The sequence below is a fragment of the Elioraea sp. genome (genome assembly GCF_022842375.1).
Classification (GTDB): domain Bacteria; phylum Pseudomonadota; class Alphaproteobacteria; order Acetobacterales; family Acetobacteraceae; genus Elioraea_A.
Genome location: NZ_JALHPR010000030.1, coordinates 1 through 46,498 on the forward strand (window position 1 = coordinate 1; position 46,498 = coordinate 46,498).

At 69.9% G+C, this 46,498-nt stretch carries 44 protein-coding genes; 17 read left to right on the top strand and 27 right to left on the bottom strand.

Going from position 1 to position 46,498, the window contains the following annotated elements:
- Positions 1-108: 108 nt before the first annotated feature.
- The 4 genes from Q0C38_RS19480 to mscL all read right to left on the bottom strand — a co-directional run bounded on the left by Q0C38_RS19480 (position 109) and on the right by mscL (position 9,058).
- Positions 109-1,350, bottom strand: a complete 1,242-nt coding sequence (locus Q0C38_RS19480) for a patatin-like phospholipase family protein (protein ID WP_291298794.1) — start codon at positions 1,348-1,350, stop codon at positions 109-111.
- A gap of 47 nt (positions 1,351-1,397) precedes the next feature.
- Positions 1,398-3,362, bottom strand: a complete 1,965-nt coding sequence (pbpC, locus tag Q0C38_RS19485) for a penicillin-binding protein 1C (RefSeq protein ID WP_291298795.1) — start codon at positions 3,360-3,362, stop codon at positions 1,398-1,400.
- Complete coding sequence (locus Q0C38_RS19490) at positions 3,362-8,506, bottom strand: alpha-2-macroglobulin (RefSeq protein ID WP_291298796.1); 5,145 nt, start codon at positions 8,504-8,506, stop codon at positions 3,362-3,364. Before Q0C38_RS19490 ends, pbpC begins: the two co-directional genes overlap by 1 nt.
- A 99-nt stretch (positions 8,507-8,605) precedes the next feature.
- Positions 8,606-9,058 (bottom strand): large conductance mechanosensitive channel protein MscL, encoded by a 453-nt coding sequence (gene mscL, locus Q0C38_RS19495; protein ID WP_291298797.1) that lies wholly within the window; start codon positions 9,056-9,058, stop codon positions 8,606-8,608.
- A 151-nt stretch (positions 9,059-9,209) separates the two neighbouring features.
- Between mscL and Q0C38_RS19500 the strand changes: the two genes are divergently transcribed.
- Positions 9,210-10,844, top strand: coding sequence for a thiamine pyrophosphate-binding protein (locus Q0C38_RS19500; protein ID WP_291298798.1), 1,635 nt, complete (start codon positions 9,210-9,212; stop codon positions 10,842-10,844).
- A 3-nt stretch (positions 10,845-10,847) separates the two neighbouring features.
- Here Q0C38_RS19500 and Q0C38_RS19505 read toward each other — a convergent pair whose 3' ends face one another.
- Positions 10,848-11,321 carry a DUF4440 domain-containing protein gene (locus Q0C38_RS19505; protein WP_291298799.1) on the bottom strand — a complete coding sequence of 158 codons (474 nt, stop codon included), beginning with the start codon at positions 11,319-11,321 and terminating at the stop codon, positions 10,848-10,850.
- A gap of 141 nt (positions 11,322-11,462) precedes the next feature.
- Between Q0C38_RS19505 and Q0C38_RS19510 the strand changes: the two genes are divergently transcribed.
- The 4 genes from Q0C38_RS19510 to Q0C38_RS19525 all read left to right on the top strand — a co-directional run bounded on the left by Q0C38_RS19510 (position 11,463) and on the right by Q0C38_RS19525 (position 15,350).
- On the top strand, positions 11,463-12,533 hold the full coding sequence (locus Q0C38_RS19510) for a TRAP transporter substrate-binding protein (protein WP_291298800.1): 1,071 nt from the start codon (positions 11,463-11,465) through the stop codon (positions 12,531-12,533).
- Positions 12,534-12,566: 33 nt separating this feature from the next.
- A complete protein-coding gene (locus tag Q0C38_RS19515) occupies positions 12,567-13,169 on the top strand; it encodes a TRAP transporter small permease subunit (protein ID WP_291298801.1) in 603 nt (200 codons plus the stop codon).
- Between the two features lie 35 nt (positions 13,170-13,204).
- Entirely contained in the window at positions 13,205-14,578 is a 1,374-nt protein-coding gene (locus Q0C38_RS19520; RefSeq protein ID WP_291298802.1) for a TRAP transporter large permease subunit, read from the top strand.
- Positions 14,579-14,663: 85 nt separating this feature from the next.
- A complete protein-coding gene (locus tag Q0C38_RS19525) occupies positions 14,664-15,350 on the top strand; it encodes a Crp/Fnr family transcriptional regulator (RefSeq protein WP_291298803.1) in 687 nt (228 codons plus the stop codon).
- 7 nt (positions 15,351-15,357) lie between these two features.
- On the opposite strand, the gene Q0C38_RS19530 is transcribed toward Q0C38_RS19525, so the two are convergent.
- Entirely contained in the window at positions 15,358-16,956 is a 1,599-nt protein-coding gene (locus Q0C38_RS19530) for a TIGR03013 family XrtA/PEP-CTERM system glycosyltransferase (RefSeq protein ID WP_291298804.1), read from the bottom strand.
- Positions 16,957-17,445: 489 nt separating this feature from the next.
- Here Q0C38_RS19530 and radC point away from each other — a divergent pair, with 489 nt between their 5' ends.
- Together radC and Q0C38_RS19540 are read left to right on the top strand one after the other, a co-directional pair.
- A complete protein-coding gene (radC, locus tag Q0C38_RS19535) occupies positions 17,446-18,171 on the top strand; it encodes a DNA repair protein RadC (RefSeq protein ID WP_408870050.1) in 726 nt (241 codons plus the stop codon).
- Positions 18,172-18,300: 129 nt separating this feature from the next.
- Positions 18,301-18,990 carry a hypothetical protein gene (locus Q0C38_RS19540; protein WP_291298805.1) on the top strand — a complete coding sequence of 230 codons (690 nt, stop codon included), beginning with the start codon at positions 18,301-18,303 and terminating at the stop codon, positions 18,988-18,990.
- Between the two features lie 5 nt (positions 18,991-18,995).
- On the opposite strand, the gene Q0C38_RS19545 is transcribed toward Q0C38_RS19540, so the two are convergent.
- The gene (locus Q0C38_RS19545; RefSeq protein WP_291298806.1) at positions 18,996-19,892 is read right to left on the bottom strand and encodes an NAD(P)-dependent oxidoreductase; all 897 of its coding nucleotides are present in this window, start codon (positions 19,890-19,892) and stop codon (positions 18,996-18,998) included.
- Positions 19,893-19,997: 105 nt separating this feature from the next.
- Here Q0C38_RS19545 and Q0C38_RS19550 point away from each other — a divergent pair, with 105 nt between their 5' ends.
- From Q0C38_RS19550 to Q0C38_RS19560, 3 genes are read left to right on the top strand one after another with little or no spacing between them, the layout of a single operon-like run.
- The gene (locus Q0C38_RS19550) at positions 19,998-20,984 is read left to right on the top strand and encodes a TRAP transporter substrate-binding protein (protein WP_291298807.1); all 987 of its coding nucleotides are present in this window, start codon (positions 19,998-20,000) and stop codon (positions 20,982-20,984) included.
- A gap of 27 nt (positions 20,985-21,011) precedes the next feature.
- Positions 21,012-21,467, top strand: coding sequence for a TRAP transporter small permease (locus Q0C38_RS19555; protein WP_291298808.1), 456 nt, complete (start codon positions 21,012-21,014; stop codon positions 21,465-21,467).
- Positions 21,464-22,744: a TRAP transporter large permease gene (locus Q0C38_RS19560; protein WP_291298809.1), complete on the top strand. Its 1,281-nt coding sequence runs from the start codon at positions 21,464-21,466 to the stop codon at positions 22,742-22,744. The genes Q0C38_RS19555 and Q0C38_RS19560 overlap by 4 nt, the downstream gene beginning before the upstream one ends.
- On the opposite strand, the gene Q0C38_RS19565 is transcribed toward Q0C38_RS19560, so the two are convergent.
- The gene (locus tag Q0C38_RS19565) at positions 22,735-24,030 is read right to left on the bottom strand and encodes a TAXI family TRAP transporter solute-binding subunit (RefSeq protein ID WP_291298810.1); all 1,296 of its coding nucleotides are present in this window, start codon (positions 24,028-24,030) and stop codon (positions 22,735-22,737) included. The two genes, Q0C38_RS19560 and Q0C38_RS19565, sit on opposite strands and share 10 nt — an antisense overlap.
- A 156-nt stretch (positions 24,031-24,186) precedes the next feature.
- Between Q0C38_RS19565 and Q0C38_RS19570 the strand changes: the two genes are divergently transcribed.
- On the top strand, positions 24,187-24,609 hold the full coding sequence (locus Q0C38_RS19570; RefSeq protein WP_291298811.1) for a VOC family protein: 423 nt from the start codon (positions 24,187-24,189) through the stop codon (positions 24,607-24,609).
- Between the two features lie 3 nt (positions 24,610-24,612).
- On the opposite strand, the gene Q0C38_RS19575 is transcribed toward Q0C38_RS19570, so the two are convergent.
- The 12 genes from Q0C38_RS19575 to ccoN all read right to left on the bottom strand — a co-directional run bounded on the left by Q0C38_RS19575 (position 24,613) and on the right by ccoN (position 35,795).
- On the bottom strand, positions 24,613-25,944 hold the full coding sequence (locus Q0C38_RS19575) for a TRAP transporter large permease (protein WP_291298812.1): 1,332 nt from the start codon (positions 25,942-25,944) through the stop codon (positions 24,613-24,615).
- 5 nt (positions 25,945-25,949) lie between these two features.
- Entirely contained in the window at positions 25,950-26,480 is a 531-nt protein-coding gene (locus tag Q0C38_RS19580) for a TRAP transporter small permease subunit (RefSeq protein ID WP_291298813.1), read from the bottom strand.
- A gap of 50 nt (positions 26,481-26,530) precedes the next feature.
- Positions 26,531-27,550, bottom strand: coding sequence for a TRAP transporter substrate-binding protein (locus Q0C38_RS19585; RefSeq protein WP_291298814.1), 1,020 nt, complete (start codon positions 27,548-27,550; stop codon positions 26,531-26,533).
- Between the two features lie 123 nt (positions 27,551-27,673).
- Positions 27,674-27,877, bottom strand: coding sequence for a hypothetical protein (locus Q0C38_RS19590; protein ID WP_291298815.1), 204 nt, complete (start codon positions 27,875-27,877; stop codon positions 27,674-27,676).
- Positions 27,874-28,095: a cbb3-type cytochrome oxidase assembly protein CcoS gene (ccoS, locus tag Q0C38_RS19595; RefSeq protein WP_291298816.1), complete on the bottom strand. Its 222-nt coding sequence runs from the start codon at positions 28,093-28,095 to the stop codon at positions 27,874-27,876. The genes Q0C38_RS19590 and ccoS overlap by 4 nt, the downstream gene beginning before the upstream one ends.
- Positions 28,083-30,452, bottom strand: a complete 2,370-nt coding sequence (locus tag Q0C38_RS19600) for a copper-translocating P-type ATPase (protein ID WP_291298817.1) — start codon at positions 30,450-30,452, stop codon at positions 28,083-28,085. The genes ccoS and Q0C38_RS19600 overlap by 13 nt, the downstream gene beginning before the upstream one ends.
- On the bottom strand, positions 30,449-30,973 hold the full coding sequence (locus tag Q0C38_RS19605) for a FixH family protein (protein WP_291298818.1): 525 nt from the start codon (positions 30,971-30,973) through the stop codon (positions 30,449-30,451). Before Q0C38_RS19605 ends, Q0C38_RS19600 begins: the two co-directional genes overlap by 4 nt.
- On the bottom strand, positions 30,970-32,472 hold the full coding sequence (ccoG, locus tag Q0C38_RS19610) for a cytochrome c oxidase accessory protein CcoG (protein ID WP_291298819.1): 1,503 nt from the start codon (positions 32,470-32,472) through the stop codon (positions 30,970-30,972). The genes Q0C38_RS19605 and ccoG overlap by 4 nt, the downstream gene beginning before the upstream one ends.
- A gap of 23 nt (positions 32,473-32,495) precedes the next feature.
- On the bottom strand, positions 32,496-33,368 hold the full coding sequence (ccoP, locus tag Q0C38_RS19615) for a cytochrome-c oxidase, cbb3-type subunit III (protein ID WP_291298820.1): 873 nt from the start codon (positions 33,366-33,368) through the stop codon (positions 32,496-32,498).
- On the bottom strand, positions 33,368-33,565 hold the full coding sequence (locus tag Q0C38_RS19620) for a cbb3-type cytochrome c oxidase subunit 3 (protein WP_291298821.1): 198 nt from the start codon (positions 33,563-33,565) through the stop codon (positions 33,368-33,370). The genes ccoP and Q0C38_RS19620 overlap by 1 nt, the downstream gene beginning before the upstream one ends.
- Positions 33,566-33,578: 13 nt before the next feature.
- Positions 33,579-34,298, bottom strand: a complete 720-nt coding sequence (gene ccoO, locus Q0C38_RS19625) for a cytochrome-c oxidase, cbb3-type subunit II (RefSeq protein WP_291298822.1) — start codon at positions 34,296-34,298, stop codon at positions 33,579-33,581.
- 12 nt (positions 34,299-34,310) lie between these two features.
- On the bottom strand, positions 34,311-35,795 hold the full coding sequence (gene ccoN / locus Q0C38_RS19630; protein WP_291298823.1) for a cytochrome-c oxidase, cbb3-type subunit I: 1,485 nt from the start codon (positions 35,793-35,795) through the stop codon (positions 34,311-34,313).
- Positions 35,796-35,972: 177 nt separating this feature from the next.
- On the opposite strand from ccoN, the gene Q0C38_RS19635 reads away from it, so the two are divergent.
- Positions 35,973-36,749, top strand: coding sequence for a DUF2189 domain-containing protein (locus Q0C38_RS19635; protein ID WP_291298824.1), 777 nt, complete (start codon positions 35,973-35,975; stop codon positions 36,747-36,749).
- A gap of 27 nt (positions 36,750-36,776) precedes the next feature.
- On the opposite strand, the gene Q0C38_RS19640 is transcribed toward Q0C38_RS19635, so the two are convergent.
- On the bottom strand, positions 36,777-37,514 hold the full coding sequence (locus Q0C38_RS19640; RefSeq protein ID WP_291298825.1) for a sulfite exporter TauE/SafE family protein: 738 nt from the start codon (positions 37,512-37,514) through the stop codon (positions 36,777-36,779).
- Between the two features lie 58 nt (positions 37,515-37,572).
- Positions 37,573-38,007 (bottom strand): CBS domain-containing protein, encoded by a 435-nt coding sequence (locus tag Q0C38_RS19645; protein ID WP_291298826.1) that lies wholly within the window; start codon positions 38,005-38,007, stop codon positions 37,573-37,575.
- A 314-nt stretch (positions 38,008-38,321) separates the two neighbouring features.
- On the opposite strand from Q0C38_RS19645, the gene Q0C38_RS19650 reads away from it, so the two are divergent.
- The 3 genes from Q0C38_RS19650 to Q0C38_RS19660 are packed head-to-tail and all read left to right on the top strand — an operon-like array spanning position 38,322 to position 41,263.
- Complete coding sequence (locus Q0C38_RS19650) at positions 38,322-39,410, top strand: TRAP transporter substrate-binding protein (RefSeq protein WP_291298827.1); 1,089 nt, start codon at positions 38,322-38,324, stop codon at positions 39,408-39,410.
- An 8-nt stretch (positions 39,411-39,418) separates the two neighbouring features.
- On the top strand, positions 39,419-39,913 hold the full coding sequence (locus Q0C38_RS19655) for a TRAP transporter small permease subunit (RefSeq protein WP_291298828.1): 495 nt from the start codon (positions 39,419-39,421) through the stop codon (positions 39,911-39,913).
- 24 nt (positions 39,914-39,937) lie between these two features.
- Positions 39,938-41,263: a TRAP transporter large permease subunit gene (locus Q0C38_RS19660; protein WP_291298829.1), complete on the top strand. Its 1,326-nt coding sequence runs from the start codon at positions 39,938-39,940 to the stop codon at positions 41,261-41,263.
- On the opposite strand, the gene Q0C38_RS19665 is transcribed toward Q0C38_RS19660, so the two are convergent.
- The 4 genes from Q0C38_RS19665 to Q0C38_RS19680 all read right to left on the bottom strand — a co-directional run bounded on the left by Q0C38_RS19665 (position 41,212) and on the right by Q0C38_RS19680 (position 44,329).
- On the bottom strand, positions 41,212-42,090 hold the full coding sequence (locus tag Q0C38_RS19665) for a carbon-nitrogen hydrolase family protein (protein WP_291298830.1): 879 nt from the start codon (positions 42,088-42,090) through the stop codon (positions 41,212-41,214). The two genes, Q0C38_RS19660 and Q0C38_RS19665, sit on opposite strands and share 52 nt — an antisense overlap.
- Positions 42,091-42,094: 4 nt before the next feature.
- Positions 42,095-43,606 (bottom strand): ABC transporter substrate-binding protein, encoded by a 1,512-nt coding sequence (locus Q0C38_RS19670; RefSeq protein WP_291298831.1) that lies wholly within the window; start codon positions 43,604-43,606, stop codon positions 42,095-42,097.
- A gap of 180 nt (positions 43,607-43,786) precedes the next feature.
- A complete protein-coding gene (locus Q0C38_RS19675) occupies positions 43,787-44,119 on the bottom strand; it encodes a DUF1491 family protein (protein ID WP_291298832.1) in 333 nt (110 codons plus the stop codon).
- Between the two features lie 6 nt (positions 44,120-44,125).
- Positions 44,126-44,329 (bottom strand): heavy-metal-associated domain-containing protein, encoded by a 204-nt coding sequence (locus Q0C38_RS19680; RefSeq protein ID WP_291298833.1) that lies wholly within the window; start codon positions 44,327-44,329, stop codon positions 44,126-44,128.
- A gap of 34 nt (positions 44,330-44,363) precedes the next feature.
- Here Q0C38_RS19680 and Q0C38_RS19685 point away from each other — a divergent pair, with 34 nt between their 5' ends.
- Both Q0C38_RS19685 and Q0C38_RS19690 read left to right on the top strand, forming a co-directional pair.
- Positions 44,364-45,434: an NAD(P)-dependent oxidoreductase gene (locus Q0C38_RS19685; RefSeq protein ID WP_291298834.1), complete on the top strand. Its 1,071-nt coding sequence runs from the start codon at positions 44,364-44,366 to the stop codon at positions 45,432-45,434.
- 77 nt (positions 45,435-45,511) lie between these two features.
- The gene (locus Q0C38_RS19690) at positions 45,512-45,721 is read left to right on the top strand and encodes a hypothetical protein (RefSeq protein WP_291298835.1); all 210 of its coding nucleotides are present in this window, start codon (positions 45,512-45,514) and stop codon (positions 45,719-45,721) included.
- Here the strand turns inward: Q0C38_RS19690 and Q0C38_RS19695 are convergent, their stop codons facing one another.
- Complete coding sequence (locus Q0C38_RS19695) at positions 45,722-46,315, bottom strand: cytochrome b (RefSeq protein WP_291298836.1); 594 nt, start codon at positions 46,313-46,315, stop codon at positions 45,722-45,724.
- Between the last annotated feature and the right edge of the window lie 183 nt (positions 46,316-46,498).

A 46,498-nucleotide genomic window follows, 5' to 3' on the forward strand; every position in this document is an offset into this window, starting at 1 on the left:
GCGCCGAGGGGGCCGCCCCTGCGCTCGCGGCCGAGCTTGCCCGCCTCGAGGGCGAGGGCCGCGTGCGCGAGGCGGCCGGGCTCGTCTCAGCCGCGTAGTGTCAGCAGGTCAGATCGGTGCCGTGGGATCGAGCGCGGCGATCGGCGGGCGACTGACCCACCCTCCCCCGGCGCGGCCCTGCGCGAGCCCGTAGTCGAACAGGGCGCGCATGAACGTCTGGTCGAACGGGGCAGGCTGCACCATGTTGAAATCCGCCCCGATGAAGGCGAGGTTGAAGGCCACACCATCGGCAAGCGAGCGCTGGTAGATGCGGACCACGTCGTTGAACCCGCTCACGAAGATCATGGTCGAGATTGCCCGGCTGGCGACGCCGAAGGTGCGCCGCTGCACGACCGCCCAGTCGGGGTCGAGGCGCGCATTGCGGATGATATACGCATTGACCTCGCGGAGGCGATCGCCCCGCCGCCGCCGGGCCTGGCGCAATTCGCCGAGCGCCGGAGGATAGAGGAAGGCCTGCGCGAAGGCGCCGCCGTCGACATGCATCTCCTGGTGCGGCTCGCCGTCGACCGTCACGTCGATCATGACGGGCGGGAACGCACCGGGGATCGCGGCGGAGGCGAGCAGCACCTTGCGGATGAGCTCCGGCGCGCGCGGATCGCCGCTCTTGGCGATGGCACCGATGTTCCACACCACCGGCTTCTGCGCATCGAGGTTGGTCGTGCCGATCAGCAGCAGGCGCCCCGAATCGTAGGCTGCCGCGAGCGCGGCGATCATCTTCTCGTCGAGATAGCGGGTGATGGTGGCCAGCAACGGTGCGGTGTCGGCGAAGGCATCGGCCAGCGCGCCGGAGATGATCCCGCGCGAGATCGCCACGTCAGCGAGCGTGATGTCGGTGTAGACGGCCTTCAGCTGCGGGTCGTACTCGGGCCCGAGATAGGCGAAGGGTGCTGTCAGCGCGCCGGTGCTGACGCCGGTGACGAGGTCGAACACCGGCCGCCTGCCGCTCTCGGTCCAGCCGTTCAGGAGGCCGGCACCGAACGCGCCGTTCTCACCGCCGCCCGACACCGCGAGGAAGTTCGAGACCGGCAGCGCTCTGCCTCGGGCAACCGCACCATCACCTTGGCGCAGGCCCGCGGCCTGGAACTCGGCGTTGATATCGGCGATATCCGTCAGGTAGTAGAACCGCTCGTTGGGCAGGCCGAGAACGGTGGCCCGCTTCGTCAGGTCACGCGGCACGGCCCGCTGACGGATCGGGGAGGCGCAAGCGCCGAGCATCCCCGCCGCGGAGAGCGCTGCACCGCCCAGCAGCATGCCGCGCCGCCCAGCCGCGCGCGTTCCGTTCAGTGCCATGTCATTCAAACTCCCCATGCATGTCGACCAGGCGCTCTCCGGAAGGACTATCGGATGCGCAATTCGGAAGCTGCCGTAGCTCCTTCGGCATCGATGACCGTCACACGGTAGAACCCGGGCCCGTCAGGCGTCCACCGAGTCTCGCGACGATGCCGCTCAGCCGAGATAGGCCGTCCGTCGATGAGCCAGGTCAAGGGTCGCTGCCCGCCTGCGGCGCGGAGCGTGATGCCGGCCTGCTCGAGCGCGGCACCTGGCGGGGGGAAGACGAGGCGGAGCCTGTCAGCCCCGCCCGCGCCGAGCCGGGCGAGCGCAGGTGCGGCCGGCAGTGGCGGCGGAACGGGCAGCGGACCGGCGTCGGGCAGCAGCCCGAAGGCAGCGAACAGCACGGGGCCGGCGACGCCGCGCCCCGTCATGCCAGGCACAGGCGTGCCATCAGGCCGGCCGACCCATACGGCGATGGTGTGCGTGGCACTCATGCCGATCGCCCAGGCATCGCGGTTGCCCCATGACGTGCCGCTCTTCCACGCAATGCGCGGCTCGCGCGGCTGGGCGATGCCCGCAGGTGGGGCGGCGCCAGCGAGGATGCCCCGCACGGCACCCGCCTCGGCCGCGCTGGCGAAGGATCTCCGCACCGCTTCGTCGCCCTGCCGCCAGACCGGCAGCGCAACCATTCCGTCATCGGCAAGAGCGGCGTACAGCGAAGCGAGATCCCACAGCGTCATGCCGAGGCCGCCAAGGGCGACAGGCAGCGAGGGAGCGGCGCCGGTCGGCAGGCGCGGTGCAATCCCCGCTCCCTTCAGGGCCGCAACGAAGGCAAGTGGCCCGACGGCATCGGCGAGTGCCACCGCGGGCAGGTTGAGGGAGCGCACGAGAGCCTGGGCCACCGTCACGTCACCGGCGAAGCCACGGTCGAAATTCTCGGGTGCGTAGTCGGCGAAGCGGCGCGGCAGGTCGGCGATGCGCGTCTCGGGCCGCACCAGTCCAAGCGCGATCGCCTGCGCCACCAGCGCCGGCTTCAGCGCCGAGCCGGGAGAGCGGACGGCGCGCGTGAGGTCGAGTGCGCCGCCGCGCCCCTCACCGGCGATGCCGCCGAGATGGGCAGCGACCGAGCGCGTGGCGTTCTCGACGACGAGGATCGCGAGGTTGGCCTCTGCCGGCAGTGTCTCGCCAGCTTCGGCACCGAGCCGCTCCAGCGCACGCTGGAGGGCGAGGTCGAGCGTCGTTGCCGTGAGCCCCGGCCCCGCGGCGGCGGCAAGGTGGCGCGCCTGACGCGGCATGGCGTGGCGCGCTGCAGCCAGCGGGCGCGCGGCGAGCGCCGTGGCTTCGCCCTCGCTGATCACGTCATCGGCGACCGCATCGCGCAGCACCCGGGCGCGGGCGGCACGGGCAGCCTCGGGGAACCTGTCGGGCCGCAGCGCCGAGGGGCGTTGCGGCAGGGCGACGAGCAGCGCGAGGTCGGCGTCGTCGAGCGCGAGCGGCGGGCGGCCGAACAGGGCGAGGGAGGCCGCCCGCACGCCTTCGAGATTGCCCCCGAACGGTGCGAGGGTGAGCCACATGCCGAGGATCTCGTCCTTGCCGTATCGGGCCTCGAGCTGCACCGCGCGCGCCGTCTCGGCAAGCTTGGCGGCAAGCGTGCGCGGCTTCGGCTCCAACAGGCGGGCCACCTGCATGGTGATGGTGCTCGCCCCCGAAACGACACGCCCCTGCATCGCTGCCTGCCCCGCGGCACGGGCAACGGCCAGCGGATCGACGCCGGGGTGGTGGCGGAAGCGGCGATCCTCGCGCGCGAGCAGCATCGCGACGAACTGCGGCGGCACGTCATCGACCGTGGTGGCAAGCCGCCACACCCCGCCTGGAGCGGGCGAGACGGCGACCAGCCTGCCATCGCGATCGCGCAGTTCCGCCGATACGGCATCGAGCCGCGACAGGTCGGGCGGGAACGCGCGATCGGCGGCGACCACGCCGCAGGCCAGCGCGGCGGTGACAGAGAGTGCTGCGAGCGTGCGCCGCATCAGTCAGCCGGGGCGATGGTGATGCGGCCCGTCGCCTGGCGCGCGAAGAAGCGCGGCTTATACATGTCGGAGAGATGCGCGCCGGGAAGCTCGAACCGACCCGGCGTGACGGCGCGGATGAGGAAGGCAAGCTTGAAGCCCGGCTCACGCTCCGTGAGGTTGAGCTGTGCGGCGAGGCGATCGTCACGCGCCGCGGCGAATGCCGGCCGCGTGAGCTCGCCCAGCCAGGGGAAGGCAGGCACCTCGCCAGGGCCAAGCCGGGCCGGCTCAACCTCCCACCCGGCAGGCAGGCCGTGCACGAGCAGCGCCTGGTGCGCGAGGCGCGTCTCGGCCCGGCCCTCGATCACCAGCACGAACACCTCGTTCTGGCGGAGCTGGTCGAGGTTGAGCGCGGTGCCGTCACGGCGGAAGAAGTTGCGGCGGAGGGTGAGCCCGTCGCGCGCGGCCGGCGGCGGCTGCACCGGAATGCCGGCGACCGCGACACCGGGCCAGATCGCGCGCGTGCCGATGTTGCGCAGCGCGAGCGGCAGCGTGGCGGCATCGCGCTGAAGTGCGACGAAGGGCCGCGGCGGCAGTTCCGTGCCATCGACCGACAGCGCTGCCGGCTGCCCGTCACGCCCCAGCAGCGCCGCGGCGGCAACCGCCCAGGCCTGCTCCTGCGTCGAGGTGCGCGCGGGTGCCAGCGCCTCGGCCGGCAGGGCGTCGATGAGGGGAGGGAGCCGATCGGCCGCGGCGCCTGTCTCGCGCAGGAGAACGATCATCGCCGCGGCATCGCGGAGCGTGCTGCCGTAATCCTCGCCAGACCATTCCCGTGCCGGATCGGATGCGGCATCACGCAGCAGCGCCTCACCACGCGCGCGATCACCGGCCAGCAGCAGCGCCGCGCCAAGCTGCGCACGGCCGAGCGGGGCCGGCAGCAGCGCAGCCCCCTGATCGGCCATCACGCGCATGGCCCCTGGCCGCGGCTGTCCACTGAGTGCCAGGGCATAGAGGGCGTAGGCCTGGGCCGCACGCTGCCAGGGCCTGCGGGCGGGCTCCTCCGTTCGCTCGGCGAGGAAACGAAGCGCGGAGGCGAGTGGGGCCTCCGGGACGGTTGCCCCGGCGCGCCGCGCGCGCAGCAGGAACTCGACCGCGTACGCGGACAGCCACGCCTCGGGCGCGTCATTCGCGCTCCAGAGGCCGAAGCCGCCATCGAAGCGCTGCTTGTCGAACACCGATGTCACCGCAGCCTGCAGCCGCGCGGCACGGTTGGCGCCAACCACCGCCTCGTCCTCGAGGAACACGAGCGGGAGGGCCACGCTCACCACCTGCTCGAGGCACGCATAGGGCCAGGTTTCGAGGGCGCGGATCAGCCCGCCCGCATCGAAGGGTGCTGCGCTGTTGACCGAGACGGAGACGCGCCCCGTGCCGGCCAGGTACGGCGTGAGCGCATCGGCGCCGACGCGCAGCGTCTGCCCCGCGGGCAGTTCGCGCCGCGAGAGTGTCGTCACGGCTGGCCGGGCGGTGCGGACGGTGATCGGGAACACGCGGATGGCGGAGAACCCACCCGGGCCCTCGGCGCGCAGCGTCACCTCGGCGATGCCCGCCCCGGTGCCGCGCAGGGTGAACAGAGCGCGCCCGCGACCACCTTCCGTCAACGCAACGGCCTGGGTGCCGCCATCGATCGCGGCTGGGCCGGTCACGCTGAAGGAGAGGCGCGCCTCACCCGCCGGCAATTCGACATTGTGGAGCGCGACGGCAAGCCTTGCCTCGTCACCCGGCGCGATGAAGCGTGGCAGCGCGGGTTCGGCGACGAGCGCCTCGCGCACCGGCACCGACAGCGCGGCGGCACCGCTGCGTGCCCCATCCCACGCGACCGCCATGAGCCGGAGCGCGGTGTTCACGTCGGGCACCGCGAGGGGAAAGCGCGCGATGCCATCCGGGCCTGCCGCGACGGGCCCCGCAAACAGCGAGGCGATGCGGAACGGAATCGCGGGAAGCCCTGCCCCGCCCTCGCCCTCGTCACCACCCTGGCGGAGCAGACCTGGCTCGCCTTCCGCCGGCGCGATCAGCCGTCCGTAATCGTCGCGGATGTCGAGGCCGAGGCGACGCTTGCCGGTGAAATGCGCCGCCGGATCGGGCGAGCCATGGCTGGTGAGCCGCAGGATGCCCTCGTCCACCGCGGCGAGCACCACCTGCGCCCCTGGTGCCGCGCGCACGGCGACACTCGCCTCGGCACGTGGGCGCAACAATGCTGGCGCCTCGAGCGCGACTTGCATGCTGCGCGGTGCAGGATCGAGCCCAAGCCAGGCAAGGCCGAGCGCGCGCACCGGGCCGGCACCCGCCGCCGCACGGCCGCGCAGCAGCGTTACCACCGCATAGGCACCTGGGCCCCAGGCCGCATCGACCGGCACCTCCACCGTTGCCCCGCCCTCTGGCAGGTCGAGGGTACGGAGGAGGTGCACGCGGTCGGTCACGATCGCGAGCGTCGCGCGGCCGGCGAAGGGAGCAGCGATGCGCACGCGCGCCGTCTCGCCCGGTGCATATATGGAACGATCCGCAGCGACATCGAGAACGTCGGGCGTGTCGCCGGCACCGGCAGCGGGAACGAAGCCGGCGCGGAACCTGACGGAGGTGGCGGCAAGGCTGTTCGGATCGGCGATCTCGAGGCGCCAGCGGCCCCAGTCGAGGGTGGCCGCGAAGCGCGCCGGGGTACCTGCCGTCACGCTGATGTCGGTGGCCTCGCGCGGCTCGTCGCGCCACACCGTCTCGTAGCGGGCGAGGCGCTCGCGGATCACCATCCGCCAGTCCGGACGCTCGCGGACCAGGCGGAGCTTGAGGCCGGGCGCGGCGACGGGGCGCCCCTCGGCGTCGAATGCAGCGATCTCGAACGCCGCTTCGGTGTTGGCCGGGATCGCCCCGCCCGCGAACAGCGGGCGGATGCCGATCAGGAGGCCTGGCATGCGCACGGGAAAACTCGCCTGCGCGCGGGAGGGCCGGCCGCCAGGCTCGGTGACGGCAACCGACAGCGTCGCACGCAGCGGCCGGGTGGTGTCGGGCGCGCGCGGCAATACGATGGAAGCGGAGGTCGTCCCCGCCGCATCGGTCGGCGCGAGGGCAACATCGAGACGGATCGGGTCAGGCGCATCCTGCACGAGGCCGAAGCGCCAGCCGGGCAACGCGGGAAACGGATCCGGATCTGGAACGATCAACACCTCGCCGGTCGCCCCGAGCCCCGCTGCTGGCGGGCCGTAGAGGAACCGTGCCGAGATCGGAACGGAGAGCGGCGTGCCGGGGATGAGCGCCGGCGGTGCGGCGATCTCGACCGCCAGACGCTCGGGCACGAAATCCTCGACGCGGAACTGAGCGCGCCCGATCGGCGCAGCGGCCGGGTCAACCAGCAGTTCGATGACGTAGCCGCCCTGCGGAGCGCCAGGCGAGAGCGGCAGGGCGAGCGTGATCGACCCGGCCGCGCCGCGCGGCGGAACGGTTTCCGAGGCCACGGTGCCGTTCGGCCGTCGCAGCCTGACGGCCACGGGAATGTCGGACGCATCGCCCGCATCGGTGCGCACGAGGGCGAGGAGGTTCACCGTCTCGCCGGGGCGATAGATGCCGCGCTCCGTCCAGGCCCAGGCATCGATCGGCCCGGGGTGCGCGCGGCCCTCGACGCCGCGGTCAGACAGGTCGAAGGCAGCGGCGTTGAGGTCAAGGAAGGCGAGGTCGCCGTCGCTGCCGCGCGCGGCGACGAAGTGCGGTGCCGCACCGCCACGGCCGCGCGTCAACGCCACGGGGAAACGCACGACGCCATCGGCATCGCTCTCGGCGACCGCGAGTTCCTCGTTGCCGCGCGAGACGAGGGCGATGCGAAGCCCGGGCAATGGCCGCGCATCGGCGAGGCTGCGGGCGAGCACCGTCACCCCATCCGCCCCGCGCAGCACGGTGAGGCCGAGGTCGGTGACGACGAACCATTGCGTCGCCAGATCATCCCACCGTTGGGCCGGCGTGCCGTCGCCCGCCGCGGCGGTGAGCGCGAAGAGGCCCGGGGCGGCGCCGGCGAGCATCGAGGAGAGATCGAGCGCGGTGCGCGCCGTGGCGTTGCGCTGCCAGGCGGGGACCGAGAGCGTCCCCTCCCACACCAGCGTGCCGCGCCCCTCAGCGAGCTCGCGCGCGGCCCAGGGGCCGAGCGGGCGCATCACGCGGCCGTTCTCGCCGAGCTCGAGCCCGAGGTTGCGCTCGCCCACCCGGTAGAGTTTCAGCGCGACGGCGGAGAGGTTGACGGTGCCGACGCTGATGCGCGGTGCCTCGCCGCGCGGCAGGATGAACGCGCCCGATTGCAGCACGACGCGCGGTGCGCGATCGGGCATCGCGACCTCGAGCGTGACATCGCGTGCCAGCCTGACGTCGTCCTCGCCCGGCAGGCCCTGGCGCAGCGTGATCCGCCACGTGCGGCCATGTGCGAGGCCGGCGGCGCAGAGGCTCTCACCCTCGCGTGTGACAGCCGCATCGGCAGCACCGTCGACGCGCAGCCAGTCGCGCCAGATGACATCGCGGCGCGGCGAGAGGGGTCCGGCGAAGGCAACGCAGGCACGCGGCGGGTCGCTCTCGGGTTCCGCCGTCACGCGGCGGACGGTGATGCCCGCGGCGCGGCGGAGGGCGGCGAGGCGTTGGCGATAGGCATCGCTGCCGGGATCGCGCTCGACCACCGCCGCCATCGCGTCGGCCGCAAGCGCCGGGCGGTTCTGGGTGGTGGCAAGGATGTCGGCGATGCGCAGCAGCGCGGGGATCTCGGGGGCGCCGCCTGGCACCATCATGAAGGCCTGCCAGGCGGCCTGGAGCGCGCGTTCGCCATTGGGCGGGGTGCGGCGCTGCCAGGCTTCGGCAAGCCTCAGCCAGTGCGCCTCGGTCGGATCGCCAAGTGCGATGCGCGCCTCGAGCGCGGTGACGAACTCCGCGGCATTGTTCTGTGCCGAGACTTCGGCGATGCGGCGCTCGGCCACGGCGCGGCCTTCGGGCGTCGCGGGTGCACTGGGGCGGAGGCTCGAGGCATAGGCATCCGCATCACGCTGCAGGCCCGGAATCTCGAACGCTGCCGCCGGGGTCGCGGCGAGCAGGAGGAGGGAGAGCACGAGCCACGGCAGAGCCCTGAGCCGACCGACCATGCGCATCGCGTGCGTCCTCGTGCTGCACCGGGAACGGTGCGTTCGCGACAAGGATCGCAGAGGGCGGGCGGCCGCGTCCACAGCGGCCACCCGCATGCCCGATCCCTACGGAGCGCGCGTCTTCAGCAGGTCGCGGATCTCGGTCAGCAGCACCTCCGAGGTCGTCGGCCCGGGCGCCGCGTCCGGCTGCTTCTCCTTGAAGCGCGAGAGCACCTTGATGAGCCAGAAGATCGCGAAGCCGACAATCACGAAGTTGATGCAGGCGTTGAGGAAGATGCCGAGTGCGATCACCGCCGCACCGCCATCGCGGGTGGCTTCCAGCGTCGGCAGCCGTTCGCCGGCCAGCACGATGAACACGTTCGAGAAGTCGATCCCACCCAGCAGCAGGCCGAGCACAGGGTTGAAGATGTCGGTCACCAGCGAACCGACGATGGTGGTGAAGGCAGCGCCGATGATGATGCCGACGGCAAGGTCGATGACATTGCCGCGCATGATGAAGGCCTTGAATTCCTTCAACCATGCAGGTTGCGGCGGCAGTTGCGGCAGCGAAGGCTGCATCCCGTTCTCCCATTGTTCGTTGCGCGGTGATGTCGCCCGCCCGATCACTAAAGCGCGCCTTTCCGGATGCCGGCAAGGGGCGGTGCCGTGACGGGCCGGCAGCGTCCGGCTAAGCTCCGACAAAAGGCAAGGAATTCGGAGAAAATCGGTGATGGACAGTCCCGCTTCGCGTGCCGGTCTGGCGGCGACGGCGGCCGATGCGCTGGCCGAGGGCCTGCTCGGACTTGGCGTCACGCGGCTGTTCGGCATGCCGGGGGGCGGGTCGAGCCTCGATCTCATTGCCGCGTCGCACCGGGCGGGGCTTCCCTTCACCCTGGCCCGAACCGAGACGGGGGCGGCGATCATGGCCTCCGCCCATGCCGAGGTGACGGGGCGGCCGGGTGCGCTGCTGGTCACCCGCGGGCCGGGGGTTGCGAGTGCCGCGAACGGCATCGCCCACGCCGACCTCGACCGCGCACCCGTGCTGCTGGTGACGGATGGCTTCACCGCCGCCCAGACGAGCTACGTGACGCACCAGCGCTTCGACCAGATGGCGCTGATGGCCCCGATCGTCCGCGCCCAACGCGCCACGACGGGCAGCGACATCACGGGCTGCCTCGAAGCACTCGCCGCCGCGATGCTTGGCCCCTGCGCCGGCCCTGCCGTGCTTGAGCTCACCGACGAGGCGGCGAAGCGCCCACCCGGCGATGGTGCGGTCCTGCTCCCCGCCCCACTCGCGCCTGCCGATGCGGCGTCGCTCACCGCTGCGCGCGCGCTGCTCGCCGCGGCGCGCCGGCCGGTGATCATTGCAGGGCTTGAGGCGCGGGACGCTGCCACCCCGCTGCGCGCGCTCGCCACATCGCTCGGCGCGCCCGTCCTCGTCACCTACAAGGCCAAGGGCGTGGTGCCGGACGATGACCCCCTGTTGGGCGGCATCTTCACCGGCGGTGCGGCGGAAGCCCCGCTGGTCTCCGATGCCGACCTGATCCTCCTCGCCGGTCTCGACCCGGTCGAGCTGATCCCGCAGCCCTGGCGCTACGGCGCATCGGTGATCGACATCGCCCGCTTCGCGCGGCCACTGCACTACCTCACCCCTGCCTGCCTCGTGGTCGGCGACGTGGCGCACGCGCTCACGGCGCTTGCCGGGGCGGCCGGCCCCTCGGCGTGGGATCGGGCGGCGATCGGCGCCGCGCGGTCCCGCGTGCTTGCCGCGCTCGCAGCCCCCGGGGCGGGCGACGCTGTCGGGCCGGAGCGCGTCGTCACGCTGGCGCAGGAGGCCTGCGGGCGCGCCGGGCTTCACCCGCGCGTGACGGTCGATGCGGGGGCGCACATGTTCAGCGCCACGGGGTTCTGGCGTGCGGAGGCCCCGAACGACCTCCTGATTTCGAACGGGCTCGCGACGATGGGCTACGCGCTGCCGGCCGCGATCGGTGCTGCGCTGGCCGAGCCTGGTCGGCGCACGCTGGCCTTCACCGGCGATGGCGGGCTTGCGATGTGCCTGGGCGAGCTTGCCACCGCGGCGGCGGAGGCGCTGCCCGTCACCGTCATCGTGTTCAACGATGCGGCGCTGAGCTTGATCGATCTCAAGAAAGCCGGGCGGACCCTTCCCGGATCGAGCCTCGGCTACGCAGCACCCGATTTCGCCGCGATCGCCCGCGGCCTCGGCTGCCGCGGCGAGACCGTGGCGGACGTAGCCGGTTATCGCGCAGCCCTCGGTGCCGCACTCGCGACACCCGGGCCGACGGTGATCGATGTCAGGATCGACGCGTCCGGCTATGCGGCGCAGCTTGCGGCGGCGCGGGGGTAGCGCTCAGCTCCGCATCGGCTTAGCGATCCCGTTCGGCCCGAACGAGCGGTCAGGCGTGCCGCGGAACAGCGACATGTGCGTGTGCGTCGCCACCCACGGGTCGCCGACCACGGCGCGCGAGAAGGAGACGGTCGCACGGCCGCGACGGTCGAACGCCGTGCCGTCGGGCATGGAGCCCGTGGAATCCCACACCCCCATGCCGACCGCGAACAGCCGGTCAGGAGAGACAAGGGCGCGCACGCCCTCGCGCCAGGTGAAGCCGTCGATCGTCTGCCACACGTTCCGCCATTGCTGCGCCTCGGCCTCGTCGCGCCCATCGATGAAGTCGGTGAAGGTGCCGAAGGCGATCAGGTCGGGCGAGAACAGGTGTCGCGCGGCGGCGAAGTCGACCGCCTGGACATGGCGGGCAAGCTCCTCGAACCATGCGCTGACGCGCGCGAGGTCATCCGGATCGACAGGCGGCTGATGGGGGTTCACGGCGTCACTCCTCCGTCGCGGGGGCCTCCACGATGCCAGCCGCACCCAGCGATGCAAGCCGACGCGACGCGATGATTGCGGCGCCGCATGTCGGCGTGCCACATAGCGGTGGGGACAAAAATAATCAGGAGGGTTCCAGGAATGCGACGTATCACACAGGCAGCGTTCGGTCTCGGCGCGCTGGCGCTGGCCACCGGCCTCGCGGCAGCACCCGCCGCGGCGCAGGAGCGCGTCCGCTGGGGCGTGCCGATCGCCTTCGGCTCGAACCTCACCGCGCTCGGCGACACGCTTCCGTATGTCGCGCAGCAGCTCAACCGCATGTCGGCGGGGCGCATCAACTTCATCGTCCAGGAGCCTGGCACGGTGATCCCCGCCCTCGGCATCTTCGATGCGGTGAGCGAGGGCAAGGTCGACGCCGGCTATTCCTGGATGGGCTACGAGATCGGCAAGGTGCCTGCCTCTGCGCTCTTCGGGGCGACGCCGTTCGGGATGGAAGCGCTGGAATTCAGCGCCTGGTATTGGTTCCATGGCGGCAAGGACCTGCTGACCCAGATCTACGCGCGCCACAACATCGTGCCGATCTTCTGCGGCGCGATCGCCCCCGAGGGGGCAGGCTGGTTCCGCCAGCAGATCACCAGCCTCGACCAGGTGCGCGGCCTGCGCTTCCGTGCCGCCGGCCTCGGCGGGCGGATCTGGGAGCGCGTCGGCGCCTCGGTGCAGCTGATCCCGGGCCCTGAGCTCTACCAGGCACTCGAGCGCGGCGTGCTCGACGGCACCGAATTCAGCCTGCCCACCGTCGATGAGCAGCTTGGCTTCCAGCGCGTGGCGAAGTTCCTGCACCTCCCCGGCTGGCACCAGCCGACGACGAACCAGTTCCTCTATGTGAACAAGGCGGCGTGGGACAAGCTGCAGGAGCCGACCAAGGCGATGATCGAGGTCGCGTGCCAGGCAGGCGTGGCCTTCGCCATGGCGCGGGCAGAGGCGCTGCAGGGCGCGGTTCTCGCCAAGTTCCGGGCCGAGGGCGTGACGGTGGCGCAGCTGCCGGCGGACGTGCTGAAGCGCCTCCAGGAAGCGACCAACACCGTGCTCGACGAGCAGGCCGGACGCGATGCCGACTTCAAGACGGTGCTCGACAGCATGCGGAAGTTCCAGGCCGAGCATCAGGCGTGGAAGCAGCTCGGCTACCTGCCGCGCGACTGGCCGATCCGCTGATCCTCAGGGTCTGAGCAAGCAGGGGGGAACGGCATGACGCAGTTCGTGGGTCTGCCCGAGGGTGCTGAACCCAAGGGTTACCTGGCCGGCCTTCCCCCCTGCCCGCCTGCCGACGCGATCGACCGGTTCGTTCTTCTCGTCGGCAAGATGTTCGCCTTCGCCTGGGTCCTGCTCGTCCTCGTGATCATGATCGGTGTGCTCGAGCGCTATGCAGCGCCCGTCACGCGCGTGATGGCGATGATCTTCGGGCCGAACCCGGGAACGGCGTTGTCCGAGCTGCAATGGCACCTCTACGCGGCGGGGTTCCTCATCGCGATCCCGTTCGCGATGGTGCGTGGCAACCATGTGCGCGTCGATGCTCTGGCGGAGCATTTCCCCCTCCGCCGCAAGGCGTGGATCGAGCTGCTCGGCACCGTGCTGTTCCTGCTGCCATTCACCGTGTTCGTGCTGATCCACGCCCTGCCCTTCGTCGAACGCTCGATCCAGCTGAACGAGGTGTCACCCTCTCCGGGGGGGCTTGGCGCACGCTGGATCATCAAGAGCTTCGTGGTCGGTGCCTTCGGGCTGCTGCTGCTTGCCGGCATCGCGCGGCTGCTCCGCGTCGGCAACTACCTCTTCCGCCATCGCGCCGCCTGACGTCGGCCGCAGGACACGACCGGGGAACCGAACGGATGCTCGAGACCTACGAGCTGCTCGTCATCATGCTGATGGCGAGCTTCATCCTGCTGATCTTCACCGGCTATCCGATCGCCTGGGTTCTCGCCGGCGTCTCGTTCTGGTTCGTCGTTGTCGGCATCTACGGCAGCGCACATTTCGACCTCGACACATACCTGCTGGATCGATGGGCGGATTTCTCCGTCATCACCGATCGCATCTGGGCGCAGATGCAGAACAGCGTTCTCGTCGCCTTGCCCATGTTCGTGTTCATGGGGCTGATGCTTGACCGGTCAGGCGTCGCCGACCGGCTGATGCAGTCCTTCACGCGGCTGTTCGGCAGCCTGCAGGGCGGGCTGGCGATCGCGGTCTGCTGCATCGGCATCCTGCTTGCCGCATCCACCGGCATTGTTGGCGCCTCGGTGGTGCTGCTCGCGACGCTCTCGATGCCGCTGATGCTCGCCTACTCCTACTCGAAGCGGCTGGCGGCCGGCGTGATCGCCGCGTCCGGCACGCTCGGCATCCTCATCCCGCCCTCGATCATGCTGGTCATCATGGCCGACCAGCTGGCGATGAGCGTGGGCGACCTGTTCATGGGCGCGATGATCCCCGGGCTGATGCTCGGCGTGTTCTACATGCTCTACGTCATCATCGTGACACACCTGTTCCCTGGCATGGGCCCGCCGCCTCCCGACGCGCCGAAGCTGACCTTCGGGCTGGTGCTCGATGCGCTTGCCTCGATGGCAGCGCCTGCGTTCCTGATCCTCGCCGTGCTCGGCACGATCTTCTTCGGCATCGCCACGGCGACCGAGGCCTCCGGCGTCGGCGCCTTCGGGGCAATGCTGCTGGCCGCCTGGAACCGCCGGCTCGACTGGAAGTGCCTGAAGGAGGTCTCCTACGAGACGGCGGCGACCACCGCCTTCATCATGGCGATCTTCCTCGGCGCCTCTGCCTTCGCGCTCGTGATGCGCAACCTCGGCGGCGACGAGTTCATCGCGCACATGCTGCGCAGCCTTCCGTTCGGGCCCGAGGGCATCATCCTCGTCATCCTCGGCATCGCCTTCGTCGCCGGCTTCTTCCTCGACTGGCTGGAGATCAGCCTGATCTTCCTTCCCCTCGTCGCCCCCGTGGTGAAGAGCCTCGGCTTCGACCCGGTGTGGTTCGTGGTCGTGTTCGCGGTCATGCTCCAGACATCGTTCCTCACCCCGCCCGTCGGCTTCAGCCTGTTCTACCTGAAGGGCGTCGTGCCGAAGGACGTGACGACGCGCGACATCTACATCGGCATCCTGCCCTTCGTGGCGATCCAGCTGCTCTGCGTCTTCCTGGTGTTCGAGTTTCCCGAACTGGCGCTCTGGTTGCCGCGCGAAGTCTACGGGCCGGGGGTGCGCTGAGGCCCGGACGGGCGGACATCGGCTGCCTGGGGACGATTGACGTCGATCAACGCGGCAGAAGGCCGCATCGGCCTATTCATTCCTTATGGCAGAGCATTCGACACTGGCACTCCTGAGGCGCACCCCGCTCTTCGCCAACACTGGCGAGCGGGTGCTGTCTCGGATCCTTACCGGCAGCATCACCCGCCAAGTGGCGAAGAACGCCCCGCTCTTCACCGAGGGGGACCCGGTGAAGCTCGTCAACCTCGTGCTGATCGGCCAGGTGGCGCTCACCGCCACCGGGGCAGCCGGCCAACGCACGGTGATCGCGCTGCTCGGCGAGGGAGACCTCGTCGTCGCGCCAGCCATGCTGCTCGGCCTCCGCTCCCCGGTCGGTGCGGTCGCGACCAGCGCCTCGCGCGTGCTCGCGCTCGATGCCGCCCTGATGCGGGCCGAGATCGCGGCCGAACCGGCCCTGGCCGACGCTGTCCTCGCCATGGTGTCGCGCCAATGGTGGTGCCTGATCGAGCAGATCAAGGACCTGAAGCTGCACGACAGCCGCACCCGCGTCGCGCGATGGCTGGCCGAGAACGCAAAGGGCACGGAGGGCGCGCCCGTGAAGCTCGGCGCGCCGAAGGCGATGCTCGCCCGCAACCTCGGCATGACGCCGGAGAGCTTCTCGCGCGCGCTCGCCTCCCTCGAGGCGGCAGGCGCGATCGCGGCCGCGGGAAGCTCCATCGCCATCCTCGACCGCGGGCTGCTCGACGCAACCCCGCCGTTACGCCACAGCTGATCGGGCGTTACCGCACGCCGCCGCCTGGCCAAAGCACGACGCGTAGCGTCTGCAGGATGATCAGCACGTCGAAGATCACCGAGAAGTTCTTCACGTAGTAGAGGTCGTAGCTGAGCTTCGAGCGCGCATCGTCGAGCGACGCGCCGTAGGGGTAGTTCACCTGCGCCCAACCGGTCAGCCCGGCGCGCACCAGGTGCCGCTCGTTGTAGAGGGGCAGGGCCGCGGCAAGCTCGGTCGTGAACTCCGGCCGCTCGGGCCGCGGGCCCACGAACGACATGTCCCCGGCCAGCACGTTGAAGAGCTGCGGCAGCTCGTCGAGCCGCGTGCGGCGGAGGAACCGGCCGATCCGCGTCACCCGCGGGTCCTGCTTCGCGGCCCACACCGCACCGCCGCGCTCTGCGTCCACCGTCATGGTGCGCAGCTTCATGATGCGGAACACGCGCCCGCCCCGCGTGACCCGCGCCTGGCGGTAGAGCACCGGCCCGCCATCGTCGAGCTTCACTGCAAGGGCCGCCGCGGCCAGGAAGGGCGCGGTGATCAGCAGCATCCCCGCACTCGCGGCGATGTCGAGCGCCCGCTTCAGTGCCAGGTCGATCACCGAAAAGGTGAAGCCGTCGGCATAGAGCAGCGAGCCGATGTCGAGGCGCTTGAGGTCGACACGGCCGATCTCGCGCTCGAGGAAGCGATGATACTCGTGCACCGGGAACCCCGCCGTGCGGCAGGAGAGCAGCTCCGTCATCGGCATGCCGCGGCGCTCGTCGGGCGCGACGACGATGCGGTCGGCGCGAACGCGGCGGGCGATCGCGAGGAACCCGTCGCTCGCCGGGAAGATGGGCCAGCGCTTGTCCTCGGCGAGCCTGGGGTCGATCTCGCCCATGCGCGGGTCGTGCACGAAGGCGACGTCCTGCGTGATCGTCCGCCCCTCGCGGCTCAACAGCCACACCATGTCCCACGCCCGCTTGCCGGCGCCGACCACGAGAAGGCTGCTGCGGAAGGCGCCGCGGCGTTGGGCGAGGAAGAACACCCCGCGCGCGGCGAGCGCCGAGGCGGTGAAGGCGAGCACCGCTGCGCCGAACAGGGCGGAGGCGCCAGGGGCGGCGAAAGGCGGCGGCAGCAGCGTGACGGCAGCGAAGGCGGAGGCGGAGCCCAGCCCGGCGGCGAGCGGCACGCGGCCGATCGCCCGCCCAGGCTCGATCAGCGCATCCCGCCGGTAGAGGCCGAGTGCGTAGAGAAACAGCAGAAACGCCGCGGGGTAGAGCACCAGCGGCAAGGGGCCGGGTGGCACGCCGGCGGGGATGGCGTCGCCGATCAGCATGACCGCCAGCGGCCAGACGAAGATGACGAGCAGTGCGTCGGCCGCGAGCAGGGCAGCCGCGGCGGAACAGCGCGGCCCTGCGAGGCGAACGGTCAGGGCCTCGGAGTCCGGCTGGCCGACCCGCGCACCCGGAGCCGCACGAGGGGCCTCGACGCCAGGGGCGGCGATGGCGGACGCGGCGTTGACGGCCGAGGCACGCGCTGTCGAGGCGCCTGCTGGCGAGGCGCCTGCTGGCGAGGCGCCTGCCGGCGAGGCTGGCGCCTCGGCGCCGAGTGTGTGATCCGGGGACATTCCGGGACCACTATACCGCGAGACGCCCCCCCGGGGCGCATGCACAACCGGAACGGGCATGGCGCTGTGACGCGCATCACGCCGCGGCGCCGCCTGGGGGGGCGGCACTTGGTTTTCAGGTTCCTGCGACTCCGGCGTCGGGACTTTTCGGCGAGGAATCACGGGTATTCACTCCCGGAAATGCACGCATCATTGATTCTCATCATCATGACTAAAACCTACAGTAGAGTGAAGAGCACATCGCTGCTACCGTATGCCGGAGCAGCAATGGTGTGGAGACAGGCCCCCGTGTGGCCCCTGACTCGGCTTTTCCGACCGACAGCCAAGACCGAAAGCGGGCATGGCGCCGTCACCGGCTTTGCCGAACAGGCGGCTGGCGCATTCTCCCGTTCCGCTGCGACAGGCACAGACGTGCTGGCGAGGTCGCGCCAGCGGACCGATCCCGTCTCCACCACCGATCGTCCCGCCCAGGGCCCCAATGATGGCCCCATTGAGGGCCCCATTGAGGCCCCCAGCGAGAGCGGAGGGCCGCTTCCCTTCGCCAGCACAGGGCCGCACGGCCACCGCGCGCGGATGCGGCAGAAGCTTCTCTCCCGCGGCCCGGATGCGCTGGCCGATTACGAGTTGCTCGAGATGCTCATGTTCTTCGCCATGCCCAAGGGCGACACCAAGCCGCTCGCCAAGGCGCTGATCAACCGCTTCGGCAGCTTCGCCAACGTTCTTGCAGCCCCCCAGGGAACACTGCTCGAAACGCGCGGCCTCGGCCCCCACAGCGTCGCGGCGCTGAAGCTCGTCCAAGCCGCCGCCCTTCGCATGGCGCGGGCGGAGGTGATGGAACACCCCGTGCTGAACACCTGGGACAGGCTGATCGAGTATCTCACCGCCGTGATGGCGCGGGAGAAGATCGAGCAGTTCCGCGTGCTGTTCCTCGACAGCAAGAACCGCCTGATCGCCGACGAGGCCCAGGCGCGCGGCACGGTGAATCACACCCCCGTGTATCCGCGAGAGGTGGTCAAGCGCGCGCTCGAGCTGCACGCCACCGCCATCATCCTCGCCCACAACCACCCTTCCGGTGACCCGAGCCCGAGCCGGTCCGACATCGAGATGACGCGCATGGTGAAGGAGGCCGCGAGTGTGCTGTCCATCACGCTGCACGACCACCTGATCATCGGCAACGGACGGTGGCTCAGCTTCCGCGCGGAAGGGTTGCTGTAGAGCAGATCGCATACGGCTGGGACCAGCCGGATGCGTGACTATGCTCGCCAACAATGCAGGGGGCGGGATGACGCGTCCAGGCCGCTCGGGCAGTCTCCGCGCCACCATGATCGGCGGGGGAGAGGTGCGATGCCGTTGCTGGGCTCTGGCGTGCTGGCGAACTGGGGCGGGGTCACGCCGGAGGCGGAGGCCGACTACAACGCCTGGCACAGCCTCGAACACCTGCCGGAGCGGCTGCGCGTTCCCGGCTTCAGGCGCGGCCGGCGCTGCCAGGCGGTGGCCGGAACCGACCCGCGGCTTGCCTATTTCATGGCCTACGAGGTCGAGGCGACACCGGTGCTCACCTCCCCGCCCTATCTCGCACGCCTGAACGACCCGACGGCGTGGACGCGGCGAATCCTTTCGGCCTACGTCGCGCCATGCCGGACCGTGTGCACGGTGCTGGCCAGCCGCGGGCTTGGCGTCGGCGGTTGGCTCGGCACGGTGCAGATCGCGCCCAGCGGCGCGCGCGAGGCCGCCCGCGCGCTCGCCACCGGCCCCTGGATCGATGCCGCGATGGCGATGCCGGGCATCATCGGCGCGCATGCGGTCGAGGGCGACGAGACGCTGGGCCAGCAGCCCACCGCCGAGAAACGCTTCCGCGAAAGCCGCGGCGAGCCTGACCGCACCGTTGCCTTCGCCCTGCTCATCGACGGGCTCGACCAGGCAACGACCGCCGCGGCACTCGCCATGGCCGCGGGCATGTCGGAGGCCGCCGGTGCGGTGACAGCAACGCTCTACCGCACCCAGCACGTGCTCACCCGCGAGGACGTTGCTTGAACCCATCACGCCCGCGCGCGATAGTGCGCGAGCGTCGCGGCGATGCCGTCCGCAAGCCCTGTCCGCGTGAGGCCGGGGAACATGGCGTGCACGCCGTTGTCGGGGATCACGCCCATGATCGGCAGCGGAGGGCCGTCGACAGTGATCTCCGCCCCCGGCGCCTGGCGCATGATCTCGCGCGCCACCTCAGCCACCTCCACCACCGCGCCTGGGAGGTTGAACACGGAAGCGCCTGGCGCCGAGCCCTCCGCCGCGGCGGCGAAGGCAGCAGCGACGTCGGCGACGTAGACGAGATCGCAGATCCCGCTGAAGCCGATCACGCAGGGCTCGCCGCGCGACGCGGCGCGGCAGGCCAGCGTCGGGCCGGCGGAGAGCCCCGTCTCGCGGCCCGGCCCGTACACGACGAGAGGCCGGAACGATACGCTGTCGATCCCGTGCATCGCGGCATAGGCGCGGCCGATTCCCTCGCCCGCGAGCTTCCAGGCGCCGTAGAGGGTCGCAGGCTCCGGATGGTCGGCATGAGCGGGGCCGAACACGCCAGCGCTGCTCATTACCAGCACGCGGCCGATACCGTTGGCGCGCGCCGCCTCGAAGGCGCGCAGCGTGCCGAGCACGTTGATCTCCGCCCCGCGCACCGGCTCGGCCGCGCAGAAGGGCGTCAACACCGCCGCGAGGTGGACGATCAGGCTGCAATCGCGTGAAGCGGCCTCGAGCGTGCCGGCGGCGGCGATGTCGCCCACCACCCACTCGAACGCATCCATGCGTGGTCCGAGCAGGTCGCGGCCGATGCGGCGATCCGCCGTCATGTCGAACACCCGCACCGACCAGCCGCGATCGGCGAGCGCACCTGCGATCCACGCGCCGATGAACCCAGCCCCGCCCGTCACCAGAACACGCCGCATCCCGCCTTCTCCACTCGAAGCCCACCTCACGAACGCTTGACCGCGCTCGCGGTTCCGTCACGATGCGCGCCAATCAGAAGACTGCCGTATCGGGAGAGAACCGTCATGATCCGCCTCACGCGCCGCAGCCTTGCAGCCGGCCTTCTTGCCGCGCCCTTCGTCCGCCCCGCCATGGCACAGCGCGCGATCACGCTGCGCATCGCGCATGCGCTGCCGCAGGCGCACACCTACCAGCTCTGGGCAGAGCAGTTCCGCGATGCGCTGAGGGCCTCGGTGGGTGAGCGGATCGACGTGCGCGTCTTCCCCAACGCGCAGCTCGGCCGCGAGACGGAGTATCTCGAGGGCATGAAGCTCGGAACGATCGACGGCGCGATCCTCGGCCGCCACGGCCAGGTCGACCCGCGGCTCGACGTGCTGAACATGCCGATGATCTACCGCGACGATGCGCATCTCGATGCCGTGCTGCGCGGCGGCGGCGCGGTGCAGGTGCGCATCGACGGGATGATGTTCGAGAAGGGCTACAAGTGCCTCGGTTGGGGCGAGCTCGGCTTCCGCCATGTGACGACGCGGGCCGAGCCGGTTCGGCGGGTGGCCGACATGCGTGGCCTCGATATCCGCGTGCCGAATGTCGAGCCGTGGCTGTTCGCCTTCCGCCAGTGGGGCGCGAACCCCACCCCGCTCGACTTCTCCGAGCTCTACGCCGCCCTCCAGCAGGGCGTGGTGAAGGCGCAGGAGAACCCGCCGGAGCTGATCTTCTCGGCCAAGTTCTTCGAGGTGCAGAAATTCCTCAACCTCACCTCGCACGCCAACATCCCCTGCCAGTTCCTGCTCGGCCGCGTGTTCTGGGACCGGTTGCCGCGCGAGCTGCACGCCCCCGTCGAAGCGGCAGCGACCAAGGCGCGCGACGCCCAGGTGAAGGCCGCGCGCGAGGCCAACGCCAAGACCATCGCCGATCTCGAGAAGGCCGGCATGACGATCGTGCGCGACGTCGACCGCGCGAGCTTCGAGCCGGGCGCCAACGCCACCTTCTCGCGCTACGAGGAGCGCCTCGGCGCCGACCTCATCCGCGCAGTGCGCGAGGCGCGCGCTTGAAGGTGGGCGCGTAACGGCGGAGCGTCTGTGCATCTCGTCGCGCGCGCGCTCAGGCTCCTCCTGCTGGTGATGATGGCGGCACTCGTTGCCGCCGTCACCGCCGGCGTGGTGTTCCGCTACGGCCTCGGCGCCTCGCTCTACTGGGCGACGGAGGTACCGAACTTCCTGCTGGTGTGGATCGTGTTCCTCGGCGCCGCCGTTGCCTGGCACGAGGGCAAGCACATCGCCTTCACCGTGGTCGCGGACAGGCTGCCCGCGCTGCCGCGCCGCGTGCTCGATGTCGCGACGGCGGTGCTGCTCACGGGGTTCTTCGTTTTCCTCGTCATCATCGGATTCGAGCTCGTCGACCGCACGATGCAGAGCCGGTCGGAGGCGCTGAAGATGCCGCTCGGCCTGCTCTATCTCTGCATCCCTGTCGCGGCGGGGCTGATGGCGCTCGACACGCTGGCCTCGCTTCCCGCGCGCCTGCGCGGCACGCGATGACGCTGACGCTGTTCGTCGTGTTCGGCGCGCTGCTCATTGCCGGCGTGCCGGTCGGCATCGGCATGGGGATCGCGGCGGCGACCGCGCTGTGGATCGATGGAAGCTTCCCGCTCACCATCGTCGCGCACCGCATGGTCAACGGGGTGAACAGCTTCCCGCTGGTTGCCGTGCCGCTGTTCATCCTCGCCGGCTCGCTGGCGGGCGAGGCTTCCATCGCGACCAGGCTGGTGCGCTTCTCCGATGCGCTGCTGGGCCACATCCGCGGCGGTCTCGGGCACGTGAATGTCGGCGCCTCGATGTTCTTCGGCGGCATCTCGGGTTCCGCCGTGGCCGACACGGCAGCGATCGGCAGCCTGATGATCCCGGCGATGGAGAAGCAGGGCTACACGCGCGAGGATGCCGGCGCGATCACGATCTGCTCCTCCGTCATCGGCATCCTCATTCCGCCCTCGATCCCGATGGTGCTCTACGGCATCGCCATGGGGCAGTCGATCGGCGCGCTGTTCCTTGCGGGCCTCGTGCCGGGCATCCTCGTCGGCCTCATGCTCATGGCGGCGGTGTACGTCATGGCGGGCCGCAAGGGCTGGCCGCAGCGGGCGGAACGTGCGCGACTGCCCGAGATCAGGCGCGCCTTCGCGGAAGCGGCACTGCCGCTGCTGCTGCCGGTGTTCCTGCTGGGGGCGATCGTCTCCGGCATCACGACGGCGACGGAAGCGGGCGTCATCGGCGTCGTCTACGCGCTCATCCTCGGCGGGCTCGTCTATCGCGATTTCGGCCTGCGCGACCTTGGCGGCATCCTGGTCAACGCCGCGATCAACACCGCCATTCCCTGCTTCGTTCTCGCCACCACATCGGTCGCTGCGTGGATGATCGCGGTCGAGCAGCTGCCGCAGAGCCTCGTCGCCTTCATGGATCAGCTCTCACTCGGCCGTTTCGGCGTGCTGATGGCGATCAACGTGTTCCTGCTCATGGTCGGCTGCGTGATGGACCTGGTGCCCGCGCTGCTGCTGTTCGCGCCGATCCTCTTCCCCGTCGCCGCCGCGGCGGGGGTGGACCCGATCCAGTTCGGCGCGATCATGGTGGTCAATCTCGGCATCGGCCTGGTCACGCCACCGGTCGGCAACTGCCTCTATCTCGGGGCCGCGATCGCGCGCGTACCGTTGCCGACCCTGATCCGCGCGAGCCTGCCATTCATCGCGGTGAACATCGCGGCGCTGCTGATCATCACCTACGTGCCGGCCGTCAGCCTGACCCTGCCCCGCCTCTTCTACGGCTGAGATGTCCCGCTGCCGCCGACAAGGCCACGCACGAAGGCGATGTGCTGGCGAAGGTCGTAGAGCGGCCGGGCATAGGCGAGCGGAACATGCGTCGTCGCCACGCGCGCGGCGATGCGGTCGAGGCGCGCAAGCAGCGCGTCACGGTCGGCCGATGCCCCGTCGTCCTTCAACGCATCCTCGACGGACCGCACATCGGCGTACCAGCGGTACACCTTGCGCTCGATCTGCCAGCGATAGAGCGGCGGGGCGATGCGCGAGAGCGGCAGCAGGATGGTGACAAGCGGGATGATCAGCACCCACGCGCGCTCGATCGTCACGGCCACCCAGAAGGGAAGATAGCGCTTGAGGAAACTCGGCCCGAACCGCCAGTAGCGGTCAGCGTCCTCGTGGAGCGGCCAGTCGGTCGGGGCGGCGGCGGGGAAACTGCCTGACGCGGCGAAGACCGGCCGGCCGCGATGCGCCTCGGTCAACGCCTCCATCATCAGCGTCACGATCTGCGGGTGGATGCCCTCGCGCGCCACCACCTGCACCACGGGTGCAAGCAGGGTCACATCCTCTCCCGGGATGTCCTCGGTCAGGCTCACGCTGCCGGCCGGCAGGCGAACCGCGGCCAGGAACGGAAACGCCGCGGTGTATGCCTCGGTGCGGATGGAGAAGTCGAGCAGCGCGACCGACGGCTCGCGCAACAGCCGGTTGATCGCGGCCCCAGGTGCCGCGGAGACGAACACCGCGGCATCGATCACGCCCGTTGCGAGCGCCTCCGCCGCGTCGGAGCCGGCGAGCGGCAGCAGCGTCACGTCCGTCAGGCCGGAGCCCTCGATGATCTGCCTCGCAAGCACGCGCGTGCCACTGCCCTCGGGCCCGATGGCGATGCGAAGGCCCGAGAGGTCGCGCAGCCGCGTCGCCGCCAGGTCACGGCGGCGGAAGACCCACACGCCCTCGTGCGCGATGGCGCCGAGGGCGGTGAGCTGGGGCATCGTCTCGTCGCTGCCGACGCCGCCCTGGGCGAGGGCAAGGTCCGCCAGGGGCGGCGAGGCGGTGACGAGACGGAGGTTCTCGACCGTTCCATCGGTGGTGAGAAGCTCTGCCCGCACGCCCTGCCGCGCCAGGATGGCTGCCCAGCGGCGCGCAGCGGGAAGATAGGCTCCCCCCTCCGGCCCGGCAGCGATGATGATGGTGCGCGGCGGCGGCGGCGCGACGAACTGCCACGCCGCCACGAGGGCGGCAGCGAGCAGCAGGCCGGCAAGCCCGTATACCTTCAGGAAAGCCCTGATGGAGGTCCACATGCGGTGGCATCATAGAGCGCGGCGGCCGCGTCGCGCGAGCGGCACACGGCGCGTCGGCGGAGAGACGGGGGTCAGAGAGAGGGGGGCCAGAGAGACAGGGGCCAGAGAGACAGGGGCCAGAGAGACAGGGGCCGCGACACACCCTACACTCACGGCATGAGCAGCATCCCCCCCAGGCCCGCCCTCGGCCAGCAGGTCACTTTCCTCTATGCAGAGGATACGGAAGCCTCCTGGCACTTCTATGAGGAGGTGATGGGGCTGGCGCTCGTGCAGGACCAGGGCACCTGCCGCATCTACGAGGCGGCACCGGGCGCGCGTGCCTTCCTCGGTGTGTGCCGCGCCCGCGCAGCCCGCGCGTCGGACAATCCGCGTGTCGTCGGCGGAGTGGTGTTCACCTTCGTCGCCGATGACGTCGATGGCTGGTACGCGCACCTGTTGGCGAAGGGCGCCGCGATCCCGCACCCGCCGGCCTACAGCGAGCATTACCGCGTGCACCATTTCTTCTTTCACGACCCGGCCGGATACACGCTCGAAATCCAGCGCTTCGACAGGCCCGACTGGATCAAGCCGGCTGGGTGAACCTCAGTTGCCCATCATCGTCGAGGGCAGCCAGGTGACGATCCCGGGGAACACCGTCACGAGCGCGACGGCCGTGCACATCAGCAGGAAGAACGGCAGCGTGTTCTTCGCCACCGTGAAGATGTTCTCCCCCGTCAATCCCTGAAGCACGAACAGGTTGAACCCGACCGGCGGCGTGATCTGCGCCATCTCGACGACGAGCACGATGAAGATGCCGAACCAGAGCAGGTCGAACCCCGTTCCCTGGATGATCGGCAACACCACCGTGACCGTCAGCACGATCATGCTCACGCCATCGATGAAGCAGCCGAGCACGACGTAGAGCGCGGTCAGCACGGCGATGATCATGTAGGGGTGGAAGCCCTGCGCGCCGACCCAGGCGGCCATGGCGGCGGGGATGCGCGAATACGCCATCGCCTGCGTCAGGAACGCCGCACCGGCGAGAATGAAGTTGATCATGCAGGACAGCCGCACCGCACCCATCAGGCTGTCGCGGAACGTGGTCCAGGAGAGGCTGCCGCCCCAGGCGGACAGCGCGAGCGCGCCAACCACGCCCATCGCCGCTGCCTCGGTCGCCGTCGCGATGCCGCCGTAGATCGAGCCGAGCACGGCAAGGATCAGCAGCACGACCGGGATCAGCGCCCCGCTCTCGCTGATCTTGCGCATGAAGGGCAGCGACGGTCCGCGCGGCGGAACGAGGCTCGGGTTCAGCAGCGACCAGACCGCGATGTATCCGGAGAACAGCAGCATCAGCATGATGCCGGGCAGCACGCCCGCGATGAACAGGCGGACGATCGACACCTCCGCCGCCACGCCATAGACGATCATGATGATCGAGGGCGGAATGAGCAGGCCGAGGGTTCCCGCGCCTGCCAGGCTGCCGATCGCGAGGGGTTTGTGGTAGCCGCGCTCGATCAGCGCCGGCAGGCTCATCTTGCCGATGGTCGCGGCCGTCGCGGCGGAGGAGCCGCTGACGGCGGCAAAGATGCCGCAGCCTATGACATTCACATGCATCAGCCGCCCCGGCAGGCGCTCGACCCAGGGTGCCAGGCCGCGGAACATGTCCTCCGACAGGCGCGAGCGGAACAGGATCTCACCCATCCAGATGAACAGCGGGAGCGCTGCCAGCGTCCACGACGCCATCGACTGCCAGATCGCGGTGCCGAGCACCTTCTCCACCGGGAAGGCGTTGAAGGCAGGGAACAGTGCAGGCAGCACGACGATGCCGACGAGGCCGGTGAGCATCAGCGAGGCGCCGACCCAGATACCGAGGCCAAGGAAGGCGAACAGGGCAGCGAGCAACAGGATGCCCGCCTCGGTCAGCGCAATATCCATCCCCGCTACAGTTCCTCCGCCGCCTTCTCGAGAGCACCCGTCTCCTGCCGGCGGTAGGAGGGAACGCCACCGGTCAGCAGCACCACGAGATCGTCGACGAGTGCGATCGCGAACACGATCGCGCCGGCGGCCATCAGCGTCTGCGGGATCCAGAGGGGCGTGGCGAGCATGCCCTGGGCCACTTCCTCGAACGCGATACTGTCGGCCACGAGATCGGTTGAGGCCCAGGCGAAGAGCAGCGCCATGAACGACGCGAGCGAGAGTGCCACCGCCTCCATCACCGTGCGCGACACGCCGCGCACACGGCCGATGATGAGATCGACGCGGATATGCGCGCCATGGCGGAAGGCGTAGGCAAGCGGGAGCATCGCGCATGCGGCCATGGCGAAGGCCGTCAGGTCATCGCCCCCGGCCAGCACGCCGCCGGTCTGGCGCAACACGATCTGCGCCAGGATGAGGAACGCGATCGCGAGCAGCGCAACCGCGCCCGCGATCCCGCTCAGCAGATAGAGCGCGTCGAGGGCGCGGCGAAGCACTGCGCGGTTCGTTTCGGCTGCTTCAGATACGGGGCGTCGCCTGAACGGCGTCAGGCCGCGCGGCCGATTGCGGCGCGGTAGGCGTCGACCAGCGCCTTGCCGTCAGCGCCAGCCTTCTGCACCCACTCGTTCACCATCGTATCGCCAACCTTCGCGAGTTCCGCCATCAGCGCAGGCGGTGCCGGGTCGGCGACCGTCATGCCGCGGTCGGCGAGCTGCTGCTGGCGCGCACGCTCCTCCGACGCAGCGATGTCCCAGCCACGCTGCTCGGCCCGCTCGGCCGCGTCGCGGAGCGCCTGCTGCGCCGAGGCGGGCAGCGCATTGAGCGCGCGGGTCGAGCAGAACACGGCATTCTTGGTGCGCGTGAAGCCGACGGGAACGAAATGCTTCACATAGTCCCATGCCTGGCTGTCGACACCGGTTGCAGCCGACGTGACCATCGCGTTCACCACGCCGGTGGCGAAGGCCTGTGCGAGTTCCGACACCTGCACGAGCGTCGGCGTTGCGCCGACAAGGGTGGCGAAGCGCTGGGTCGCTGCGTTGAAGGTGCGGAACTTGGTGCCGCGAAGCCCGTCGAGCGTGGCGAGCGGGGTGTTGGTGTAGAAGCCCGACTGCGGCCACGGCACCATGTAGAGCAGCGTGATGCCCTGCCGCGCAAATCGGGCCTGAACGAAGGGGCGTTGGAGGCCGGCGAGAACGCGCGCCTGGGTGAAGGAGGTGACGAGCATGGGAATGCCGTCGATCTCGAACATCGGGTCTTCGTTGCCGTAGGCCGAGAGCAGGATCTCGCCCATCTGCACCTGGCCGGTCTGCACGCCGCGCTTGATCTCGGGCATGCGCAGCAGCGAGGCGTTGGAGTGGATGACGACGTTGAGGCGACCGGTGGCGGCGGCCTCCGCGTCCTTCACGAACTCGCGGATGTTCTGGGTGTGGAAATTGCCGTCAGGGTACGGCGTGGCGAACTGCCAGCGCGCGGCCTGGGCAGAGGCCGTGTTCCCGAACGGAGCGGTGACGCCAGCACCGGTAACAACAGCGCCGGCGGCGCCCAGCAGAAGCGAGCGACGATCCATCACACAAAGCCCCCCAAGGCCGTTGTTGCCGCACCCCGCGCTGGCGGGATGCCCTGTCAGGCCGTCATGTCACAGAAATCGGCCCCATCGCGCAAGGGGGTGCGCAAGGGCCAGATGGCGGCATCAGTGGTCGCGGTCGCCGGTCCGCGCTGCATCGGCGGCGTCAAAGTGCCGCTTCAACAGGGTGAACAGGAACAGCACGAAGCCCACGAACATGATCAATCCAGCCACGTAGAAGGCCGGGTCGGTCGCGGATGCAGCCATGAGCAGGCCGGCAAGCGCGATCACGATGCCGATCGTGCCGAAAATCACTGCGGATGGGGTCATGGTGTGGTCTCCCGGTCAGGTGGCCCAGACGTTGGGCGTGTCGGTGGCAATGGGGATGTCGGCGGCTTTGGGCTTGTCGGGTCGTCGTCGAACAGGATCCGGTGAGCGGCGCCGTCGAGATCGTCGTACTGCCCGCTTCGCATGGTCCAGAGGAAAGCGCCGAGTGCGAGGCCGCCCAGCAGCAGCGACAGCGGGATGAGCAGGATCAGCGCGTCCATCGACCCTCCCCACGCTCGACCCTGAGCGCATTGAGCACGACCGTGATCGAGGAGGCCGCCATCGCCGCAGCCGCGATCGCCGGCGTGACGAGGCCCGCGACGGCAAGCGGCACGGCGATGACGTTGTAGGCGAGCGAGATCGCGATGTTCTGCCGCACCAGCGCCTGTGCCTTGCGCGCGACCGTGACGGCCCAGGGAACGGCGGAGAGACGCTCGCCCTGGAACACGATGTCGGCTGCCGCCTGCGTCACATCCGCCCCGCTTGCCGGCGAAGCCGAGACGTGCGCCGCGGCGAGCGCTGGCGCATCGTTCAGCCCATCGCCGACCATCAGCACCCGATGGCCTTCGGCCGCGAGGGCCGAGAGGCGCGCCAGTTTTGCTGCCGGATCGGCCTCTGCCTGCCAGTGCGTGATCGCCGTCGCCGAGGCAGAAGCTGCCACCGCCTCGGTGCGATCACCCGACAGCAGCGAGACGGGAAGCCCCAGCCTGCCGAGCGCGGCGACCGCCTCTGCCGCATCGTCGCGGGGTGCATCGGCGAAGCGGAACACGAGGGGGATGCGCCCCGGCCGCGCGAGCCAGAGCTCCATGCCCGCCCCCGGCAGCGTGCCGGCGAAGTGTGCATTGCCGAGGCGGATCGTTCCGCGATTGGTCGGCAGGGAAAGCCCCTGGCCCGGATGCTCGATCACGCCTTCCGCCGCTGCCGCGCCGGCAGACTGGGCCAACGCACGGGCGAGCGGGTGCCGGCTTGCCGCGGCAAGCGCGCCGGCTTCCGCAAGATCGGCCGTCGACCATGCGCCGGGCAGGAGCGTGGGCCGCCCGCGCGTGAGCGTCCCGGTCTTGTCGAGAACGGCCATGTCGGCTTCCGCCAGGCGCTCGAGCGCAGAGCCGGAGGTGACGAGCACGCCACCCCGCATCAGCCGCCCCGAGGCCGCGACCTGTACGGCCGGAACCGCGATGCCCAGCGCGCAGGGGCAGGTGATGATCAGCACGGCAACGGCGTTGACGAGGGCGGGCTGCCACGCGACGCCGAACACGCCCCACCACAGCAGGAAGGTGGCGGCAGCCAGCGTGTGCACCACCGGCGTGTAGAGCCCGGCGACGCGATCGGCCAGCGCGCGGTGGCGGCCGCGCCCTGCCTCTGCCGCCTCCATCATCCGCACGATCGCGGCGAGCACCGTGTCGCCGCCCGCCGCCGTCACCGTGACGGTGAGCGGTGCGGCGAGGTTCAGCGTGCCGGCCTGCACCGCGCTGCCGGGTGCGGCCGCGCGAGGCACCGCCTCGCCCGTCACCAGCGACGCATCGATCTCGGAACGACCCGACAGCACCGTGCCATCGACGCCGATGCGCTCGCCGGCCACGACGAGAACGCGCTCACCCACCCTGACGGCGTCGGGCGCGCGCGGACGGGCAAGCCCGTCCTCGCCGATCACCGAGACGGGCGCGCGGTTGAGCGCGAGAAGTTGCGTCGCTGCACGCCGCGCGCGGCCGCGCATCCTGCGGTCAAGGAAGCGGCCGACCAGCAGGAGGAACACGAGGGAAACGGCGCTGTCGAAATAGGTATAGGGCCCGCCGCGGATCGTCTCGGACAGGCTCATCGCGGCGGTGAGCAGGATGCCGAGGCTGATCGGCACGTCCATGTTCGTCCGCCCGGCACTGAGCCCGGCCAGGGCGGAACGGTAGAAGGGAAGCCCGCACCAGAGGATGGCGGGAAGCCCGATCAGCGCCGCGAGCCAGTGCATCAGGTCGCGCGTCGCAGGTCCCATGTCGCCGCTGCCATGCCCCGCCCAGACCGCGACGGACACGAGCATCACGTTCATCGACGCGAAGGCGGCTACGCCCATCGCCAGCAGGAGCCGTTTCGTCTCGGCATCGTCGGATGCGGCGAGGCACGCGGCATCGAAGGGCGCGGTGGTGAAGCCGAGCGCGGCAAGCCGCGCGCCGAACGCATCGGCCCGTGCGGCCTCGCCACGCCAACGGATCGTCAGTCGCCGCGTCGCCAGCGCCTGGCGTGCCCAGGTGATGTCGGGCTCGCGGGCGAGCACCTGCTCGATCAGCCAGGCGCAGGCCGCACAGGTGATGCCGCCCACGAGCAGCGTGATGGACTGCCCACCCTTGCCATCGGCGACGGCGCGGGCGGCGAGGTCGTGGCGCGGGGCATCAGGCTCCGGTCGCGGTGCCGCACCTTCGGCGCGCGCATAGAACGCCGCGAGGCCCAGGCCGGAGACGAGCGCGTGCGCGGCCTCGCACCCATGGCAGCAGAAGCTCTCCGCACCCGGCGGCAGCGGTGCGGCGCAGTGCGCGCAGAGGGAAGCCGATTGCGCCGGCGCGGCAATGACGAACGGCGACTGCGCCGTCATCGCGCCACGAAGCGCTGGCGATAATCGACCGGCCCCTCCTGGCCGCCACCTTGGCCGCCGCCTTGGCCGCGGCGTGTCTTCATCCGCACCTCCCATTGGCCGGGCCGGGGCAGCGTCACCGGTGCCGCGTACAGCCCGGGGCCGACCTCGGAGAAGGCGAGTGCGAGCGGCTGGGGCGCTTCGAGCGGGCGCAGCAGCACAGCCTCGACCGAGAGCCTGTCGAGCGGTGCCGCCGCGGCATCGCGTGCGGTGACGACCACGGTGCCCGACAGCGGATCACCGGTTCCCGGATGCCACGCGACGGAGAAGTTCCAGCCGGTGCGCGCCTGGCGCTCGGCTTCGGCGATCACGGCGTTGTACTGCCGCCCACGCTCATAGGAACGGTCGACCGTCGTTCCCGCGAAGGTCGAAAGCGCGAACCACGCCATGATCGCGTTCACGATGACGACGACCGTCATGCAGCCGACGAACACCCAGGGGATCCAGCCGTCACGTCCTGGTCGGGGCACAGCGCTGCTCATCGCTTCGGCGCCAGGAAAACGCTGTCGGATGCGACCACGATCTGCCCCCTCTCATCACGGACGACGAAGCGCACGGGCGTGCTCTCCGGCAGGCGCGATCCTGCTGGCGCGGTGACATGCACGCGATGCGCCGTTACCCCATCGGCGCGGGTGGACAGCACCGGCCGCTCATCCGGCGCGCCGACGACGGCGACGATGGCCCCCGCAAGCCCCTCGACGGCAAGCGCGTGCGTCGGCTCAGCGTAGCCCTTGTTCCAGAGCTTCACCGTGAAGTTGTTCCGCACAGACCCATCCGACAGGGCGATGTAGACGGGCGCGCGATCACGCAGCACGGCGAGTTCCGTCGTCGAGCGGGTGAGGAACACCACGAGCATGGCGAGGGAGACGGCACCGAGGACACCGGCGTAGATGAGCGTGCGCGGACGGATGATGCGGCGATCCGCAGTCGCTGTCGCGCCGGCTTCCTGGCGCGCGGGGCCGGGCGGCAGGGCAGCGCAGGCGGCTTCCGCCGTCTGCATGTGCGCGAGCGTATCGAGCGCGATCAGGCCGCGTGGGCGGCCGACCTTGTCCATGATGGCATCGCACGCATCGACGCAGAGGCCGCAGCCGATGCATTCGAGCTGCTGGCCATCGCGGATGTCGATGCCGGTCGGGCACACGTTCACGCACTGGCGGCAATCGACGCAATCGCCCCTGTCATCCCACGCCTCGCCCTGCTTGTGCTTGGCGCGCGGCTCGCCACGCCAGCCGCGATAGGTGACGATCAGGCTGTTCTCGTCGAGCATCGCGCCCTGGAAGCGCGGCCAGGGGCACATGTAGGTGCACACCTGCTCGCGCGCCCAGCCGGCGAGTGCGTAGGTGGTGAAGGTGAGGATGCCGAGGAAGGCGTAGGTCCAGCTTCCCGCCCGGCCGGTGAGGATGTCACCCAGCATGGTCGGTGCATCGCCGAAATAGAGGATGAAGGCACCGCCGGTTGCCGCCGCGATGCCGATCCAGACCGCGTGCTTGGCGAGCTTCTTCGACCACCAGGCCCCGTTGCGCGCGCCCTGGTCAAGCCGCATGCGGGCGTTGCGGTCACCCTCGATGCGGCGCTCGACCCACATGTAGAGGTCGGTCCACACCGTCTGCGGGCAGGCATAGCCACACCAGACGCGGCCGAACAGCGAGGTGACGAGGAACAGCGCGACGGCGGCGAGGATGAGCAGGCCCGTGACGAAGTAGAGCTCGTCCTGCCAGATCACGATCGGGCCGAGATAGAAGCGGCGGCCCGCGAGATCAACGAGCAGGAGCTGGTCGGGTGCTGCACCGGGCCGTGACCATCGCAGCCAGGGCAGCACGTAGTAGACGACGAGGGCGGCCAGGAGGATCGCCCACTTGGCGTTGCGGAAGCGGCCCTGCACGCGGGCGGGATACACCTTCACATGCTCGGCGTAGAGCGGGGTCGGCGCCGACGCGCCAACCGCCGCTGCGGCCGGCTTCAGGGTTGTCGGCGCGTCCATGGGCATGCGCTCCGGGGCCGCCGCTACTCGCCGCCGCCGAGCGTATGCACGTAGACGGCGAGCATCTTCATCGTCGCCTCGTCGAGCCGCCCTGCCCAGGGCGGCATCACGCCCATGCGCGGGTTGGCGATCTGCGCGACGATCTCGGCCTTCGTGCCGCCATAGAGCCAGATCGGGTCATTCAGCCGCGGGCCGCCGACATCGCGCACGCCCTCGCCCTTCTCGCCGTGGCAGGCAACGCAGTTCTCGGCGTAGACGACAGCGCCGCGCCCCGCCGCTGCCACATCCGTGGAGCGGCCCGACTGCGACAGCACATGCTCGGCGACATCGTTGATCTGCGCGCGGCTCAGCACGCCGCCGCCATAGGCCGGCATCTGGCTGATGCGCGCGTCCGGGTCCTGGGTGTTGCGGATGCCGTGCAGGATGATGCTGTGGATGGTCTCGAGGCTGCCGCCCCAGATCCAGTCATCGTCGACCAGGGCCGGGAAGCCGCCGCGCGCTCCCTGCCCGCCCGAGCCGTGGCAGGCGGAACAGTTGTCGGCGAAGGCGACGCGGCCGCCGGCCATCGCGTAGGTGAGCAGGTCAGGGTTCTGCCGCACCTCGTCGAGCGAGGCGGCGCGGATGCGATCGAGGAACGGTGCCTGCTCGGCGCGTGCGCGCGCCATGTCCTCCGCGATCGCCTGGCGCTGCGTCCAGTTGCTCGTGCCGCGGAAATGCCCTGAGAGGCCGGGGAACGACGGGTAGATGATCGCCCAGACCGCCGCCCAGGCGATGCACGCGTAGAGGATGTACAGCCACCATTTCGGCAGCGGCGTGTTCAGTTCCTTGATGCCGTCCCACTCGTGACCAGTCGTGGTCTTGCCGGTAATGGCGTCCTTCTCGATCTTCGTCGGCATCAGCGTGCCCCTCCCTGATCCCGGCCCTCATCCCGGCCATCATCCCTGTCGTCATCGAGCGGGATGCGTCCCTGTGCCTCGAGCCGCACCTTGTTGCCTGGCCGGAATGCCCAGACGACGATGCCGGCGAACAGCAGCAGGAACCATACGACCCAGAGCTGCTTGAGCAGCGCGTAGTTGGCAGCGAGCCATTCCATGTCCGCTGTCCCCCTACTGCCTGATCTGCTCTGGCGTCACGTCGGCGAAATTCACAAGCGTGCCGAGCATCTGGAGGTAGGCGATCAGCGCATCCATCTCCGTCACCACACCTGCGTTGCCGTCGAACGAGGCCTGCACCGCCTTCGGATAGCGCGCGGCGAACGCCGTGCCGTCCGCATCCGCGTTGGATTGCGTGGCAAGGTCGGCGCGGGCGTTGGCAATCATCTCGTCGGTGTAGGGAACGCCGAGTGCCTTCAGCGTGCGGAGATGGTCGGCGATGTTGTCGGTGCGCAACGGCCGGCGCAGGAAGCCGTAGGGCGGCATGATGCTTTCCGGCACCACGCTGCGCGGATCGACCAGGTGGGCGTACTGCCACTCGTTGCTGTACTTGCCGCCGACGCGGGCGAGATCGGGCCCCGTGCGCTTCGAGCCCCACTGGAACGGTCGGTCGTACATGCTTTCCGCCGCGAGCGAGAAATGACCATAGCGCTCGAGCTCGTCACGGAACGGGCGGATCTGCTGGCTGTGGCAGGTGTAGCAGCCCTCACGAAGATAGATGTTGCGCCCGGCGAGCTCGAGGGGCGTGTAGGGGCGAACCCCCTCGACGCGCTCGATCGTCGTTTCGATCGTGAACAGCGGCACGATCTGCACGAGCCCGCCGATCGAGACGGTGAGCAGCGTCAGCACGGCGAGAAGGACGACGTTCTTCTCAATGACTTCATGGCGGATCATCGGTGCCTCCCCCTACTCTGCCGCCTGGGCCGCGAGCACAGGCCTGGCTTCGGCCACCTGTTCCGCTCCAGTAATGGTTTTCCAGAGATTGTAGACCATGATCAGCGCACCGGTGAGGTAGAGGATGCCTCCCGTCGCGCGGATCACGTAGTAGGGGTGCATCGCCGCGACCGTTTCGATGAACGAGTATTGCAGGAACCCGTACTCGTCATAGGCGCGCCACATCAGGCCCTGCATGATGCCCGAGACCCACATCGCGGTGATGTAGAGGACGATGCCGAGTGTGGCGATCCAGAAATGCCACGCGGCGAGCCTCGACGAGTAGAGCCCGGGCCGTTTCCACAGCACCGGAACGAGGTAGTACAGCGCGCCGAAGGTGATGAACCCGACCCAGCCCATCGCGCCCGAGTGCACGTGCCCGATCGTCCAGTCGGTGTAGTGGCTGAGCGCGTTCACGGCCTTGATGCTCATCACCGGGCCTTCGAAGGTGCTCATCCCGTAGAAGGCGACGGAGGTGACGGAGAAGCGCAGGCCCGGGTCGGTGCGGAGTTTGTCCCACGCTCCCGAGAGCGTCATGATGCCGTTGATCATCCCGCCCCAGGACGGCATCCACAGCATCACCGAGAAGATCATGCCGAGCGTCTGCGCCCAGTCGGGCAGCGCGGTGTAGTGGAGGTGGTGCGGGCCCGCCCAGATGTAGAGGAAGATCAGTGACCAGAAATGCACGATCGAGAGCCGGTAGGAGTAGACCGGCCGGTTCGCCTGCTTCGGGATGAAGTAGTACATCATCCCGAGGAAGCCAGCGGTGAGGAAGAACCCAACCGCGTTGTGGCCATACCACCACTGGATCATCGCATCCTGCACGCCGGCGGGAACGCCGTAGCTCTTCGATCCGCCGAAGCTCACCGGAAGCTGCAGGTTGTTGCCGATATGCAGCATCGCGATGGTGATGATGAAGGCGAGGTAGAACCAGTTCGCGACGTAGATGTGCGGCTCTTCCCGCTTCATGATCGTGCCCATGAACACGACCAGGTAGATCACCCACACGACGGTCAGGAACAGGTCGACGTACCATTCCGGCTCGGCATATTCCTTGCCCGAGCTCACCCCCATGACGTAGCCCAGCGCGGCGAGCACGATGAAGGTCTGGTAGCCGAAGAACAGGAACCAGCCCGCCTCAGGCCCACCGAACAGCCGCGCGCGGCAGGTCCGCTGCACCACGTAGAGGCTCGTGCCGATGAGCGCGTTGCCGCCGAAGGCGAAGATCACCGCCGAGGTGTGCACCGGGCGGAGGCGCCCGAACGTCGTGTATTCGAGGTCGAGGTTCAGCAGCGGAAATGCGAGCTGCCAGGCGATCAGGGTTCCCATCAGGAATCCGACGACGCCCCAGAAAACGGTCGCGACCACGAAGGCGCGAACGACATCCTCGACATAATCAGGGGCGCGCGAACGCGTGCGCTCGCCGAACCCAACCACTGTCGCCGAATCCGAGACCATGACCCCTCCGCATCGCTTGCGCGCATCGCTCGCTGCGGCGGAAGGTGCGCGGGCTGCCGCGCCGCAGCATTGACCTGCATCAAGGTGCCGCAGCAGATTCCGCGTCACAGAGGGGGACGATAGGGATCACGATGCGGGCGCGATCTCGGCCCGCCATGCTGGAACGGGTGAATGCGCATGACTGACGAGGCCATCCCGGTTTTCGCCGATGCAACGCCGCGCATCAGGCGTGTGTCCGTCGACCGTCCATGGACCTGGCTCGCCGCCGGCTGGCGCGACATCCTCGCCGCACCCGGTGTCAGCCTCACCTACGGCGCCCTGATGGTGGCACTCACCTACGTGCTGCTGCTCGTACTGGTCCAAAGCGGGGTGTTCTGGCTCGTGCTGCCGCTCTCGGCCGGGTTCTTCTTCACGGCCCCGCTGCTCGCGGTCGGGCTCTACGAGACGAGCAGGCGGCTCGGGACCGGCGAGCACGTCAGCCTCGGGGCGGCGTTCGGCGCGTACAAGCGCAACGGCACGCAATTGTCCTACATGGGCGTCATCCTCGGCCTGTTCCATCTCGGCTGGATCAGGGTCGCGACGCTGATCTTCGCGCTGTTCTTCGGCCTCGGCTTCAACCCGGCCTGGGAGAACCTGATCCTGCGGCTGATGGCGCCGAGCGCGATCCCCTTCTGGGCACTCGGCACGGCGGTGGGCGCGGTGCTCGCGGCGCTGGTGTTCGCGATCTCGGCCATCTCGATCCCGATGCTGCTCGACCGCGACGTGAACGTGTTCACCGCGGTCGCGACCTCCTTCACCGCGGTGCGCGAGAACTGGGCGCCGATGACGCTCTGGGCAGGGCTGATCGTGGTGTTCACCGGCTTCGGGCTGATCCCGCTGTTCCTGGGCCTCGCCGTCACCATGCCGCTCGTCGGGCACGCGACGTGGCATGCCTACAAGGACATCGTGGAGTAGAGCGCCGCGCCGGGCGACGCGGCGCGTTCAGGCAAGGCCCGCCGCGCGCAGCGCAAGAACGCCGAGCACGGTGGCATTGAGCAGCAGCAGCGGCACCGCCATCACCCTGAGCGCCGGGGCGAAGCGACGCCCGAAGAACGCGCCGGCAACACCGACGCCGATCAGCGCTGGAGCGGTGCCGAGCGCGAAGGCCGCCATGCCGAGAGCCGCACCGAGCGCCGATCCGGAGGCAGCGGCAGCCGCGATCGCGCCATAGAGCAGCCCGCAGGGCAGGAACCCGAGCAGCAGGCCGAGCGCATAGCCGCGAATGCCGGCCGGGTTGGCGAGCAGCGGTGCCGCACGCCGCGTCACCGCGTCTGTGAAGCGGCGTGGCGGGCCGATGCGCGGCACCAGTGCCGCGACCTGTCCGAAGGCCTGGGCCAGCATCAGCACGGCCCCGACCGCCAGCAGCACAGCGAGCACGCCGCGCTGCCCCGCCCCGTGCACCGCGAGGCCCGACGCGAAGCCGGCCGCGGCGCCAAGCGCGACATAGGTCGTCATCCGCCCGACGTGGTAGGGAAGCAGCGCACCGCCCGAGAGGCGGGAGAGTCCAGGCCGTGCCGCAAGCCCCGCCGTCACCTGCCCCAGCACGAACGGCCCGCACATGCCGACGCAATGCGTGGCACTGCCGGCGAGCCCGGCGAGGAACAGCGCGGCGGCGAGCGCGACGACGCCGTCGGCGCCAAGCGCCGTCAGGTCATGCAGGCAATTCGCGAGCGTCTCCACGCGCCCGAGTATAGGACCCCAGCGCCGGCACGACGAGGCGCGTCACGGCATGCGCAGCTCAGGCGTTCCCGGCGACGAAGGCGCGGAGGCTTTCGGCCTCCTGCTCGACATCGGCGATGCGCCGCTTCACCACGTCGCCGATCGAGACAAACCCGACGAGCTTGCCCTCATGCATCACCGGCAGGTGGCGGATACGCCGGTCCGTCATCGTCGCGAGCACCTTGTCGACCGTATCGGCCGGACAGCCATAGACGATCTCGCGCGTCATCACGGCACTGGCGGTGAGCGAGAGCGCGGCCGCGCCGTGGGCCGCGATCGCGCGCACGATGTCGCGCTCGGAGAGGATGCCGAGCACGTCGGCTCCCGCCCCGCGTACCAGCACCGCGCCGATGCGGTGCTGCGTCAGCAGTGTCGAGACGGCGGCAAGCGTATCGTCCGGCCGGGCCGAGACGATCTCGTGGCCCTTGTGGTCGAGGATCGCAGCGACGGTCATGGGCACCTCCCTGTCCGGGCGGGCGACACCGCCGTGGAGGCGGTCGCCCCTCAAGGTTGTGAGCAAACACCCTCCGCAACCTTGGGCGCAACCGGGCAGGTGTGCAGGTGCACACTGGACGGCCGAGCGCTCACGCGGGCGTGAGCCAGCGAACACTGCCGCAGCAACGCTGCCCAAAAACCGCGCAGCGCTCAGCCAGGCTGCCGCAACCAGGGGCGACGTGCTCGCAGTCGCCACGCCAAACGCAGCGCCTGGCGCGCTGGCACAGGGGTTGCTGATGGCGGGCAAATCATCCTCACAGGGGAGCCTCAGCGATGCAGCGACGCCGTTTCATGGCCACCACAGCGCTCGGCGGTGCCGGGGCGATCGCCGCACCCGCCGTGGTCACGGCGCAGAGCGCCATCACCTGGCGGATGACGAGCTTCTACGGCCCCAACGCGGCGTTCTATTCGACGGGCCCCGGCAGCGCGAAGGACCTGATCGAGCGCATCCAGGCGATGTCGAACGGCCGGCTGCGCATCCAGTTCTTCGGCGCCGGCGAGCTGATCCCCGCCGCCGAGGGCTTCGATGCGGTGAGCTCGGGCATCGTCGAGTGCAACTACGCCAACGCCTTCTTCTGGACGGGCAAGAGCTTCGCCGCGCAGTACTTCACCGCCGTTCCCTTCGGCCTGAACTTCCAGGGGCTCAACGGCTGGATGTATGACGGCGGCGGCATCGGCCTCTGGCGCGAGGTGTATGACCGTTTCAATCTCGTGCCGTTCCTCTGCGGCAACACGGGCGTGCAGATGACCGGCTGGTTCCGCCGTCCGATCGAGACGGCCGAGGATTTCCGCGGCCTCAAGATGCGCATCCCCGGCCTCGCCGGCCGCGTCTACCAGGCGCTCGGCGTCGATGTGCGGCTGTTGCCGGCGGGCGAGATCTTCCCCGCGCTCGAGCGCGGCGTGATCGATGCCGCCGAATTCGTCGGGCCCTTCCTCGATCGCCAGCTCGGCCTGCAGCGGGTCGCCAAGAACTACTACACCACCGGCTGGCACGAGACGGCGACGGCGTCGGAGCTGATCGTCAACAAGGCCGCCTGGGCACGCCTGCCGAATGACCTGAAGGCGATCGTCGAGAACGCCACCGCTGCGTGCAACGTGATCTCCGAGGCGTGGTGCCAGAAGAACAACGCCGAGGCGATGGAGGATCTCATCAGGAACCAGGGCGTGACGGCACGCGAGCTGCCCGATGCCGTGGTCGCCCGCCTCCGCACCGAGACGACGAAGGTGCTCGACGAAGCCTCCGCCCGCGACCCCATCGTCAAGCGCGTGGCCGACAGCTTCTTCGCCTACAAGGCAAGGTACGACCAGTGGGCCGCCTTCAGCGAGGTGCCCTACCACACCAAGATCCGCCCGGCAGGCTGAGCCTCACGATGGAGCGCGCCGCACGCGCGATCGACGACGCGGTCGACCTGATCGGCCGCGTCGCCGCCTGGTTCTGTTTCGGCCTCGTGCTCGTGATGGCTGGCAACGTGCTGGCGCGCTACGGGTTCTCGGCCGGCACGGTCTGGGCGCAGGAGCTCGAGTGGCACCTGATGTCGCCGATCGCGCTGATCGGCATGAGCTACGCGCTCCGCCACGGCGAACATGTGCGGGTGGATGTTCTCTATGCCCGCTTCGCACCGCGCACGCAGGCGGTCGTCGACATCCTCTCGGCGTTCGCCGCCATCGTCGTCGCCGCCCTCATCATCCATTTCTCGATGCGCTACGTCGGCCAATCCTTTGCTCAGGGAGAGGGCAGCGCCAACCCTGGCGGCATCCCGTATCGCTGGGCCTTGAAGGCGCTGATCCCTGTCGGCTTCGCGCTGCTCGCGCTGCAATCGCTGGCCTCCCTACTGCACGCCGCGATCCGCCTCCGCACCGCCTGATCCCGAGAGCGCCGGACACGACACATGCCGATCACCGAGATCTATGCGCTCGCCATGCTGGGCAGCTTCTTCGTGCTGCTCATGGCGGGCGTTCCCGTGGCGCTCACGCTTGCCATCTCAGGCTTCTTCTGGGGCTGGCTCGGCTTCGGCCCGCTGCTGTTCAACCTGCTGCCGCACCGCATCTTCGGCGTCGTCTCGAACTACACGCTGCTGGCCATCCCGCTGTTCGTGTTCATGGGGGTGATGCTCGAGAAAAGCCGCATGGCCGAGGACCTGATGGACGTGGTCGGCCGGCTTGCGGGCAACCTGCGCGGGGGGCTTGGCCTTGGCATCGTCCTCGTCGGCGTGCTGATGGGCGCGACCACGGGCATCGTCGGCGCGACGGTGATCACGCTCGGGCTTCTCACGCTGCCCAACCTGCTGCGCCGCGGCTATGACCCGGGCTTCTCCTGCGGCGTGATCTGCGCCTCGGGAACGCTCGGGCAGATCATCCCGCCATCGCTGATCCTGATCCTGCTGGCCGATATCCTGAACCTCTCCGTCGGCACGCTGTTCGCCGCGGCAATGGTTCCGGGCCTGATGCTCGCGGGGATCTACTGCGTCTACATCATCGTGCTCGGCATGCTGAGGCCCGCGATGGTGCCGGCCGTGCCGGCGGAGGAGCGGGCGCTGACCTCGAACCGCGAGCTCATCGTCAAGCTGTTCAAGGTGGTCGCGCCGCCGCTCGGCCTCGTCGGTGCCGTGCTTGGAAGCATCATCGGCGGCGTTGCCGCGCCGACCGAGGCCGCGAGCATGGGCGCGCTGGGCGCAATCGTCGTCACCGCGCTCGGCCAGCGCTTCACCTGGCGGGTGCTGAAGGAGACGGTCCAGACCACCTCGCGCATCACCGCGATGATGATGTTCATCCTGATGTGCGCGCAGGTGTTCGCCCTCTCCTTCCGCGGCCTGCAGGGCGAGCGGCTGGTCGAGGACATGTTCGCCTTCCTGCCGGGCGGGGTCGGCGCCGACATCTGGTTCATGATGCTGATCATCTTCGTGCTCGGCTTCTTCATCGAGTGGATCGAGATCAGCTACATCGCCGTGCCGCTGTTCCTGCCGGTGCTGCTGAAGGCCGATGTCGACCTCGTCTGGATTGCGACGCTGATCTGCGTGAACCTGCAGACGTCGTTCCTGACGCCACCCTTCGGCTGGGCGCTGTTCTTCCTCCGCTCCGTCGCCCCGGCCGAGATCGCCACGGGGCAGATCTACCGCGGCGTGATCCCCTTCATCGCGCTGCAGGGGGTAATGCTGGTTCTGGTCTACGCCTTCCCGGGCCTCGCCACCTGGCTGCCGCGCGCGATCGGCTGGTAGGCGCCGGCCGCCACGTCCTCGCGAAGCAACGACAGGAAGGGCCGCGCCGCGCGGGCGGCCACGATCGTCGCGGGATCGAGATCGACGATCACGAGGCCGCCGCCCTTGCCCGCCATGGTGAGCATCGCGCCGTCAGCCCCGATCGCACAGCTCTCACCCTCATGGCGAACCGTGACCTCCCCGACACGTTCCTCCCCCGCGCGGCAGGCGGCGAGAACGGCAACGCCGTTGGCCTTCGCATGGGTGCGCAGCTCCGCCGCGAACAGCCCCGGCGCATCGCCGCCAGGTCCGCCGACGGGAACGAGCACGATGTCGGCGCCGAGGTGCCGCAGCGCCCGCCAGCATTCGGGAAAGCGCCGGTCGAAGCAGACCAGCGCGCCGAGCGTGAGGCCGCGCCATCGGTGCACGACGGGGGCCGGCCCGGGCACGAAATGATCAGGCTCGCCGAAACCTTCCCGCGCTGGCGGCAGATGTAGCTTCGCGGCAAAGGGCCAAGCCGTGCCGGCGCCATCCTCGGCCGCCACGATCGCTCCCGCCGCGTCGATCAGCACCGCGGCGTTGAACACGCTGCCGCCATGCTGGAGCGGCAGCGGCAGCATCACAGCGATGTGCCTCTCCGCCGCGCAAGCGCGGACGGCAGCCATCAAGGCACCGTCGATCGCCTCGGCACGCGCGCCGATCGCGGGCGGTGCGGCGCCGACCAGCCACGGCACCGGGGCAAGCTCCGGCAGCAGGACGAGATCGGCGCCCGCATCCGCCGCGAGCCCGATCGTGTCGAGGGTCGCGGCCGGGGAACCAGCCGCGCTGCTCGCCGCCAGCCGGATCACACGCCTACCGCGCGCGCGCCACGCCCGCGAGCCTGATCAGGCCATCGGGATGCGGTGCGAACCCCTGGAGCTCGGCGCTCGACGCGTACAGCCACACGGGGTGATAGAGGAAGATCCAGGGCTTTGCTGCGACGACGCGGCCGATCGCCTCGTCATAGAGCGCCTTGCGGCGGGCACGGTCGGTCTCGCCCCGGGCGGCGACGAGCAGGCGCTCGGTCGTCTCGTCGCAGTATTTCGGCTCGTTGAAGCCACCCTGGCAGGTGAAGAAGCCGAACATGTTGCCGTCGGGATCGACGCGCCCGCCCCAGCCATTCGTGGCCATCTGGAAACGACCCGCAGCGGTTTCGCGCAGCAGCGCGCCGAGCTCGGCCTGGCGGATCGTGATGTCGAACCCTGCCTCTCCGGCCATCGCCTGCACGACCTCGGCCACCTGCTGGTCGATCGGGTTGGCGGTGGCCATCAGATCGACGCGCACGCGGTCGAGCCCCGCCTCGCGCAGCAGCGCACGCGCGCGCGCGAGATCGCGCGCGGGTACGGCAATATCGGCCCGCGCCCAGGGGCTGCCCGGCGGGAAGGGCTGGATTCCGGGGGCGTGCAGCCCCTCGAACACCGCCTGCACCAGCGCCTGACGGTCGATCGCGAGCGAGAGCGCCTCGCGCACCCGCACGTCACGCCCGAGCGGCGTGTCGGCGGCCGCCCCGTTCGCGACGTTCACCGCAAGCCCCTGGAAGCCGATGCCGGGCGAGGAGGCCATCGCGAAGCGCCTGTCGCCACGTACCAGCGCGACATCGGAGGGGGCGACGCGCTCGATCAGCTGGAACTGCCCGGCGCGCAGGTTGGCGAGCCGCACCGTCGGGTTGGGGATCGGGTGGTAGCTCAGCCGCTGGATGCCGTAGGCCTGCCGCTCCCAATGCCCGTCGAACCGCTCGAACACGATGCGGTCCTGGGCCACGCGCTCGACGAAGCGGAACGGGCCGGAGCAGGCCGGCGGCGTTCCGGCCGGCACGTCGGCGCGCGGCGAGACGATCATGCCCGCGCGGTCCGACAGCTGGCCGAGTAGCGCGGCATCCGGCCGGTTCAGCACGAAGGCCAGGCTGAGCGGGCCGAGCACCTCGACGCTATCGACGCTGGCAAGGTCGCCCTTGCGCAGGCTGTCGGGCAGCGTCTTGGCGCGCATGATCGAGGCCTTCACCGCCTCGGCGTCGAGCATGGCGCCGTCATGGAAGCGCGCGTCGCCACGCAGCGTCATCTCGAGGCGCTTGCCATCAGCACTCCATGTCCACGCCGTGGCGAGGCGTGGCACGAAGGTGAGGTCGGGCGCGACATCGACGAGCTTGTCGCAATGCGCCGTCAGGACGATCCGGGCAGCAAAGGTGCGCGAGCGGTGCGGGTCGATCTGGTCGGGGTCGTCCTGCAGGCCGATGGCGAGGCTCTGCGCGACCGGCGCCGACAGCGGCGCTGCCGCGATGCCCGCGAGAAGCGAGACGGCGAGAAGACCACGCGCAAAAACCATCATGAAGGACCCCCCGGGGACGTGGAACGGATATCAACGGCGCGAACCACTGCAAGCAGCGTGCCGGGGAACCCTCATGACGGTTTCGGGATGATCGATGCGCCGTCCTGTTCCCGGACGGAGGGCGTTCTGCCCAGAGATCAGGCACCAGAGCGTAAGCGCGAGAGCGTAAGCACGATGCCGCTACACCAGCCTTGCCTCGAAGGGCGGCATCAGGTCGGGCGCGTCGACCTCCACCACCCAGAGATCGGGGTCGCGCTTGAGCGCGCGCGCGACGTAGGCATCCGCCGCCTCCTGGTCGACCGGGGCTGGGCCGGTCGCGCGCATCCAGCCGAGCCGCCCCTCCCCGTCACGCACCTGGCTGAGCGCCGAGAGCCCCGCACGGCCGCGCAGCACCACGACGATGCCGCCAGAGTCAGGGTCACCCTTCCGCAGCACCACGGCGGTGCAGGCAAGCCTGTCGCACTGCCGCACCAGGGCAGAGACCCACAGCCCCGACTTGAGGCGTGCTTCCATCGCCCGTCAGCCGCCGACTTCGAATCCGGCAACCTCGAAACCCGCAGCGACGATCGCAGCCTTCGCCGCGGCGACGTCAACGCCCGTGACCTCGACCTCGCCCCGCTCGAGGCTTACGGTCGCCGCAGCGCCGGGCACCGTCCCCTCGATCGCGCGCTTGACCGCCGCCGCACACCCGCCGCACGTCATGCCGCCTACCTTGATGACCATCGCCGTATCCTCCTCACCAGAGAGCCATGATCGCATGCACCAGCCGATCCGCATCATCCATGCCGAGCCGCTGCCACATGCCGCCTGGGCTGAGATCATCGGCGCGGAGCCGCGTTTAGCAACCACGCCCGTCGGCATGGCAACCCTGCAGGGCGATGTCGCGCACCTGTTTGCCGGCGCCGTTGCCTTCCAGGTCGGATCGCTGCGTGACGAGCTGCCGCGCCATCTCTGGCCTGATTCGGCGCTTCTCGCCGTCGCCCCGTCGCTGCTGGCCATCTCCACCCATGGCGCAGGATACGACACGGTTGACGTCGCGGCGATGACGGATGCGGGCGTGCTGGTGATGAACCAGCAGGGCGGCAACGCCGAAGGGGTGGCGGAGCATGCGGTCGGCATGATGCTCACGCTGCTCAAGAGGATCACGGAAGCGCATGCGGCGATGCGCGCAGGCACGGCGGCCGACCGCCCCGCCCTGATGGGACGCGAGCTTGCCGGCCGCACGGTGGGGCTGATCGGGCTTGGCAATATCGGCCGTCGCGTGGCCGAGATCTGCCGCCTCGCCTTCGGTTGTCGCATCCTAGCCGCCGATCCCTATCTCGACGCTGCCACGATCGCCGCCGCGGGGGCGGAGAAGGTCTCGCTCGCCGCGCTGCTGGCGGCGTCCGACATCGTCTCGGTGCACTGCCCGCTGAATGCCGAGACGCGGGGGATGATCGGCGGCGCGGCGCTGGCGGCGATGCGGCCGGGGGCCATCCTGGTCAACACCGCGCGACAGTACATTCATGACGAGGCCGCGGTGCTCGCCGCCCTCGAGGCGGGGCATCTCGCCGCCGCAGGCCTCGACTGCTGGGACCGTGAGCCGCAGCCGGACACGACGAACCCACTGCTTCTCCACCCCCGCGTCCTTGCCTCGCCCCACACGGCCGGGGTGACGCATGAGAGCCGCCGGCGCATCGCCACCTGGGGGGCCGGGCAGCTGATCGGCCTGTTCCTCGGCGGGGCGCGGCCACCGCGGCTGGTGAACCCGGAGGCCTGGGACAGCTTCGCAACCCGCTTCGCGGCCGCCTTCGGCAGGGCGCCGGGCACGCCCGCGCAGGCTGCATGAGCGACCCCGTTCCCCTCGGCAACGGGCTGCTCTAGCGTCCCGCCGGCACGAGACGGGGATAAAGACGGGGGACCACCATGGCCAAGGATCCGACGGCAGGCATGACCGAGGCGCAGAAGACCTACGAGGCCAGGCGCGCGGCGAAGGCTGGCATGACGCTCGAGAAGTGGATGGCGCATAAGGAGAAGGCAGCGCGCGCGGCGTTCAAGGCTGCTGCCCCGCCACCGCCACCGAAGAAGAAGGGCCTGATCGGGCGCATGCTCGACAAGGCCCGTGGCGAGGCCTGATCACAACATCCGCAGCAGCGTGCCATCGCGCCTGATCGCGTGGTGGAACACCGCCCCGCCGATATGGGCGGCAAGCAGCACGACAAGCGTGTAGCCGAACACCGTGTGGATCAGCGACAGAACCTTCGCCAGCGCCGGCATCTCGCCGATCACGGCCGGGATGTCGATCAGGCCGAAATAGGCCGTCGCTCCCTGCATCGGAAAGCCCCAGGCATTCGTGGCCAGGAAGCCGATGATCGGCTGCAGGATCAGGAGCGCGTAGAGCCCGTGATGCACGGCCGCCGCGGCCATCCGCATGTTCGCGGGAACATGGTCGGGCAGCGCCGGCGGCGGGCTGAGCCGGCGCCAGACGAGCCGTGCGATCGAGACGAACAGGATCGTCAAGCCGGCCGTTTCGTGGATGGCGTAGAACACCATCTTTGAATCGTCCTTCATGAACTTGATCAGGAAGCCGATCGTCAGCGCCGTGGCCATGAGCACGACAGTGACCCAGTGGAAGGTCTTGGCGACCGCGTTGTACTGGCCATCCGGGTGCAGCGTGTCGGTGCGCGCCACCGCCGTGCCACTTGGGATCGTACCCGCCTGATGGTCCATACCCAACCTCCACTCCCGTTCAAGGCCGGGACTATGCCACAGCCTGCGCGCGCAATGGCGCTGCAAACCGCGTGAGCGGCTTCTCGATCGTCGCGCACGCCGATTGGTCGGGCGCTGCCACGGGGGCTGCGATGAAGCGCCAGGTCGCGATCGCGCGCGCCGAGGGCCACGTCTGGCACCTCG

Bases quoted from the DNA above. Each gene is read 5' to 3' on its own strand.
- Q0C38_RS19660 (WP_291298829.1), top strand. From the start codon at position 39,938: ATGCCGATCACCGAGATCTATGCGCTCGCCATGCTGGGCAGCTTCTTC.
- Q0C38_RS19635 (WP_291298824.1), top strand. From the start codon at position 35,973: ATGACTGACGAGGCCATCCCGGTTTTCGCCGATGCAACGCCGCGCATC.
- Q0C38_RS19590 (WP_291298815.1), bottom strand. From the start codon at position 27,877: ATGACCCCATCCGCAGTGATTTTCGGCACGATCGGCATCGTGATCGCG.
- Q0C38_RS19565 (WP_291298810.1), bottom strand. From the start codon at position 24,030: ATGTGGACCTCCATCAGGGCTTTCCTGAAGGTATACGGGCTTGCCGGC.
- ccoP (WP_291298820.1), bottom strand. From the start codon at position 33,368: ATGCCGACGAAGATCGAGAAGGACGCCATTACCGGCAAGACCACGACT.
- ccoO (WP_291298822.1), bottom strand. From the start codon at position 34,298: ATGATCCGCCATGAAGTCATTGAGAAGAACGTCGTCCTTCTCGCCGTG.
- Q0C38_RS19480 (WP_291298794.1), bottom strand. From the start codon at position 1,350: ATGGCACTGAACGGAACGCGCGCGGCTGGGCGGCGCGGCATGCTGCTG.
- Q0C38_RS19650 (WP_291298827.1), top strand. From the start codon at position 38,322: ATGCAGCGACGCCGTTTCATGGCCACCACAGCGCTCGGCGGTGCCGGG.
- Q0C38_RS19600 (WP_291298817.1), bottom strand. From the start codon at position 30,452: ATGACGGCGCAGTCGCCGTTCGTCATTGCCGCGCCGGCGCAATCGGCT.
- Q0C38_RS19655 (WP_291298828.1), top strand. From the start codon at position 39,419: ATGGAGCGCGCCGCACGCGCGATCGACGACGCGGTCGACCTGATCGGC.
- Q0C38_RS19490 (WP_291298796.1), bottom strand. From the start codon at position 8,506: ATGCGCATGGTCGGTCGGCTCAGGGCTCTGCCGTGGCTCGTGCTCTCC.
- Q0C38_RS19545 (WP_291298806.1), bottom strand. From the start codon at position 19,892: ATGCGGCGTGTTCTGGTGACGGGCGGGGCTGGGTTCATCGGCGCGTGG.
- Q0C38_RS19500 (WP_291298798.1), top strand. From the start codon at position 9,210: ATGGACAGTCCCGCTTCGCGTGCCGGTCTGGCGGCGACGGCGGCCGAT.
- Q0C38_RS19685 (WP_291298834.1), top strand. From the start codon at position 44,364: ATGCACCAGCCGATCCGCATCATCCATGCCGAGCCGCTGCCACATGCC.
- Q0C38_RS19645 (WP_291298826.1), bottom strand. From the start codon at position 38,007: ATGACCGTCGCTGCGATCCTCGACCACAAGGGCCACGAGATCGTCTCG.
- ccoS (WP_291298816.1), bottom strand. From the start codon at position 28,095: ATGGACGCGCTGATCCTGCTCATCCCGCTGTCGCTGCTGCTGGGCGGC.
- Q0C38_RS19575 (WP_291298812.1), bottom strand. From the start codon at position 25,944: ATGGATATTGCGCTGACCGAGGCGGGCATCCTGTTGCTCGCTGCCCTG.
- Q0C38_RS19570 (WP_291298811.1), top strand. From the start codon at position 24,187: ATGAGCAGCATCCCCCCCAGGCCCGCCCTCGGCCAGCAGGTCACTTTC.
- Q0C38_RS19605 (WP_291298818.1), bottom strand. From the start codon at position 30,973: ATGAGCAGCGCTGTGCCCCGACCAGGACGTGACGGCTGGATCCCCTGG.
- Q0C38_RS19520 (WP_291298802.1), top strand. From the start codon at position 13,205: ATGCTCGAGACCTACGAGCTGCTCGTCATCATGCTGATGGCGAGCTTC.
- Q0C38_RS19515 (WP_291298801.1), top strand. From the start codon at position 12,567: ATGACGCAGTTCGTGGGTCTGCCCGAGGGTGCTGAACCCAAGGGTTAC.
- Q0C38_RS19680 (WP_291298833.1), bottom strand. From the start codon at position 44,329: ATGGTCATCAAGGTAGGCGGCATGACGTGCGGCGGGTGTGCGGCGGCG.
- Q0C38_RS19525 (WP_291298803.1), top strand. From the start codon at position 14,664: ATGGCAGAGCATTCGACACTGGCACTCCTGAGGCGCACCCCGCTCTTC.
- Q0C38_RS19690 (WP_291298835.1), top strand. From the start codon at position 45,512: ATGGCCAAGGATCCGACGGCAGGCATGACCGAGGCGCAGAAGACCTAC.
- Q0C38_RS19675 (WP_291298832.1), bottom strand. From the start codon at position 44,119: ATGGAAGCACGCCTCAAGTCGGGGCTGTGGGTCTCTGCCCTGGTGCGG.
- pbpC (WP_291298795.1), bottom strand. From the start codon at position 3,362: ATGCGGCGCACGCTCGCAGCACTCTCTGTCACCGCCGCGCTGGCCTGC.
- Q0C38_RS19510 (WP_291298800.1), top strand. From the start codon at position 11,463: ATGCGACGTATCACACAGGCAGCGTTCGGTCTCGGCGCGCTGGCGCTG.
- ccoN (WP_291298823.1), bottom strand. From the start codon at position 35,795: ATGGTCTCGGATTCGGCGACAGTGGTTGGGTTCGGCGAGCGCACGCGT.
- Q0C38_RS19530 (WP_291298804.1), bottom strand. From the start codon at position 16,956: ATGTCCCCGGATCACACACTCGGCGCCGAGGCGCCAGCCTCGCCGGCA.
- Q0C38_RS19670 (WP_291298831.1), bottom strand. From the start codon at position 43,606: ATGATGGTTTTTGCGCGTGGTCTTCTCGCCGTCTCGCTTCTCGCGGGC.
- Q0C38_RS19560 (WP_291298809.1), top strand. From the start codon at position 21,464: ATGACGCTGACGCTGTTCGTCGTGTTCGGCGCGCTGCTCATTGCCGGC.
- Q0C38_RS19620 (WP_291298821.1), bottom strand. From the start codon at position 33,565: ATGGAATGGCTCGCTGCCAACTACGCGCTGCTCAAGCAGCTCTGGGTC.
- Q0C38_RS19585 (WP_291298814.1), bottom strand. From the start codon at position 27,550: ATGGATCGTCGCTCGCTTCTGCTGGGCGCCGCCGGCGCTGTTGTTACC.
- Q0C38_RS19695 (WP_291298836.1), bottom strand. From the start codon at position 46,315: ATGGACCATCAGGCGGGTACGATCCCAAGTGGCACGGCGGTGGCGCGC.
- Q0C38_RS19550 (WP_291298807.1), top strand. From the start codon at position 19,998: ATGATCCGCCTCACGCGCCGCAGCCTTGCAGCCGGCCTTCTTGCCGCG.
- ccoG (WP_291298819.1), bottom strand. From the start codon at position 32,472: ATGGACGCGCCGACAACCCTGAAGCCGGCCGCAGCGGCGGTTGGCGCG.
- Q0C38_RS19540 (WP_291298805.1), top strand. From the start codon at position 18,301: ATGCCGTTGCTGGGCTCTGGCGTGCTGGCGAACTGGGGCGGGGTCACG.
- mscL (WP_291298797.1), bottom strand. From the start codon at position 9,058: ATGCAGCCTTCGCTGCCGCAACTGCCGCCGCAACCTGCATGGTTGAAG.